General features: G+C 61.9%; 50 protein-coding genes and 1 riboswitch (1 of these 51 cut by a window edge). Of the genes, 33 read left to right on the top strand and 17 right to left on the bottom strand.

The genetic code is table 11. From position 1 onward, the window contains the following. Positions 1-275: 275 nt before the first annotated feature. Complete coding sequence (locus BT116_RS18560; RefSeq protein ID WP_072346224.1) at positions 276-1,172, bottom strand: energy transducer TonB; 897 nt, start codon at positions 1,170-1,172, stop codon at positions 276-278. A 76-nt stretch (positions 1,173-1,248) separates the two neighbouring features. Continuing rightward, positions 1,249-2,202: a glutathione synthase gene (gshB, locus tag BT116_RS18565; RefSeq protein WP_072346226.1), complete on the bottom strand. Its 954-nt coding sequence runs from the start codon at positions 2,200-2,202 to the stop codon at positions 1,249-1,251. 223 nt (positions 2,203-2,425) lie between these two features. Here gshB and BT116_RS18570 point away from each other — a divergent pair, with 223 nt between their 5' ends. From BT116_RS18570 to madM, 17 genes are all read left to right on the top strand, one after another. After that, complete coding sequence (locus BT116_RS18570) at positions 2,426-2,854, top strand: response regulator (RefSeq protein ID WP_003206467.1); 429 nt, start codon at positions 2,426-2,428, stop codon at positions 2,852-2,854. A gap of 48 nt (positions 2,855-2,902) precedes the next feature. After that, on the top strand, positions 2,903-3,268 hold the full coding sequence (pilH, locus tag BT116_RS18575; protein ID WP_063325209.1) for a twitching motility response regulator PilH: 366 nt from the start codon (positions 2,903-2,905) through the stop codon (positions 3,266-3,268). Positions 3,269-3,278: 10 nt separating this feature from the next. Further along, positions 3,279-3,818 (top strand): chemotaxis protein CheW, encoded by a 540-nt coding sequence (locus tag BT116_RS18580; RefSeq protein WP_072346228.1) that lies wholly within the window; start codon positions 3,279-3,281, stop codon positions 3,816-3,818. 93 nt (positions 3,819-3,911) lie between these two features. Continuing rightward, positions 3,912-5,975: a methyl-accepting chemotaxis protein gene (locus tag BT116_RS18585; protein ID WP_072346230.1), complete on the top strand. Its 2,064-nt coding sequence runs from the start codon at positions 3,912-3,914 to the stop codon at positions 5,973-5,975. A gap of 177 nt (positions 5,976-6,152) precedes the next feature. Next, positions 6,153-12,086 (top strand): Hpt domain-containing protein, encoded by a 5,934-nt coding sequence (locus tag BT116_RS18590; protein ID WP_072346232.1) that lies wholly within the window; start codon positions 6,153-6,155, stop codon positions 12,084-12,086. Beyond that, positions 12,079-12,558: a chemotaxis protein CheW gene (locus tag BT116_RS18595; RefSeq protein ID WP_072346234.1), complete on the top strand. Its 480-nt coding sequence runs from the start codon at positions 12,079-12,081 to the stop codon at positions 12,556-12,558. Before BT116_RS18590 ends, BT116_RS18595 begins: the two co-directional genes overlap by 8 nt. 883 nt (positions 12,559-13,441) lie before the next feature. Next, positions 13,442-13,798 carry a DUF6124 family protein gene (locus tag BT116_RS18600; RefSeq protein ID WP_072346236.1) on the top strand — a complete coding sequence of 119 codons (357 nt, stop codon included), beginning with the start codon at positions 13,442-13,444 and terminating at the stop codon, positions 13,796-13,798. 266 nt (positions 13,799-14,064) lie between these two features. Then, positions 14,065-14,658 (top strand): nucleotidyltransferase domain-containing protein, encoded by a 594-nt coding sequence (locus BT116_RS18605; RefSeq protein WP_072346238.1) that lies wholly within the window; start codon positions 14,065-14,067, stop codon positions 14,656-14,658. A 348-nt stretch (positions 14,659-15,006) separates the two neighbouring features. Continuing rightward, the gene (gene mdcA / locus BT116_RS18610; RefSeq protein ID WP_072346240.1) at positions 15,007-16,677 is read left to right on the top strand and encodes a malonate decarboxylase subunit alpha; all 1,671 of its coding nucleotides are present in this window, start codon (positions 15,007-15,009) and stop codon (positions 16,675-16,677) included. Then, on the top strand, positions 16,677-17,552 hold the full coding sequence (locus tag BT116_RS18615) for a triphosphoribosyl-dephospho-CoA synthase (RefSeq protein WP_072346242.1): 876 nt from the start codon (positions 16,677-16,679) through the stop codon (positions 17,550-17,552). The genes mdcA and BT116_RS18615 overlap by 1 nt, the downstream gene beginning before the upstream one ends. Further along, the gene (locus tag BT116_RS18620; RefSeq protein ID WP_003206454.1) at positions 17,552-17,851 is read left to right on the top strand and encodes a malonate decarboxylase subunit delta; all 300 of its coding nucleotides are present in this window, start codon (positions 17,552-17,554) and stop codon (positions 17,849-17,851) included. The genes BT116_RS18615 and BT116_RS18620 overlap by 1 nt, the downstream gene beginning before the upstream one ends. Next, a complete protein-coding gene (locus BT116_RS18625) occupies positions 17,844-18,695 on the top strand; it encodes a biotin-independent malonate decarboxylase subunit beta (protein ID WP_072346244.1) in 852 nt (283 codons plus the stop codon). Before BT116_RS18620 ends, BT116_RS18625 begins: the two co-directional genes overlap by 8 nt. Then, the gene (gene mdcE / locus BT116_RS18630; RefSeq protein ID WP_072346246.1) at positions 18,692-19,495 is read left to right on the top strand and encodes a biotin-independent malonate decarboxylase subunit gamma; all 804 of its coding nucleotides are present in this window, start codon (positions 18,692-18,694) and stop codon (positions 19,493-19,495) included. Before BT116_RS18625 ends, mdcE begins: the two co-directional genes overlap by 4 nt. After that, a complete protein-coding gene (locus BT116_RS18635; RefSeq protein WP_072346248.1) occupies positions 19,489-20,112 on the top strand; it encodes a malonate decarboxylase holo-ACP synthase in 624 nt (207 codons plus the stop codon). Before mdcE ends, BT116_RS18635 begins: the two co-directional genes overlap by 7 nt. Continuing rightward, entirely contained in the window at positions 20,109-21,029 is a 921-nt protein-coding gene (gene mdcH, locus BT116_RS18640; protein ID WP_072346250.1) for a malonate decarboxylase subunit epsilon, read from the top strand. Before BT116_RS18635 ends, mdcH begins: the two co-directional genes overlap by 4 nt. Positions 21,030-21,096: 67 nt before the next feature. Then, entirely contained in the window at positions 21,097-21,489 is a 393-nt protein-coding gene (gene madL / locus BT116_RS18645) for a malonate transporter subunit MadL (RefSeq protein WP_072346252.1), read from the top strand. Positions 21,490-21,494: 5 nt separating this feature from the next. Further along, a complete protein-coding gene (madM, locus tag BT116_RS18650; RefSeq protein ID WP_072346254.1) occupies positions 21,495-22,259 on the top strand; it encodes a malonate transporter subunit MadM in 765 nt (254 codons plus the stop codon). Between the two features lie 110 nt (positions 22,260-22,369). Here madM and BT116_RS18655 read toward each other — a convergent pair whose 3' ends face one another. Then, entirely contained in the window at positions 22,370-23,284 is a 915-nt protein-coding gene (locus tag BT116_RS18655; protein WP_072346256.1) for a LysR family transcriptional regulator, read from the bottom strand. A gap of 293 nt (positions 23,285-23,577) precedes the next feature. Here BT116_RS18655 and BT116_RS18660 point away from each other — a divergent pair, with 293 nt between their 5' ends. Next, positions 23,578-24,195, top strand: a complete 618-nt coding sequence (locus BT116_RS18660; RefSeq protein ID WP_018609564.1) for a PAQR family membrane homeostasis protein TrhA — start codon at positions 23,578-23,580, stop codon at positions 24,193-24,195. 142 nt (positions 24,196-24,337) lie between these two features. On the opposite strand, the gene BT116_RS18665 is transcribed toward BT116_RS18660, so the two are convergent. Further along, on the bottom strand, positions 24,338-25,057 hold the full coding sequence (locus BT116_RS18665) for a 16S rRNA (uracil(1498)-N(3))-methyltransferase (RefSeq protein ID WP_072346258.1): 720 nt from the start codon (positions 25,055-25,057) through the stop codon (positions 24,338-24,340). A gap of 206 nt (positions 25,058-25,263) precedes the next feature. Beyond that, positions 25,264-26,670: an adenosylmethionine--8-amino-7-oxononanoate transaminase gene (locus tag BT116_RS18670; protein ID WP_072346260.1), complete on the bottom strand. Its 1,407-nt coding sequence runs from the start codon at positions 26,668-26,670 to the stop codon at positions 25,264-25,266. Between the two features lie 224 nt (positions 26,671-26,894). On the opposite strand from BT116_RS18670, the gene BT116_RS18675 reads away from it, so the two are divergent. The 3 genes from BT116_RS18675 to BT116_RS18690 all read left to right on the top strand — a co-directional run bounded on the left by BT116_RS18675 (position 26,895) and on the right by BT116_RS18690 (position 31,427). After that, entirely contained in the window at positions 26,895-28,658 is a 1,764-nt protein-coding gene (locus BT116_RS18675; RefSeq protein ID WP_072346262.1) for a flavin monoamine oxidase family protein, read from the top strand. 1,588 nt (positions 28,659-30,246) lie between these two features. Next, on the top strand, positions 30,247-30,798 hold the full coding sequence (locus tag BT116_RS18685) for a cytochrome b (protein ID WP_063323986.1): 552 nt from the start codon (positions 30,247-30,249) through the stop codon (positions 30,796-30,798). A 32-nt stretch (positions 30,799-30,830) separates the two neighbouring features. After that, positions 30,831-31,427 carry a YceI family protein gene (locus BT116_RS18690; RefSeq protein ID WP_063323987.1) on the top strand — a complete coding sequence of 199 codons (597 nt, stop codon included), beginning with the start codon at positions 30,831-30,833 and terminating at the stop codon, positions 31,425-31,427. Between the two features lie 68 nt (positions 31,428-31,495). Here BT116_RS18690 and BT116_RS18695 read toward each other — a convergent pair whose 3' ends face one another. The 4 genes from BT116_RS18695 to ahcY all read right to left on the bottom strand — a co-directional run bounded on the left by BT116_RS18695 (position 31,496) and on the right by ahcY (position 37,054). Beyond that, entirely contained in the window at positions 31,496-33,361 is a 1,866-nt protein-coding gene (locus tag BT116_RS18695; RefSeq protein ID WP_072346264.1) for an RNA helicase RhlE2, read from the bottom strand. 266 nt (positions 33,362-33,627) lie between these two features. After that, complete coding sequence (locus tag BT116_RS18700; protein ID WP_139209485.1) at positions 33,628-34,404, bottom strand: substrate-binding periplasmic protein; 777 nt, start codon at positions 34,402-34,404, stop codon at positions 33,628-33,630. Between the two features lie 210 nt (positions 34,405-34,614). Continuing rightward, on the bottom strand, positions 34,615-35,460 hold the full coding sequence (gene metF, locus BT116_RS18705; RefSeq protein WP_072346266.1) for a methylenetetrahydrofolate reductase [NAD(P)H]: 846 nt from the start codon (positions 35,458-35,460) through the stop codon (positions 34,615-34,617). Between the two features lie 184 nt (positions 35,461-35,644). Then, on the bottom strand, positions 35,645-37,054 hold the full coding sequence (gene ahcY / locus BT116_RS18710; protein ID WP_063323991.1) for an adenosylhomocysteinase: 1,410 nt from the start codon (positions 37,052-37,054) through the stop codon (positions 35,645-35,647). A 23-nt stretch (positions 37,055-37,077) separates the two neighbouring features. Next, positions 37,078-37,186, bottom strand: a riboswitch (S-adenosyl-L-homocysteine riboswitch). Between the two features lie 191 nt (positions 37,187-37,377). Between ahcY and BT116_RS18715 the strand changes: the two genes are divergently transcribed. After that, positions 37,378-37,779 carry an acyl-CoA thioesterase gene (locus BT116_RS18715; RefSeq protein ID WP_072346269.1) on the top strand — a complete coding sequence of 134 codons (402 nt, stop codon included), beginning with the start codon at positions 37,378-37,380 and terminating at the stop codon, positions 37,777-37,779. A 118-nt stretch (positions 37,780-37,897) separates the two neighbouring features. Further along, entirely contained in the window at positions 37,898-38,779 is an 882-nt protein-coding gene (locus tag BT116_RS18720) for a formate/nitrite transporter family protein (RefSeq protein ID WP_072346271.1), read from the top strand. 37 nt (positions 38,780-38,816) lie between these two features. Here BT116_RS18720 and BT116_RS18725 read toward each other — a convergent pair whose 3' ends face one another. Continuing rightward, positions 38,817-40,760, bottom strand: coding sequence for a patatin-like phospholipase family protein (locus BT116_RS18725; protein ID WP_072346273.1), 1,944 nt, complete (start codon positions 40,758-40,760; stop codon positions 38,817-38,819). Positions 40,761-41,003: 243 nt separating this feature from the next. Then, positions 41,004-42,164, bottom strand: a complete 1,161-nt coding sequence (locus BT116_RS18730; protein ID WP_072346275.1) for an MFS transporter — start codon at positions 42,162-42,164, stop codon at positions 41,004-41,006. A gap of 194 nt (positions 42,165-42,358) precedes the next feature. On the opposite strand from BT116_RS18730, the gene BT116_RS18735 reads away from it, so the two are divergent. Further along, complete coding sequence (locus BT116_RS18735; protein ID WP_072346305.1) at positions 42,359-43,192, top strand: EamA family transporter; 834 nt, start codon at positions 42,359-42,361, stop codon at positions 43,190-43,192. Between the two features lie 52 nt (positions 43,193-43,244). Then, a complete protein-coding gene (locus BT116_RS18740) occupies positions 43,245-43,628 on the top strand; it encodes an MAPEG family protein (protein ID WP_072346277.1) in 384 nt (127 codons plus the stop codon). A gap of 81 nt (positions 43,629-43,709) precedes the next feature. On the opposite strand, the gene BT116_RS18745 is transcribed toward BT116_RS18740, so the two are convergent. Beyond that, complete coding sequence (locus BT116_RS18745) at positions 43,710-44,897, bottom strand: murein transglycosylase A (protein WP_072346279.1); 1,188 nt, start codon at positions 44,895-44,897, stop codon at positions 43,710-43,712. A gap of 127 nt (positions 44,898-45,024) precedes the next feature. On the opposite strand from BT116_RS18745, the gene BT116_RS18750 reads away from it, so the two are divergent. After that, positions 45,025-45,474 (top strand): c-type cytochrome, encoded by a 450-nt coding sequence (locus tag BT116_RS18750; RefSeq protein WP_063323997.1) that lies wholly within the window; start codon positions 45,025-45,027, stop codon positions 45,472-45,474. Between the two features lie 62 nt (positions 45,475-45,536). On the opposite strand, the gene BT116_RS18755 is transcribed toward BT116_RS18750, so the two are convergent. Together BT116_RS18755 and ligB are read right to left on the bottom strand one after the other, a co-directional pair. After that, positions 45,537-45,932 carry a DUF1090 domain-containing protein gene (locus BT116_RS18755; protein WP_063323998.1) on the bottom strand — a complete coding sequence of 132 codons (396 nt, stop codon included), beginning with the start codon at positions 45,930-45,932 and terminating at the stop codon, positions 45,537-45,539. Between the two features lie 90 nt (positions 45,933-46,022). Next, the gene (gene ligB / locus BT116_RS18760; protein ID WP_072346281.1) at positions 46,023-47,696 is read right to left on the bottom strand and encodes an NAD-dependent DNA ligase LigB; all 1,674 of its coding nucleotides are present in this window, start codon (positions 47,694-47,696) and stop codon (positions 46,023-46,025) included. Positions 47,697-47,902: 206 nt separating this feature from the next. Between ligB and BT116_RS18765 the strand changes: the two genes are divergently transcribed. After that, complete coding sequence (locus BT116_RS18765; protein WP_063324000.1) at positions 47,903-48,523, top strand: LysE family translocator; 621 nt, start codon at positions 47,903-47,905, stop codon at positions 48,521-48,523. A gap of 257 nt (positions 48,524-48,780) precedes the next feature. On the opposite strand, the gene metK is transcribed toward BT116_RS18765, so the two are convergent. From metK to BT116_RS30705, 3 genes are read right to left on the bottom strand one after another with little or no spacing between them, the layout of a single operon-like run. Next, complete coding sequence (metK, locus tag BT116_RS18770; RefSeq protein WP_072346283.1) at positions 48,781-49,971, bottom strand: methionine adenosyltransferase; 1,191 nt, start codon at positions 49,969-49,971, stop codon at positions 48,781-48,783. 19 nt (positions 49,972-49,990) lie between these two features. Continuing rightward, on the bottom strand, positions 49,991-50,986 hold the full coding sequence (locus tag BT116_RS18775) for an ArsR/SmtB family transcription factor (protein WP_072346286.1): 996 nt from the start codon (positions 50,984-50,986) through the stop codon (positions 49,991-49,993). 11 nt (positions 50,987-50,997) lie between these two features. Beyond that, positions 50,998-51,219, bottom strand: a complete 222-nt coding sequence (locus tag BT116_RS30705) for a hypothetical protein (RefSeq protein ID WP_139209484.1) — start codon at positions 51,217-51,219, stop codon at positions 50,998-51,000. Between the two features lie 40 nt (positions 51,220-51,259). Between BT116_RS30705 and tkt the strand changes: the two genes are divergently transcribed. The 6 genes from tkt to fba all read left to right on the top strand — a co-directional run. Next, the gene (tkt, locus tag BT116_RS18780) at positions 51,260-53,257 is read left to right on the top strand and encodes a transketolase (protein ID WP_072346288.1); all 1,998 of its coding nucleotides are present in this window, start codon (positions 51,260-51,262) and stop codon (positions 53,255-53,257) included. Between the two features lie 151 nt (positions 53,258-53,408). Beyond that, the gene (gene epd, locus BT116_RS18785; protein WP_072346290.1) at positions 53,409-54,464 is read left to right on the top strand and encodes an erythrose-4-phosphate dehydrogenase; all 1,056 of its coding nucleotides are present in this window, start codon (positions 53,409-53,411) and stop codon (positions 54,462-54,464) included. Between the two features lie 24 nt (positions 54,465-54,488). After that, positions 54,489-55,652 carry a phosphoglycerate kinase gene (locus tag BT116_RS18790; RefSeq protein ID WP_063324004.1) on the top strand — a complete coding sequence of 388 codons (1,164 nt, stop codon included), beginning with the start codon at positions 54,489-54,491 and terminating at the stop codon, positions 55,650-55,652. A 31-nt stretch (positions 55,653-55,683) separates the two neighbouring features. Next, positions 55,684-55,908 (top strand): flagellar basal body L-ring protein FlgH, encoded by a 225-nt coding sequence (locus BT116_RS18795; protein WP_063324005.1) that lies wholly within the window; start codon positions 55,684-55,686, stop codon positions 55,906-55,908. A 55-nt stretch (positions 55,909-55,963) separates the two neighbouring features. After that, entirely contained in the window at positions 55,964-56,296 is a 333-nt protein-coding gene (locus BT116_RS18800) for an MliC family protein (protein WP_072346292.1), read from the top strand. A gap of 162 nt (positions 56,297-56,458) precedes the next feature. Then, positions 56,459-57,171, top strand: partial view of a class II fructose-bisphosphate aldolase gene (gene fba / locus BT116_RS18805; protein WP_072346296.1) — the 5' portion only. The gene runs 352 nt beyond the window's last position; only the first 713 of its 1,065 coding nucleotides appear in the window; it begins with the start codon at positions 56,459-56,461; its stop codon lies beyond the right edge, outside the window.

The following is a 57,171-nucleotide window of genomic DNA, read 5'->3' on the forward strand; positions in this document are numbered from 1 at the left end:
GGCACCTGCTGGCCGACCAGTTTGTCCAAGGGGTCGTAGTGATAGCGACAAAGCAATTGCTTTTCAACAGTCGACATGACGTACACCTGGGTTGGTATTGTCAGGCATTGTGCGGGCGGCCATCGTCGGATGCTACTGACAGAACAGTTAGGTTTTCCTCCTCGTCCGGACTTGGCAAGGCCCTGCTGCCAATGGCCGATGTCGGGTTTGTGCTGGCCAGCCTGGCGGCCCGACCCGCTCACTGCATGCAGTTGGGCGAGGCACGCCGCTCTCGTTCAATTGCTCGAAAGCCGATCGCCACGGGCAAACTTCCAGGTGCGGATGATTTCCAGCCGGTCGATGTCCGACAGGTCCCCGGTAAACGGCGCGAACGGTGCGGCCAGGCGCACGATCCGTTGGGCGGCCTGGTCCAGCAGCGGCTGGCCGGAGGACTCTAGTACCAGCACTTCATACAGCGAGCCATCGCGGTTGATCGAGACCATCAGCCGCAGGTTGCCGTAGATCTGTTTGCGCCGTGCTTCGTCGGGGTAGTTGAGGTTGCCGATGCGCTCGACCTTCTTGCGCCATTCGTCCTTGTACCAGGCGCCCTTGTCGCGCATGGTCGAGGCGGCGCTCAGGCGGTGGATGCGCGGGCGCTTGGCGTAGAGCTGTTGCTCCTGGGCCAGTTCGGCTTCCAGGCTGGCGATGTCGCTGGACAACTGTGAGCTGTCGAAGGTGGGTTCGGGGGCCTTGGGCTTGGGATCAGGCTTGACCTCTTCCTTGACCGGGGCCTTTTTCGGTTTTGGCGCCACGGTGGTCACGGCGGCCTTGGGCGCCGTCTCCTGCACCTCGGGCTTGGCGGCTGGCGGCGGGGTGACTTTTTGTACCTTGGTATCCTGGAATGGCGCGATCTCGGTGGTCTTGGGAGTCGCCTTTTTTTCCAGGGTGCCACTGCCTTGCTGGTTTTCCTGGGCGAGGAAGTCGGCCTTCTTGGGCTTGGTCTCGCTCTTGAAGGTGGCCAGGGTGATTTCCAGGGTCTGGCTGATCTGCTTGGGCTCGACCGTGGCAAACCCGACGCCCAGCAGCAGCGCCAGGTGGATCAGCGCCGCCAGGAACAGGGTAAAACCGAGGCGATCAGCCGGGCGCACGCCACGATGGGCGAGCTCTTGAGGCAGATCGGACGGGAGTGTCATGACAAGGAAACCAACATCGCGTTTTTTTCAGGCCGGGCATGATAACGCAATGTGGGTTTCCTTCAGCAGATCTGGATCAACGAGCCTTGAGCTTCTGATCGATGGCATCCATCAGCATGCCGCCGATGTCGGTGCCAAAGGCGTTGTCGATCTCGCGGATGCAGGTCGGGCTGGTGACGTTGATTTCCGTCAGGTGCTCGCCGATCACGTCCAGGCCCACGAACAGCAGGCCTTTCTCCCGCAGGGTCGGGCCGACCTGGGCAGCGATCCAGCGGTCCTTCTCGGTCAACGGACGGGCTTCGCCACGACCACCGGCCGCCAGGTTGCCCCGGGTTTCACCGGCGGCCGGGATACGCGCCAGGCAATAATCCACCGGTTCGCCGTCGATCATCAGGATGCGCTTGTCGCCGTCGACGATGGCCGGCAGGTAGCCTTGGATCATGATCTGCTGTTGGCCGTGCAAGGTCAGGGTTTCCAGGATCACCGACAGGTTCGGGTGGCCGGCGGTGTGCCGGAAGATCGAGGAACCGCCCATGCCGTCCAGGGGCTTGAGGATCACGTCGCCGTGATGGCCGGCAAATTCGCGCAGCACGTCCGGGCGACGGCTGACGATGGTCGGCGGCGTGCACTGTGGGAACAGCGTGGCGAACAGCTTTTCGTTGCAGTCGCGCAGGCTCTGGGGCTTGTTGACCACCAGCACGCCGGCGTTCTCCGCTTGTTCCAGCAGGTAGGTGGAGTACACGAACTCCATGTCGAACGGCGGATCCTTGCGCATCAGGATCACGTCCAGGTCGCTGAGCAGCGCATCACGTTCGTCGCCCAGCTCGAACCACTTCTCAGGGTTGGCGAAGACGTTCAGCGGCTTCATCCGCGCCCGAGCCTGGCCTTCGGCCTGGTAGAGGTCGCGCTGTTCCATGTAGAACAGCTCCCAGCCGCGCTTCTGAGCGGCCAGCAGCATGGCCAGCGAGCTATCCTTTTTATAGGAAATACTGGCGATAGGGTCCATGACAATGCCGACGCGTACGCTCATGGCTTGGTTCCTCGAATGTGATGGGCACATATTGGTGCGAAAAAGTGGCGTCAGAGTGGCGCCCGGAAGATTGGCGGTCAAGGAAAAACCACCGCGCCGAGCGGCCGATAGATCGGCGATGGAGACTGTGCTAAAAAGGCTGCCATGTGACGTGCGGGCCTTGAACATCAAGGGTTTGCGCTGTCGATCACACTTACGCGTTAAAAACCGGTTTGCAGTGGCAATGGCAGAGCATCTCACGCAGCAGCAACCCAGCGCCTTGAAGGTCATGGTCATCGACGATTCGAAGACCATCCGCCGCACCGCCGAAACCTTGCTGCGCAACGTGGGCTGCGAGGTGATCACGGCCGTCGATGGTTTCGATGCCCTGGCCAAGATCGCCGACCATCATCCGGGCATCATTTTTGTCGACATCATGATGCCGCGCCTGGATGGCTACCAGACCTGTGCCCTGATCAAGAACAACAGCGCGTTCAAGGCCACGCCGGTGATCATGCTGTCGTCCCGCGACGGGTTGTTCGACAAGGCCAAGGGGCGCATCGTCGGTTCCGATCAGTTTTTGACCAAGCCGTTCAGCAAGGAAGAACTGCTGGGCGCGATACAGGCCCATGTCCCGGGCTTTGCCGCTGTCCAGCCGCACCAGGCACATTAATGACACTTGGCCAACGGGCCAGGGGTCAACAAGAAAATGGGGAACACCATGGCACGAGTTCTGATCGTCGATGATTCGCCGACTGAAATGTACAAACTGACCGGCATGCTGGAAAAGCACGGCCATCAGGTCCTGAAGGCCGAGAATGGCGCCGATGGCGTGGCCCTGGCCCGCCAGGAAAAACCCGATGCGGTGCTGATGGACATCGTCATGCCCGGCCTCAACGGTTTCCAGGCCACGCGCCAGTTGACCAAGGACCCGGACACCGGCCACATCCCCGTGATCATCATCACCACCAAGGACCAGGACACCGACAAGGTCTGGGGCACGCGCCAAGGTGCGAGGGACTACCTGACCAAACCGGTGGACGAAGAAACCCTGATCGCGACCCTGAACAAAGTGCTGGCGGGTTGACGGCACGGCCATGAGCCAATCCCTGACTGCATTCGAACTGCTGCTGCAGATCGACCGGCGCTGCCGGTTGCTGGGGGCGGACCTGCCCTCCCAGCCGGCCCATCGCGCCGGTTGGAGCGGCATCGGCTTTCGCTTGGGCGAGCACTGGTACGTGGCGCCGATGGGCGAAGTCAGCGAAGTGCTGCACGAACCACGTCACACGCATTTGCCCGGGGTCAAGCCGTGGGTGCGTGGAGTGGCTAACCTGCGCGGGCGCTTGTTGCCGTTGATGGACTTGTGCGGGTTCTTTGGCCACGAGCTGTCGACCGTGCGCAAGCAGCGGCGCGTGTTGGTGGTGGATCACGACGAGGTGTTCGCCGGGTTGTTGGTGGACGAGGTCCTTGGGCTGCAGCATTTTGCCCAGGAAAGCCTGGAACCGACGCTGGTGGACGACCTTGACGGCCCCGAAGCGGCCTTCGTCAAGGGGCGGTTTGGCGGCGAGCGCGAGTGGCAAGTGTTCAGCCCGTTTGCCCTGGCGCGGTCGCCGGGGTTCATGGATGTGGCGATTTAACGAGGTGCAGCGCAGGCCCCTTGTGGGAGCGAGCTCGCTCCCACATTGGTTCGGCGGTGACTGGGTTGGATTGGGCAGTACAGGCGAGAACCGATGATCAAAGCAAAAACAGGCAAGCCACTGGAAGCGTCGCGCAGTCGTTCGCAGATCATCGTGCTGTTCGTCGCGCTGATCGTCTTCATCATGCTGCTGTTCGCCAACTTCGCTTACCTCAACACCCAGTCCTCCTACGACAAGCAGTACATCGGCCATGCCGGTGAGCTGCGGGTACTGTCCCAGCGCATCGCCAAGAACGCCACCGAGGCTGCCGCCGGAAAGCCTGCGGCATTCAAGCTGCTGAGCGATGCGCGCAATGACTTCGCCCAGCGCTGGGGCTACCTGAAACAGGGCGACCCGGTGACCGGCCTGCCCCCTGCGCCCGCCACCCTGCGCCCGCAGATGCGCGCCGTGCAGTTGGATTGGGAGCGCCTGCTCAAGAACACCGATGCCATTCTCTCCAGTGAACAGACCGTGCTGTCGCTGCACCAGGTGGCGGCGACCCTGGCCGAAACTGTGCCGCAGTTGCAGGTCGAGTACGAAAAAGTCGTCGAGATCCTGCTGCAACGCGGCGCGCCGGCCGCCCAGGTGGCCATGGCCCAGCGCCAGTCGTTGCTGGCCGAACGGATTCTCGGCGCGGTGAATACCGTGCTGGCGGGGGACGAAAACGCCAGCCAGGCCGCCGACACCTTCGGTCGCGACGCGGCGCGTTTTGGCCAGGTGCTCAATGGCATGCTGCAAGGTGACGCCGCCCTGAAAATCTCCCAGGTCCAGGACCGTGATGCCCGGGCGCGGCTGAGCGAAATCAGCGAGCTGTTCGAGTTCGTCTCCGGCTCGGTGGACGAAATCCTCGAGACCTCGCCGGAGCTGTTCAAGGTCCGCGAATCGGCCGGCAATATCTTCAACTTGTCGCAGACCTTGCTCGACGAGGCTTCGCATCTGGCCACGGCCTTCGAAAACCTGGCCGGCGGGCGTTCCGTCAACACCATCGGCGGCTATGTGCTGGGCCTGCTGGCGCTGATGTCGATCATCCTGATCGGACTGGTGATGGTCCGCGAGACCAACCGTCAGTTGCACGAAACCGCACAAAAGAACGAGCGCAACCAGAACGCGATCATGCGGCTGCTAGATGAAATCGAGGACCTGGCTGACGGCGACCTGACCGTCACGGCCTCGGTCACCGAGGATTTCACCGGCACCATCGCCGATTCCATCAACTACTCGGTGGACCAACTGCGCGATCTGGTGGCGACCATCAACCTCACCGCCGGCCAAGTCGCCGCCGCCGTGCAGGAAACCCAGGCCACGGCGATGCACCTGGCCCAGGCCTCCGAGCACCAGGCCCAGCAGATTTCCGAAGCTTCGACTTCAATTAATGAAATGGCCCAGTCCATCGACCAGGTGTCGGCCAATGCCGCCGAGTCGTCGGCGGTGGCCGAGCGGTCGGTGGAAATTGCCAACAAGGGCAACGAGGTGGTGCACAACACCATTCACGGCATGGACAACATTCGCGAACAGATCCAGGACACCGCCAAGCGCATCAAGCGCCTGGGTGAGTCATCCCAGGAAATTGGCGACATTGTCAGCCTGATCGACGACATCGCCGACCAGACCAACATCCTGGCACTCAACGCCGCCATCCAGGCGTCCATGGCCGGTGATGCCGGGCGCGGGTTCGCGGTGGTGGCCGATGAAGTGCAGCGCTTGGCCGAGCGCTCTTCGGCGGCGACCCGGCAAATCGAGACCCTGGTGCGGGCGATCCAGGCCGACACCAACGAAGCGGTGATTTCCATGGAGCAGACCACCACTGAAGTGGTGCGTGGTGCGCGACTGGCCCAGGACGCTGGCGTCGCCCTGGAAGAAATCGAAGGCGTGTCCAAGACCCTGGCGGCGCTGATCCAGAGCATTTCCAACGCTGCGCAGCAACAGACCACCTCGGCGGGGCAGATTTCCTTGACCATGAACGTGATCCAGCAGATCACCTCGCAGACCTCCTCCGGTTCCACCGCCACTGCCGAGAGCATTGGCAACCTGGCGAAAATGGCCAGCCAGCTGCGCCGTTCGGTGTCGGGGTTTACCTTGCCGGCGGCGGCAGCGGCTGGCGATGAGGAAAAAGGGTGACTGGTTTGACCTGTCTGGTGATGAAGATCATTTGTGGCGAGGGGATTTATCCCCGCTGGACTGCGAAGCAGTCCCGAAATAGCCAGTCTGGAACATAGATGTTGGATTCAGCATTTTTGGGGGCCGCTTCGCGCCCCAGCGGGGATAAATCCCCTCGCCACAGGATTTGGAGTGGTTATGGGTGATCGGCACGACTATGTGGCCCTGGAATGGGTCAAGGGCGAGATTGCCGAAACGCTGAAGCAGGCTCATCTGGCCCTCAACCGCCTGGTGGACGATCCGCAGGCGTCGGACGCCCTCGGGCAATGCCTGGCCTGCATTCACCAGGTCCACGGCGGCCTGCAGATGGTCGAGTTCTACGGTGCGGCGCTGCTGGCCGAGGAGATGGAGCAGCTGTGCGCCGCCCTGCAGGACAACCGCGTCACCCATCGCGACGAAGCCATCAGCCTGTTGAGCCAGGCCCTGGGGCAGTTGCCGATCTACCTGGACCGCGTACAAGGTGCCCGTCGCGACCTGCCGCTGGTGGTGCTGCCCTTGATCAATGACCTGCGCAGTGCCCGGGGCGAGAGCCTGTTGTCGGAAACCAGCCTGTTCAGCCCCGAGTTGCCCGATATCGCGCCGCTCAGCGACGAGGCGTTGCAGCGCCTCGAACCCGCGGACCTGCCAAACACCTTGCGCAAACTGCGCCAGACCCTGCAAATGGCCCTGGTGGGTCTGTTGCGCGAACAGGATGACGCGACCCACCTGGGTTACCTGGCCAAGGTCTTCCATCGCCTGGAAACCTTGTGCGCTGGGGCGCCGCTCAATGCGTTATGGCAGGTGGCCTCGGCGCTGGTCGAAGGCATGCGTGACGGGCGTATCGCCAACAGCCCGGCGCTGCGCAGCCTGTTCAAGGAAGCCGACAAGGAACTCAAGCGCCTGCTGGACCAAGGCATGCCTGGCATCAATCAGCCGGCACCGCCCCACCTGCTCAAGAGCTTGTTGTTCTATATTGCCAAGGCCGAACATCCCAGCGGGCAGATGCAGATCATGAAAGAACGCTACTCACTGGACGACGCGCTGCCCGACAGCGCCATGGTCGACGAAGAACGCGCGCGCCTGGCCGGGCCCGACCGCGATGCCATGCGCTCGGTGCTTGCCGCGCTGTGCGAGGAGTTGGTACGGGTCAAGGAGCGCCTGGACCTGTTCGTGCGCAGTGACCGCCAGCATGCCTCGGAGCTGGACAGCCTGTTGGCGCCGCTGCGGCAGATCGCCGACACCCTGGCGGTGCTCGGTTTCGGCCAGCCGCGCAAGGTCATCATCGATCAACTGGCGGTGGTGCTGAGCCTTGCCCAGGGCCAGCGCGAGCCGGATGACGCGACCCTCATGGACGTCGCCGGGGCCTTGCTCTACGTCGAGGCGACCCTGGCCGGCATGGTCGGCACCGTCGAGCCCGAGAGCCGCGAAGACACCCACCTGCCCACCACCGACCTGACCCAGATCCACCAGATCGTCATCAAGGAAGCCCACACCTGCCTGCAACAGGCCAAGGACATGATCGTCGACTACATCGACGCGGACTGGAACAGCGAGCAACTGCAACCCTTGCCGGCGCTGCTGACCCAGGTGCGCGGCGCGCTGGCGATGATTCCCCTGAGCCGTGCCGCCAGCCTGGTGGAGGCCTGCAACGCGTTCATCCGCGACCACCTGTTGCTGGACCAGGCCCAGCCGGGGTGGGAAGAACTCGACCACCTGGCCGACGTGATCACCGGCCTCGAATACTACCTGGAGCGCTTGAGCGAGGACCCGGAAACCTCCGGCGAGCCGTTGCTCAATGGGGTCGAGCGGAGCTTGGCTGCGCTCGGTTATTTCCCTGACGAAGCGCGGGTGCCGGTGCTCGACGATGTGTTGAGCCCCAACGAAGCCCAGGTCATGCAGGACTTGCAGGAACTGGATGACCCGCAGACGGTGCAATCCTTGGCCGAGGTGCTGGCCAGCCCGATCTCGGCGGTCAATCCGCCGGCCAGGAGCACCCCGGGCAGCCTGTTGCCGCCACCGTTGGATGAACGTCCGGTGGACGACGAGTTGCGCGAGGTCTTCCTCGAGGAAACCGGCGAGGTGTTGGACGTCCTGCGTGAATACCTGCCGCGCTGGAGTGCGCATCCCGACGATCATGGCGCGCTGAGCGAACTGCGCCGGGCCTTCCATACCCTCAAGGGCAGCGGCCGGATGGTCCGGGCGCTGGTGCTGGGTGAACTGGCCTGGGCCGTGGAAAACCTGCTCAACCGGGTCCTGGAGCGCAGCGTCGAGCCGCAGGCCCCGGTACGCCAGTTGGTTGAAGACACGGTGCAGTTGTTGCCGGCCCTGGTGGCCGAATTCGCGGCCAATCACCAGCGCCAGCGCGACGACGTCGACCGCTTGGCCGCCCGCGCCCATGTCCTGGCCAAGGGCGGCGACGAGGAGGATGAAGACGAGCAGGACGTGGCCGCTCTCGATCCGCTGCTGTTGAAGATCTTCGACAACGAAGCCCAGGGCCACCTCGCTAGCCTCAATCGCTTTCTCGATCAGTCGGCCGACCACCTGCCCTTGCAGGCCAGTGATGAATTGCAGCGGGCCTTGCATACGCTCAAGGGCAGCGCTTCGATGGCCGGCGTGCTGCCGATCGTCGAACTGGCGGGGGCGATGGATGAGTTGGCCCGGGAATACCGGGCGCATCTGATTGCCCTCGACCTGGATGAGGTCGAATTGCTGCTGGAAGCCGAAGGGCTGCTACGCCGGGGCTTGCGCCAGTTGCACAGCGAGCCGCTGGCGGCGATTCCCGGGGCCGAGGATCTGATCCTGCGTGCCCAGGCCCTGCTGGCCGAGCGTCTGCACACCGCCAACAACGCGCCAGACAAAGTGCTGCGAACCAAGCGCGACCCACAACTGATCAACAACTTCCTCGCCCAGGGCATGGACATCCTGCTGGACGCCGAAAGCCTTTTGCAGCGCTGGCAGCAGCACCCCGGCGAAGGCCAGGAACTGAGTGCGCTGCTCGATGAGCTGACCACCCTCGGCGAAGGTGCGCACTTGGCCGACTTGCACCCGGTGGACGAACTCTGCGAAGCCTTGCTCGACCTCTACGGTGCGGTAGAGGAAAGCAGCCTGGCGGTCAGCGATGAATTTTTCCAGGAGGCCCAGCGCGCCCATGAAGCGCTGATCGACATGCTCGATGAGCTGGCGGCCGGGCAGCATGTGCATCCGCAGCCCGAGCGGGTACAAGCCTTGCGCCGCCTGCTCCAGGAGAGCCTCGATCCGTCGGCCACCGGTCTGATCCGCAGCGACGGCAGCCGCACCCTGAGCATCCGCGAACTGAGCCACGCGACAGCGGAAATGGAGCGTGACGCGCCCGTCGATACTTCGATGGAAGATGATCTCGCGGCGATTTTCCTCGAAGAAGCCCAAGACATCCTCGAAAGCGCCGCACAAGCCTTGCAGCGCTGGTTGGCCGACCCAGATAACGGCGCGCCGCTGTCCTCGCTGCAACGTGACTTGCACACCCTCAAGGGCGGTGCGCGAATGGCCGACATCCGGCCGGTGAGCGACCTGGCCCAGGAGTTGGAAAACCTTTACGAAGGACTGGTGGACCGGCGCTACAGCTACAGCGAGGAGCTGGCGCAACTGCTCGCCAGCAGCCATGAACGCCTCGACCTGTTGCTCGGGCAGTTGCAGCAGGGCCAGCCGTTGGGCGATCCCGTTGCGCTGATCGACGCCATTCGACGGTTCCGCCAGGACAAGCCGAACGCCATCGAGACGAGCGCAGCGGCCCAGGCCGACGGCGCCGGCCATGATCCCGAGTTGCTGGAAATCTTCCTTGAGGAAGGCTTCGACATCCTCGACAGCTCGGGCGCGGCACTGCTGCGCTGGCAGGAAGAACCGTCGAATCGCCAGGCCGTGGAAACCTTGCTACGGGATTTGCATACCCTCAAGGGCGGTGCGCGCATGGTGGAAATCGTCCCCATCGGCGACCTGGCCCACGAGTTGGAAAACCTCTATGAAGGCCTGTCGGCGGGTCTGCTTCAGCCGACCCCGGCGCTGTTCACCTTGTTGCAAAGCAGCCATGACCGACTGGCGCAGATGCTCGACGCCGTGCGCGCCGGTCACCCGTGCCCGCTGGCGGATCGGCTGATTGCACAGATCCAGGCGGTGAATCATCCCCAGGAGAATGCCGCGCCGCAGGCTGTCTCGGCGCCGGAGCCGGTGCCCACTCCCATCGTCAGCCCGCCCGCGGCGCCTGCAAGACCGGACCCCGGCGCGGCGGGCGACGGTGCGGACATGGTCAAGGTCTCCGCCGAACTGCTCGACGACCTGGTGAACCTGGCGGGCGAAACGTCGATCTTCCGTGGCCGTATCGAACAGCAGGTCAACGACGCGCGCGTGGCCCTGGGCGAAATGGAAACCACCATCGAGCGCATGCGCGATCAGCTGCGACGCCTGGATACCGAAACCCAGGGGCGGATTCTCAGCCGGCAACAGGTCGAGGCCGAGCGCCTGGGCTATGAAGAGTTCGACCCGCTGGAGATGGACCGCCATTCCCAGTTGCAGCAGTTGTCCCGGGCACTGTTCGAGTCCGCCTCGGACTTGCTTGAGCTCAAGGAAACCCTTGATCGCAGCAATCACGATGCCGAGGTCCTGCTGCAACAGCAGGGGCGTATCAACACCGAGCTCCAGGAAGGCCTGATGCGTACGCGCATGGTGCCCTTCGAGCGCATGCTGCCCCGGCTCAAGCGCATCGTCCGGCAAGTGGCGCAGGAGCTGGGCAAGGACGTGGAATTCCTGGTCGGCAACGCCGACGGCGAGATGGACCGTAACGTGCTGGAGCGCATGGCTGCCCCTCTTGAACATATGCTGCGCAACGCTGTCGACCACGGCCTGGAGCCGGCCGACGTGCGCATTGCCGCCGGCAAGCCGGCACGAGGACGTATCAGCCTCGACCTGTCCCGGGAAGGCGGCGACATCATTTTCGACATCCGCGACGACGGCGCCGGCGTGCCGCTGGAGGCGGTGCGCAGCAAGGCGATCAAGCGTGGTTTGCTGGCGCCGGACAGCGACATCAGCGACCGCGACGTGCTGCAGTTCATCCTGCAACCAGGGTTTTCCACTGCCGAGAAAATCACCCAGATCTCCGGGCGTGGCGTCGGCATGGACGTGGTCCACGAAGAGGTGCGGCAATTGGGCGGCAGCATGGTCATCGATTCCACGCCGGGGCAGGGCGTGCATTTCCGCATTCGCCTGCCGTTTACCGTGGCGGTTAACCGGGCGTTGATGGTGCACTGTCACGAAGACCAGTACGCGATCCCGCTGAACACCATCGAGAGCATTGTCCGGGTATTGCCCGCCGAACTGGACGGCCATTACCAGCTCGATCCGCCAACCTACACCTACGCCGGGCAGCGTTACGAGTTGTGCTACCTCGGTGAGCTGCTGAAAACCGGCGCCCGGCCGAAACTGCTGGGCCAGAGCCAGCCCTTGCCGGTGCTGCTGGTGCAGTGCAACGAGCGGCATGTCGCGGTGCAGGTGGACGCTACCGCCGGGACCCGGGAGATTGTGGTCAAGAGCCTCGGTCCGCAGTTCTCGGCGGTACAGGGCCTGTCCGGGGCGACGATCCTGGGGGATGGCCGGGTGGTGTTGATTCTCGACCTGCTGGCGCCGATCCGAGCCTTGCCCCACCAGGTGCCGCGCCGCCAAGTGCCGGTAGAAGGCGAGGGCGAACCGCAACGGCCGCTGCTGGTGCTGGTGGTGGACGACTCGGTGACCGTGCGCAAGGTCACCAGTCGCCTGCTGGAGCGCCACGGCATGCACGTCCTCACCGCCAAGGACGGCGTGGATGCCATGGCGCTGCTGGCCGAGCACGCCCCGGACCTGATGCTGCTGGACATCGAGATGCCGCGCATGGACGGCTTCGAAGTGGCCACGCAAGTGCGCAACGACCCGCGCCTGGCGCACCTGCCAATCATCATGATCACCTCCCGCACCGGCCAGAAACACCGCGACCGCGCCATGGCCATCGGCGTCAACGACTACCTGGGCAAGCCGTACCAGGAGTCGGTGCTGCTCGACAGCATCGCCCACTGGAGCAAGACCCATGCATGACCTGCACCACTCGCGTACCGACCACCTCACCGGCCTGCTGCTGCCACTGGCCGACCGCCACCTGATCCTGCCCAACGTGGCCGTGGCCGAGTTGATCGACTACCAGAGCAGCGCCTTCGACATGGACACCCCGCCGTGGTTTCTGGGTTGGGTGAGCTGGCGCGAACGGCAAATCCCGCTGCTGAGCTTCGAATCGGCCTGTGGCCAGAAAACCGTGATCGGCGAAAGAGTGCGCATCGTCGTGCTCAATGCCCTGGGCGGGCGTCCGGAGCTGAGGTTCATTGCGCTGTTGGTGCAGGGCATCCCGCGGTCCTACAAGCTCGACACTCAACTGAGCTACGTCGACGTGCCGCTGTGCGGGTTGGAGCAGGCGGCGGTGCAGGTGGGGGAGCATGTAGCGAAGGTGCCGGATTTGTTGGCGTTGGAGGAGTTGGTGGTGGCTGCGGGATTGGTTCGGCAGCACAAATCCTGAGACATACGAAGTTCCAATGTAGGGCGAACTTGCCCGTGAGGTGGCCTGATAGCCGTTGACCGGGTGCATATCCATTTCTGTGGTAACGGCCACTTAGGGTTCCGCCCTGACGGCGGGTCACTTTCGAAAAGCGCGAAAGTAACCAAAGCGCTTTTGCCCCACCACTCGGTGCCTCGCTAGGGCTCGGCATGCCCGAACGCAGGCATTGCTCCGTGGGCCCGCCGCGAAGGGCCATCCATGGCCCAGCGCGGCTATCCCGGCATCCATGCTGGGATGCCCACTACGCAATACCTGCGTTCGGCCATCGTGGTTAACGGGGCGCCGAGATCAACGTCCGGCGCGAGGCGGCCTTATAGCCGACCTGTTTCGCCCGGGTGTACTCAATTCCAATGTGGGCTTGCCCGCGAAGGCGACGGCACATTCTGCATTGATGCAAGCAGAGCCACCGCCATCGCGAGCAAGATTGGCGGTGGACACTGATCTTATAAACGACCAAAAACCTGTGTGTGAGCGAGCTTGCTCGCGATGGCGGCCTGACAGCCGACCAAGGTTGTGGGAATGGTCGGACAAACTTCCTGACTCAAGCAGATTTTTCCGACGAGTTCTGGCGGTTGCCGGGTGGGAAGGGCTGTCGCTAACCTTTTCCTGTCGCTGCAAATTCAGCGATCGGGCTTGGAAACCCGAAGTAGACGGCGCAAAAGCGCCCTTCATAACGTATGCTGACGGTCGTTTTTTGACCTTGCTTTCGTTATGGCGGCTGTGCGCGGGAGACCTTCGGGTCTGCCGGGCTCGTTTACCCCGGTTTTCCAACCTGCGTACGGCTGCCACCCATTCGCTTGGAAACGAACGTGGCAGCTCCAACCAGTAAACGGAGTGTCACCCTATGTTCAAGGTCACCCCCAATCCCCCCGAAACCGACCCCTCATCAGGCCACGCCGGCCTTGATCCGCAAAAGCTTGATGAAGCCGCCGAACGTGCCCTGAGCTTCTATCTCGACCCCAAACCTCAAACCAAAAAGAAACAACCTCCTGGTCAACTGTTCACTGTCGTGGATGACCTCGACAGCGAATGCCTCCTGGCCAACCTCAGCGAAACCCTCGCCTCCGCCAATGTCATGCTCAACGAGCTGGCTTTCGACCTTGAGGGTTCGCCCCGGCATTTTGCCCTGGGCATCCAGCAGATGATCGAACTCAGTCAGTTGCTGGCCAATCGGGCGCTGGATATTGTCGACCCGCGCTAAAGCTGAACGCGTTCTTGTGGCGAGGGGATTTATCCCCGTTGGGCCGCGCAGCGGCCCCCAAGCCTGAGTTCTCGGAATGTCAGACTGCTCAGGTTACGGCTGCTGCGCAGCCCAGCGGGGACAAACCCCCTCGCTACAGAACTCGAACCCAACCACATACCCCTGTCTCTCCCAAAAGGCCGGGCGCTACGTTTAATGTCAATCCCAACTTGATAAGTCCCAAAAAGGGACCTATCGTTCCCTTTTTGGGACTTATAGCCTTTGCCATGAATCACCTCTCTCTAAGCGATGCGTTGTTCACGGCCACTCAGCAACGGGTCCTGGGCCTGTTGTTCGGTAAACCGGATCAAAGCTTCTATGCCAATGAAATTGCTCGCTGGGCTCAAGTCGGCAAGGGCAGTCTCATGCGGGAGCTGGAGCGTTTGCAAAGCTCAGGGATTTTGCTGATGACTCGTCAGGGCAATCAAACCCATTACCAAGCCAATGTGCATTGCCCGATCTACGCGGAACTGTTGGGCATCGTTCAAAAAACCATGGGGATAGCCGAGCCGTTGCGCCAAGCTTTGCAGCCGTTTTCCAGGCAGTTGAGTTGGGCGTTCGTCTACGGCTCCATCGCCAAAGGTCAGGCGAACGCATCTAGTGACATAGATCTCATGCTGATCGGCGAAGGCCTGCACTACAGTGAAGTGATGGAGCGGCTTATGCCTCTGGAGGAGCAACTGGGCCGTCGTCTTAACCCTACGCTCTACACGCCCCAGGACTGGGCTGCAAAATTTGCGGCGGGTAACAGCTTCGTGGTGCGGGTAGCGCGGCAGGACAAGATCAACTTGCTGGGTGAAGACGCTTTCGATCGTGTTTGATGAGTACCAGTTGAAGCCTCGTGATAGCCGCAAAATCTAATTCCTGTGGGAGCTTGCTCCCACACGGGGCATCGTTGCGCCGTGATTAACCGGCCTACCAATAACCCTGTGGCGAGGGAGCTTGCTCCCGCTCGGCTGCGTAGCAGCCGCGAACCCGGCAATGCGGTCTGCCTGAAAATACGCAGGGGCCTGCTTCGCAGGCCAGCGGGAGCAAGCTCCCTCGCCACAGGGCGGTGTGATCCATCCCACCGTTACTCCAACCGTAACGATCCACCGCTGAGCTTGATTGATGCACCTGCCACGACCCTCCTAAGGTAACCCCCACGACAGCGAACCCGTGGAGTGGTCATGACAACAACAATATCCCCCGACTCGCGCTGGACGCGGCGGCGCAGCGAAAAGCAGCGGCGTCTCGAGCTGGTGAAGGGGCTTGCCGACGGTGTGGTGTTGCCCACCGACAAGATCGTTGCTGCGCTGGAGGCGTTGATCCTGCCCGGTGACCGCGTGGTGCTGGAGGGCAATAACCAGAAGCAGGCGGACTTCCTTTCCCGCTCCCTGGCGAAAGTCGATCCTTCGAAGCTGCACGACCTGCACATGATCATGCCCAGCGTCGGCCGTTCCGAGCACCTCGATCTGTTCGAACGCGGCATTGCCCGCAAGCTGGATTTTTCCTTCGCCGGCACCCAGAGCCTGCGCATCAGCCAATTGCTCGAAGACGGTCTGCTGGAAATCGGCGCGATTCACACCTACATCGAGCTCTACGCCCGGTTGGTGGTGGACCTGATCCCCAATGTGGTGCTCTCGGCCGGTTTCATGGCCGACCGCGCCGGCAATATCTATACCGGCCCCAGCACCGAAGACACACCGGCGCTGATTGAGCCGGCGGCGTTCAGCGACGGGATTGTCATTGTCCAGGTCAACCAGTTGGTGGACGACGTCAGTGACCTGCCGCGCGTCGACATTCCGGCGTCCTGGGTCGATTTCGTGGTGGTGGCCGACAAGCCGTTCTACATCGAGCCGCTGTTCACCCGTGACCCGCGCCACATCAAGCCTGTGCATGTGCTGATGGCGATGATGGCGATCCGCGGGATCTACGAAAAACACAACGTTCAATCCCTCAACCACGGCATCGGTTTCAACACCGCCGCCATCGAACTGATCCTGCCGACCTACGGTGAATCCCTCGGTTTGAAGGGCAAGATCTGCCGTAACTGGACCCTCAATCCTCACCCAACCTTGATCCCGGCCATTGAAAGCGGCTGGGTTGAAAGCGTGCATTGTTTTGGCACTGAGTTGGGCATGGAAAACTATATCGCCGCGCGACCGGATGTGTTTTTCACCGGACGCGATGGCTCGCTGCGTTCCAACCGCATGGTTTGCCAATTGGCCGGACAGTACGCGGTGGACCTGTTCATCGGCGCGACGCTGCAAGTGGACGGCGACGGCCATTCCTCAACGGTGACGCGCGGTCGATTGGCCGGTTTTGGCGGTGCGCCGAACATGGGCCACGACCCGCGCGGTCGCCGCCACGGCACGCCAGCCTGGCTCGACATGCGCCATGGCGATGGCGAAGCGCCGTTGCTCGAACGCGGCAAGAAGCTGGTGGTGCAGATGGTCGAGACGTTCCAGGAGGGCGGTAAACCGACCTTCGTCGACACCCTCGACGCGGTGGACGTGGCGAAGAAAGCTGGCATGCCCCTGGCGCCGATCATGATCTACGGCGACGACGTCACCCATTTGCTCACCGAAGAAGGCATCGCCTACCTGTACAAGGCCCGTTCCCTGGAAGAGCGCCAGGCGATGATCGCGGCTGTGGCCGGGGTCACTGCCATCGGCTTGCGCCACAACCCGAAAGACACCGCGTGCATGCGTCGCGAAGGGTTGATCGCCTTGCCCGAGGACCTCGGCATCCGCCGGACCGACGCCACCCGCGAGCTGCTTGCGGCCAAGAGCGTGGCCGACCTGGTGGAGTGGTCCGGTGGCCTCTACAACCCGCCCGCCAAGTTCAGGAGCTGGTAATGCACGCCTTTAACCTGCAACCGAAAAAACTGTCCTTGGCCGAACGTCTGGCGGACATGGCGGTGGATGCGCTGATCGACGAGGCCGACCTGTCGCCCAAACCCGCCCTGGTGGACCGGCGCGGCAACGGCGCCCACACCGATCTGCACCTGGGCCTGATGCACGCCTCGGCGCTGTCGCTGTGGCCCGCGTTCAAGGAAATGGCCGAAGCCGCCCTCGATTGTGGCGAAATCGGCCTGCCATTGCGCGAAGCCCTCGGCCGGATCGGCCGTGAAGGTGAAGCCGCGATGCTTGTCACCACGGGCGGCGTGAACACCCACCGTGGCGCGATCTGGGCCTTGGGCTTGCTCGTGGCGGCGACGGCGCTGGAGCCTGAATCCAATGCGCCAGGCGCAGTCACCCTGAGGGCTGCGCGCCTGGCCTTGCTCAACGACCGTTATGCACCTCAACCCTTGAGCCATGGTGCCCAGGTAGCCCAGCGCTACGGCGTACGCGGTGCCCGGGAGGAAGCGCAGCTGGCGTTCCCGGCAGTGACCGGCCTCGGCCTGCCGCAACTCAAGCGCAGTCGCGCGGCGGGCGCGGGCGAGCAGAACGCCCGGCTCGATGCCTTGCTGGCGATCATGACCACCCTGGCTGACACCTGCGTGCTCTACCGTGCTGGCGAACCCGGTTTGCAGGCTATGCAGCTGGGCGCCAAGGCGGTGCTCGATGCCGGTGGCAGTGCGAGCCTGGGCGGACGCCGCCAGTTGCACGCCCTGGACCAACAACTGATCGCCTTGAACGCCTCGCCCGGCGGCGCTGCCGACCTGCTCGCCGCCTGCCTGTTCCTCGATCGTATCGAACGCGGCGATGGCCTCTTCACTGGAGTGTATTGATGGAAACCTTATCCTTTGAATTCCCCGCCGGGCAGCCGCCACGGGGGCGGGCGCTGGTGGGCTGCGTCGGCTCGGGCGACCTGGAAGTGCTGATCGAACCCGGCCTGGCGGGCAAGTTGACCATTCAGGTGCAGACCTCGGTCAACGGCAGTGAACAACGCTGGCAGCACCTGTTCGCCCGCATGTTCGACGGCCAGACACCGCCGGCCTTGTCTATCGACATCCACGATTTCGGCGCCACCCCCGGCGTGGTGCGTTTGCGCCTGGAGCAAGGCTTCGAGGAGATCGGCCATGACTGACAGTGCAGCGTTGCTCAACAAGCACAGCTTCGTCGAACTCGGCGCCCGGCAGCGGGCCAAGGCTTTGCTCGATGACGGTACGTTCCGCGAACTGCTCGACCCGTTCCAGCGAATCATGTCGCCCTGGCTCCTGCGCCAGGGCGTGGTGCCACAAAGCGACGACGGCGTGGTGATCGCCAAAGGCAGCCTCGATGGCCTGCCCGTGGTGATCGCCGCCATCGAAGGCGCGTTCCAGGGCGGCAGCCTCGGCGAAGTCGGCGGGGCGAAGATTGCCGGTGCGCTGGAACTGGCCGCCGAGGACAACCGCAAGGGCACCCCGACCCGCGCGGTGTTGCTGTTGGAAACCGGCGGCGTGCGTTTGCAGGAAGCCAACCTCGGATTGGCGGCGATTGCCGAGATTCATTCGGCGATTGTCGACCTGCGCCAATACCAACCGGTGGTCGGTGTGGTGGCCGGCAGCGTCGGCTGTTTCGGTGGCATGTCCATCGCCGCCGGGCTGTGCAGTTATCTGCTGGTGACCCAGGAAGCCCGGCTGGGCCTCAACGGCCCACAAGTGATCGAACAGGAGGCCGGGATCGACGAATACGACTCCCGCGACCGGCCGTTCATTTGGAGCCTGACCGGCGGCGAGCAACGTTTCGCCAGTGGACTGGTGGACCGTTATGTCGCCGATGATGTGGCGCGGATCCGCCAGCAGGTCAGCCAACTGCTGCATCTGGGTGTTCCCACCGAGCACCGCAGCGGGCAGGCCGAACTGTTCCTGCAACGCCTGGCCCGGTTGGACACCGACGTGCAAATCGAACCAGCCGCGGTTCGCCAGTTGTATCAAGGAGAACGCCCATGAACTCGTATTCATTGAGAGGTTTGCGCTGGTTCGAGGCCTTGAGCGGCGGCGCCAAACCGTTGGAAAGCTTGCCTGCTTCGTTGAAGGTCGCGGACGTCACGCTGGGCGGGCAACACGTGCGCCTGCTGGCGGTGGTGGCGGATCCCGACAGTCGTTTTCCCCGTGCCCGCAATGGCGAGGTGGGTTTGCTCGAGGGGTGGGGCCTGGCCAAGGCCGTGGACGATGCCATCGACGCCGACCGCGATGCCCCTCACAAGCGTGCATTGGTCGCTATTGTCGATGTGCCGAGCCAGGCCTACGGCCGGCGCGAAGAAGCCCTGGGCATCCATCAGGCCTTGGCCGGAGCGGCGGACAGCTATGCCCGTGCGCGGCTGGCCGGGCACCCGGTGATTGGCCTGCTGGTGGGCAAGGCCATGTCGGGGGCGTTCCTGTCCCACGGCTACCAGGCCAATCGGCTGATTGCACTGCGCGATCCGGGGGTGATGGTCCACGCCATGGGCAAGGCTTCGGCGGCGCGGGTGACCCTGCGCAGCGTCGAGGAGCTTGAAGCCCTGGCCGCCAGCGTGCCGCCGATGGCCTATGACATCGACAGCTTTGCCAGCCTGGGGTTGTTATGGGAAATTTTGTCGGTGGAGCAAATCGAACAGCCCTTGGCCCAGGATCTGACGCGGGTGACGGATTGTCTGCTCCAGGCGATTGAAGATGTCGAGGCGGGGCCGCGTGATCTGAGCGGCCGTCTGGGGGCGTACAACCGCATCGCGTCGAGCAGGGTTCGCCAACTGCTGAGAGAGCAGTGGTGAGTACGTATCTGGCCCATGACCTGCTCTGGGGGCTGACCCCGGAGCAGTTGGCTGCGGATGCGTCAAAATGGGTAGTCGAGTCGATCACCGCCGGCCAACCGGTGGTGGTTCGGCGCGCACTGACGGCACCAGGTCAAATCGCGGTCGGCGTGCGCGGGCGCTTGCGCGAGCAGCGTTATGCAACCTCGATGGCGATCGCGGCGATCGCCCGTCGCGTCAGGCCAGAAGATCTTTGTCACGTTGCCTCGACTCGCGACTTGCCAGCCCTGCAAGCACTGTCCCACCTGCGTCCGCTGCTTGATGCCAGTGGCTGGACCTGGGGCGTCAGCGGCAGCGCCGGGTTCGAGCTCGCCACGGGTATCGAGGCGCTGCATGAACGCAGCGACCTGGATTTGATTCTGCGGGTGCCGCATTTTCTCGATCGTCTCCAGGCCAGGGAATTGCTGGCGCAACTGGATGCCTCGGTTTGCGCCGTGGATATGCAGTTGCAAACACCCTGCGGTGCCGTCGCCCTGCGCGAGTGGGCGGGTTCGTCGCGGCGGGTCTTGCTCAAGGATGATCTTCAAGCTCGGCTGGTGAGCGATCCTTGGCAGCCATCGCTGGAGCAAGTCGCGTGAGCAGCCTCTTGGTGTTCCCCGGCCAGGGTGCGCAGCGAGCAGGCATGCTTCATGGCCTGGCGCCGCAAATTCTGGGCGAGGCGAACGACGTGCTCGGTGAGGATGTCCTGCAGTTGGACAGTGCCGAGGCGCTGCAATCGACCCGTGCGGTGCAACTATGTTTGTTGATCGCCGGCGTGGCGGCGTCCCGTCGCTTGCTGGAGCAGGCACCTGCCCCGGACTACGTGGCGGGACTGTCCATCGGTGCCTATCCGGCGGCGGTGGTGGCCGGGGCGCTGGGGTTCGAGGATGCTTTGCGGCTGGTCAGCCTGCGGGGCGAATTGATGCAGCAGGCGTATCCGCAAGGTTATGGCATGACCGCGATCATCGGCCTCGACCTCGCGGCAGTGGAGGCATTGCTGGCGCAGGTGCACAGCGACCACACTCCGGTCTACCTGGCCAACATCAACGCGGATAACCAGGTGGTCATCGCCGGCAGCGACGAGGCCATGAACAACGTTGCCAGGCAGGCGCGAAGCCTGGGCGCCGGGAAGGCCTGTCGGCTGGCAGTGAGCGTGCCGTCCCATTGCCCGTTGCTGGAAGCACCAGCCCGGGTATTGGCCCAGGCATTTGCCGACGTGTCGTTGAAAGCACCGGCCTTGGGTTATCTCAGCGGCAGCCGCGCGCGACCGCTGGTCAACACCGAGGCTTTGCGCGACGACCTGGCGTTCAACATGTGCCGCGTGGTGGATTGGCGCGGCACCGTGCAAAGCGCCTACGAGCGAGGCGTGCGACTACAGATCGAACTGCCGCCCGGTGCGGTGCTGACCGCCCTGGCGCGCCGGGTATTCGAGCAGGGCACTGTCATGGCTTTCGACGGTGCCCGGCTCGACACCTTGCAGGCGCTGTTGCGTGAGGAGGGAAACCGCCAACCCTAAACCACCGACTCAAGCTGGCGAAGCACAAAAACAACAACTTCGACGATGCACTTTGAGGACTACAACAATGATTATCTACGGTGTGGCATTTTTGGCCTTTTGTACCCTGGCGGGTATTTTTATCGGTGAACTGCTGGGCAAATTGATCGGCGTGCCGGCCAACGTCGGCGGCGTCGGCATTGCGATGCTGTTGTTGATCGGCCTGGGCAGTTACCTGAGCAAGCGTGGCCTGTTCAAGGGTAAATCCGAGGCCGGCGTGGAATTCTGGAGCGCGGTCTACATTCCCATTGTGGTGGCGATGGCGGCGCAGCAAAACGTCTACGGCGCGCTCAAGGGCGGACCGATGGCGATCCTGGCCGGAACCCTGGCGGTGGTGATTGCCTTTGCGTTGGTGCCGGTGCTGGTGCGCATTGGTAACAAAGGGCCCCAGGGCAACGTCTCCGTTAAGACGGTCGGGTGATTGCCATGTACGAATCCATGATGAAAGTCATCACCGGCTACGGCCTGATCAGTGGTTTTGCGATTGTCGGCATCACCATGTGGGTGTCCTACTGGATCAGCAACACGTTCACCAAAGGTCGGCTGCATGGTTCGGCCATCGCCATTCTCCTGGGGCTGGTGCTCTCCTACATTGGCGGGGCTATGACGGGTGGGCAGAAGGGGGTGGTGGACATTCCGCTGCTGTCCGGGATTGGTTTGCTGGGCGGTGCGATGCTGCGGGACTTTGCCATCGTCGCCACGGCGTTTGGCGTGAGTATCGAAGAACTCAAGCGCGCCGGTTTCGTCGGGGTGCTGGCGCTGTTCGTCGGGGTCGCTACGTCGTTCATCGCTGGCGTGGGCGTGGCGATGGCGTTCGGTTACACCGACGCGGTGAGCCTGACCACCATTGGCGCCGGGGCGGTGACCTACATCGTCGGGCCGGTGACCGGGGCGGCGATTGGTGCCAGTTCCGAGGTGATGGCGTTGTCCATTGCCGCCGGGTTGATCAAGGCAATCCTGGTGATGGTAGCGACGCCGTTCGTGGCACCGTTGATTGGCCTCAACAATCCGCGCAGCGCGGTGATTTTCGGTGGCCTGATGGGCACCTCCAGCGGCGTGGCCGGTGGCCTGGCGGCCACCGATCCGAAACTGGTGCCATATGGCTGCCTGACGGCGGCGTTCTATACGGCGCTTGGGTGCTTGTTGGGGCCTTCGTTGTTGTTTTTGATCATGCGGGGGTTGATGGGGTAGGGCCTGGTCTCTTTGTCGACAGGACTGTCCCCATCGCGAGCAGGCTCGCTACACAGTTGACCGCGTGTCCCTGTGGGAGCGAGCTTGCTCGCGATGAAGGCAACACGGTCTCAAGCCTGGCGGTTGGCATACATCCGGCACTCAGCCAACAGCGCCAGCAGATTCGGATCACGCTCCTTGGCCTTCAGGAACACCACGCCAATGCGCTGTTGTAGCCGATACCTTTCCTGCAACGGGATCAATTTCACCCGGTTTTCATACACCGCCGCAATTCGTCCCGGCAACAACGCATAGCCCACCCCGGAGCTAACCATGCTCAGCAGGGTGAAGATGTCGTTGACCTGCATCGCCACCTTCGGCTCGAACCCCGCCTGCTTGAACACCCGAACCCCGTCCTGGTGCGTGGCGAAGCCCTGGGTCAAGGTGATGAACGTCTCGTCGCGCACCTCGGCCAGATCGACCTCGCTGCGCTGGGCAAAGGGTGAATCAGCTGGCGTGGCGAGGAAGATGTCGTCGGAAAACAGCTCGATATGCTCACAGTCCGGGTCGTTAACGCTGTCGTCCAGGGAGATCAGGATCGCGTCCACTTCCATGTTCTTGAGCTTGTACAGCAGGTCGATGTTCGAGCCGAGGATCAGGTCGATATTGAGTTCGCTGCGGCGGATCTTCAGGCCCATGATCAGTTGCGGCACGGTCTTGACCGTCAACGAATACAGCGAGCCGAGCTTGAAGCGTTCGGCGGAGAAACCAGCGGCTTCGCGGGTCAGGCGTACGCTTTCGACCACGTCCTGGATCAGCTTCTGCGCCCGCTCTTCCAGCACGTAAGCACTTTCCAGCGGCGTGAGGTTGCGGCCTTCGTGCTTGAACAACGGGCAGCGCAGGGCGCTCTCCAGCGAGTGAATGGCCCGGTGCACACTGACATTGCTGGTCTGCAACTCGGCCGCCGCCCGCGCCAGGTTGCCGGTGCGCATGAAGGCCAGGAACACCTCGAGTTTCTTCAGGGTCAATTCTTCGTCGATCAGCATGGGGTGGGGCTCTTATTCGTATCGCCCGATTGTGCCCCAATCGACTCTTTTTGGAGGGGTTAATCTGTGGCGAGGGGATTTATCCCCGCCGGGCTGCGCAGCAGCCCCAATTCTGCCGCATCACCGTGTCAGGCAAATTGCATTCAACTGTATTGGGGCCGCTTCGCAGCCCAGCGGGGATAAATCCCCTCGCCACAGGGTGTCGTGTGCCCTGAGGACTACAGCAAACCATTGCACTTTGCAGCGCCAGGCCTGAGCCTTGGCGTCTGCTCTGGAATGTGAGGTGGGACTGGATGTATCACGGAGAACGACTCAACGCCTGGACGCACTTGGTCGGGGCGGTGGCGGCTTTTATCGGGGCGGTGTGGTTGCTGGTGATTGCCGGGATGGCGGGCGATCCGTGGAAGATCGTCAGCGTGGCGATCTACGGGTTCACTCTGCTGGTGCTGTACAGCGCTTCGACGGTTTACCACAGCGTGCGCGGGCGCAAAAAAGCGATCATGCAGAAGGTCGATCACTTTTCGATCTACCTGTTGATCGCCGGCAGCTACACCCCGTTCTGCCTGGTGACCCTGCGCGGGCCGTGGGGCTGGACCTTGTTCGGGATCGTCTGGGGGCTGGCGCTGATCGGGATACTGCAGGAGATCAAGCCACGCTCCGAAGCGCGGATCCTGTCGATCGTCATCTACGCGGTGATGGGCTGGATCGTGCTGGTGGCGGTCAAGCCGCTGCTGGCGGCCCTGGGCAGCGCCGGGTTTGCCTGGCTGGCCTCGGGCGGCGTGTTGTACACCGTGGGCATTATCTTCTTCGCCCTCGACCATCGGCTGCGCCACGCCCATGGCATCTGGCACCTGTTTGTGATCGCCGGCAGCTTGCTGCACTTCGTGGCGATTCTGTTTTATGTGCTCTAACCCCTGAGCAACCTGGATTCAATGTGGGAGCGAGCTTGCTCGCGATAGCGGCGGACCAATCAACATCGATGCTGACTGACCCAACGCCATCGCGAGCAAGCTCGCTCCCACAGCGGGCATCTCCCACAGCGGGCATCTGGCTTCAGAAGTCCCCCCACAACTGCTGCGCCACCGCCAGCGCCACCACCGGCGCGGTTTCGGTGCGCAGCACGCGAGGGCCGAGGCGGGCGGCATGGTAGCCGGCGGTCTTGGCCTGTTCGACTTCGGCGTCCGACAAACCGCCTTCAGGACCGATCAGGAACGCCAGTGTCGACGGTTTGTCATGGCTGGCCAGCGGCTCGGCCACCGGATGCAGCACCAGCTTGAGCTCGGCCTCGGTCTGCTTCAGCCAGTCGGCCAGCAGCAGGGGCGGGTGGATGACCGGCACGCTCGAGCGCCCGCATTGCTCGCAGGCGCTGATTGCCACCTGGCGCCAGTGCAGCAGGCGCTTGTCGGCGCGCTCGTCCTTGAGGCGCACTTCGCAGCGTTCGCTGAAAATCGGCGTGATCTCGCTGACCCCCAGCTCCGTGGCTTTCTGGATCGCCCAATCCATGCGCTCGCCCCGGGACAAGCCCTGGCCGAGGTGGATGCGTAGCGGCGATTCAGGTTGTCCGGCGAACTGCTCGTCCAATTGCACCCGCACGCGTTTCTTGCCGACTTCGGCCAGGGTGCCGCGAAACTCCTGGCCCGAGCCGTCGAACACCTGCACCGCATAGCCTTCGGCCATGCGCAGCACACGGCCGATGTAGTGGGCCTGGGCCTCGGGCAGTTCGTGGTCGCCGAGGCTCAGGGGCGCGTCGATGAAGAAGCGGGACAGTCTCATGTCGGATCTCTGAAAAAGTTAACGGTGCTATGAGGCCCCCCACACCTGTGGCGAGGGGATTTATCCCCGTTGGGCTGCGAAGCAGCCCCAAATACATCCAACGCGATTTGCCTGAAGCATCGGGGTATCCGGTTTTAGGGCTGCTGCGCAGCCCAACGGGGATAAATCCCCTCGCCACAATGGTGTTCCAACAGTGCATCGCGATGTCAGCCCGGATCGCGATAACCCGGATGAAAGTCCTTCGGCACCGCCACGCTGACCTTGTCCCGGGTGGCGATGTCGATGCCCTCGCTGGCCACTTCGGCCAGGAAATCGATCTGCTCCGGGGTGATGACATACGGCGGCAGGAAATACACCACGCTGCCCAGTGGGCGCAGCAAGGCACCACGCTCCAAGGCATGCTGGAACACACTCAGGCCGCGCCGTTCCTGCCACGGATAAGCGGTTTTGCTGGCCTTGTCCTTGACCATCTCGATGGCCAGCACCATGCCAGTCTGGCGCACTTCGGCGACGTTCGGGTGATCGGCCAGGTGCGCGGTGGCGCTTGCCATGCGCTGGGCCAGGGCCTGGTTGTTTTCGATGACGTTGTCTTCTTCGAAGATATCCAGCGTCGCCAGGGCCGCCGCGCAGGCCAGCGGGTTGCCGGTGTAGCTGTGGGAGTGCAGGAAGGCGCGCAGGGCCGGGTAGTCGTCGTAGAACGCGCTGTAGACCTCGTCGGTGGTCACGCATGCGGCCAGCGGCAGGTAGCCGCCGGTCAGGGCCTTGGACAGGCAGAGGAAGTCCGGCGTGATACCGGCCTGCTCACAGGCGAACATCGTCCCGGTACGGCCAAAGCCGACGGCGATTTCGTCGTGGATCAGGTGCACGCCATAGCGATCGCAAGCCTCGCGCAGCAACTTCAGGTACACCGGGTGGTACATGCGCATGCCGCCGGCGCCCTGAATCAGCGGTTCGACGATCACTGCCGCCACCGTGTCGTGGTGCTCGGCCAGGGTCTGTTCCATGGCCGCGAACAGGTTGCGCGAATGTTCTTCCCAACCCATGCCTTCAGGGCGGTGGTAGCAGTCGGGGCTCGGCACCTTGATCGTGTCCAGCAGCAACGCCTTGTAGGTTTCAGTGAACAACGGCACATCGCCCACCGACATCGCCGCGATGGTTTCGCCGTGGTAACTGTTGCTCAGGGTGACGAAGCGCTTCTTGTCCGGCCGACCGCGATTGATCCAGTAGTGGAAGCTCATCTTCATCGCCACTTCGATGCAGGACGAGCCGTTATCGGCGTAGAAGCACCGGGTCAGGCCTTCAGGCGTCATCTTCACCAGGCGCTCGGACAGCTCGATCACCGGCTGGTGGCTGAAGCCGGCGAGAATCACATGCTCCAACTGATCGACCTGGTCCTTGATGCGCTGGTTGATGCGTGGGTTGGCGTGGCCGAACACGTTGACCCACCAGGAGCTGACGGCATCGAGATAGCGCTTGCCTTCGAAATCTTCCAGCCACACGCCTTCACCGCGCTTGATGGGGATCAGCGGCAGCTGTTCGTGATCTTTCATCTGGGTGCAGGGATGCCACAGTACCGCGAGGTCGCGTTGCATCCACTGGTTATTCAGGCCCATTAACAGTCTCCTCGAGGCGGCTCGCGGCGGGCGCGGGCAAAACAATCGCGCAAGCCTATGCAATGGCGGCCCCGGGGACAACCCATTGTGTCATTGCGGCGACTTTGAGCGAGGCGATAGACGCCGCTGGCGGCGCTTTGATGGCTGACGTATTCTTCGCGGCTCTTCTGAGCTGTCTGGCTCGAAAAACTGAAATTACCTACGTTTACTCCGGAGTCCGTTGAATGTCTGCTGGTTGGCTGCGCGCCTGTGCGCTGGTGATGATAGGGCTGTTCAGCGCTTCGGCGCTGGCCAAGGACAAACAACCGACGGCCATCGTGATTGGCGGCGGCCTGGCGGGGCTCACCGCAGCCTACGAGCTGCAGAACAAAGGCTGGGCCGTGACGCTGCTGGAAGCCAAGCCGGACCTGGGCGGTCGTTCGGGCATGGCCACCAGTGAGTGGATCGGCAACGAGAAGACCCAGCCGGTGCTGAACAAATACGTCTCCACATTCAAGCTGAGCACCACGCCGGCACCGGAGTTCGTGCGCACCCCCAGCTACCTGATCGACGGCACTTACTTCACCGCTGCGGACCTGGCGACCAAACAGCCGGCCACCGCCGAAGCCCTCAAGCGCTACGAAACCACCCTGGACGACCTGGCGCGCTCCATCGAAGACCCGCAGAACCCGGCGGCGACCAGCACGCTGCATGCGCTGGACCAGATCACTGTGTCCAACTGGCTCGACCGTCTGCAACTGCCGGCCACGGCGCGGCAGTTGGTGAACCAGGAGATTCGCACCCGTTACGACGAGCCTTCGCGCCTGTCGCTGCTGTATTTCGCCCAGCAGAACCGCGTCTATCGTGGCGTGTCCGACCGCGACCTGCGGGCCTCGCGCCTGTTGGGTGGCAGCCCGACTCTGGCCCAGGCGTTCGTCAAGCAACTGAAAACCATCAAGACCAATTCGCCCGTGTCGGCCATCTCCCAGGACAAGGACGGGGTGACCGTCAAGGTTGGCGCCGTTGGCTATCAGGCTGACTACGTGGTGCTGGCGGTGCCGCTGCGGGCGCTGAACAAGATCCAGTTGACCCCGGCCCTGGACGCCCAGCATCAAGGCGCGATCAAGGGCACCAACTACGGTTGGCGCGACCAGATCATGCTCAAGTTCAAGAACCCCGTCTGGGACAGCAAGGCGCGCATGTCGGGTGAGATCTACAGCAACGCCGGCCTGGGCATGATGTGGATCGAGCCGGCCATGAAGGGCGGCGCCAACGTGGTCATCAACCTGTCCGGCGACAACGCCCGGGTGATGCAGGCCTTCGGCGACAAGCAGATGGTCGACCAAGTGCTGATCCGCCTGCACGCGTTTTATCCCCAGGCCCGTGGCGCGTTCACCGGTTATGAGATTCGTCGCTACAGCACCGACCCGTCCATGGGCGGCGCGTACCTGGCCTTTGGTCCGGGCCAGATCAGCAAGTACTGGCGCCTGTGGGAAAAGCCGTTGCAGCGCGTAGCCTTTGCCGGTGAACACACCGACACCCTGTATCCGGGCACCCTGGAAGGTGCGCTGCGCAGCGGTCAACGGGCCGCCAGCCAGGTTGAAGACCTGGCGGCGGGCAAGTCGTTCGAGCCGCCCAAGGTCGCGCCGGCTGCAACGGCCGCAGCTGCCGGTGCCGTGGCGGCGAAGAAGGGCAACTTCTTCAGCAACCTGTTCGGTGGCTCGGATGACGAGAAGAAGCCGGAGCCGGTCAAGGCACCGGAGCCGGTAGCGCCGCCTCCAGCGCCTGCACCGACACCCGCCCCAGCGCCTGCCCCGGTAGCGCCACCCGCGCCTGCCCCGGTGAAAGTCGAACCCGCCAAGAAAGCCACGGCCAAGCCTGCGGCGAAAAAACCGGCGGCCAAGACCCCAGCCAAAAAAGCCCCGGCCAAGGCTCCGGTAAAAAAGGCCGAGCCGGTGAAGAAGCCAGCAGTCAAACCGACGACGGCTACTGAGACGAAGGCTCAGTAACGATCAGGCGGAAAGAACGCGGCTCAAGGACCTAATGCTGTTCACTTAAGGCAATCGACAAACCCGTGGCGAGGGAGCTTGCTCCCGCTGGGCCGCGAAGCGGCCCCAAAACCTGCCAAATGCGGAGCACCAGGCACACCGCACCCGCCGGTTTACGACTGCTTGGCAGCCGAGCGGGAGCAAGCTCCCTCGCCACAGGTCCTTCATTTTTCTCAAATGAACCACATGGGCCCAGGGGCCGCGTTTTTTTATCCCGCATCAAGCGTACCGGCGCCGCTTGATAAGCGCGACGTCCTACACGCCTCGGCGATATATCGGAAACTTCCCACCCTTTAACCGGAAGCAGGCGATAGCGCTTACCAAGCCATAAGTCTAGGCTCCTCGAAAAACAGGAGCGTGTATGAAAAAACTGATGGCAATGGTCGTATTGGTTTCGATGTACGGGTGCGTGCATGGCGAATGCCGGGATCCTTTGAAAATTCCAATGATTCCAAAAAGAGATCCGCAGTTAGCACACAAATGCTCCATCGATCCATATAGGCCTGAGTGCTCGGTGAACTAATAATTCACAATTTTCACCTCGTAAAAGCTGGAGTTAATATGAAGTTGATAGCGGCTTTAATGCTATTGGCAGTATTCGGTATCAGTGGTTGCACTGCTGATGGTCGTATGGTGCTGAAAAAGCACGATCCTCAATTAGTTTATAGATGTGACATGGATCCTTACAGGCCTGAGTGCGTCAATAAGTGACTCTAGAGAGGCGGCAGCGAAAACGACCAGGTTTTAATTTCAAAGTCCTCAAATAAAATTTTGACCCGCTTTGGCTTGGACATACGTCCCGGGACGAAGCCAAAGCGAGCCCAGCATAGCTTTCCCGTTCGCCTGTCATGGATGACCAGGTTGCCGTCATCCTGAATGACCATACAAGCGTTGTACCAAAGCGACTTGTCTCTGCTATGCGTACTTTCAGCAATCCATAAGCGTCTTCTGGATGGGTCATAGAGAAAGCCGCTGTTGCTAATTACGAACTGTAGAGGCTCACGCATTCTTTTTGGGTGCAGAGTTACGCTATAACGCTGGTTGCCATCTGCGGTCCAAACTACCGCCTCGCCATCCTTGAGGACTAAATTGCCATCGGCCTGTAATACCAGTCGAAATCGTCCGTTAGGTGATTGAAGGTATTGCCCCAGCCGACATCGTTTGATTGGGCGGTAGAATTGGAGAACCGCTCGCTCGAAATGGAGTGTAAGGAACAGCCATGTGTTTCACCTTGTTAAATGAATGTTGAGCACTCATTTGATCAAGGATAAAGGGTGATACATATATATTGCATGGCAAATATTTTGGGTGGCAGTGACGGCTCAACGCGGGTCCTTACGGGGGAAGCTTGCTCGCGATACGCTCCGCTTTGCCGCCTAATGGTTGCCGGCCTCTCTCGCTATCGTGCACCGTATTGGCGTTAATCTTTCCTTAACCCACCCCCTCCAGACTGATCATCGTATTTCTCGATATTTCAAAGCGAAAATTTCCGCTTTAAATCGATAGATAACTCGCTAGTCTTGGACACAGTTTTTACAGGATATGAGCAATGCAGCTACGCAACTCTTCTTCTCGTTATGGCTGGGTCAGTATCACCCTGCACTGGGGCATTGCGCTGGTGGTCTATGGGTTGTTCGCCCTGGGCCTGTGGATGGTCGGCCTGGATTACTACAGCACCTGGCGCAAAGACGCGCCGGACCTGCACAAGAGCATTGGCCTGGTGCTGCTGGCGGTCATGTTGCTGCGGGTGATCTGGCGTTTCGTCAGCCCGCCGCCACCGACCCTGCAAAGCTATGGGCGCCTCACCCGTATCGGCGCCAAGCTTGGCCATAGCGCCCTGTATCTCGGGTTGTTCGCCGTGATGATCGCCGGTTACCTGATTTCCACCGCAGACGGTGTCGGGATCCCGGTGTTTGGTTTGTTCGAAGTCCCCGCGCTGGTGTCCGGACTGCCCGATCAGGCAGACGTCGCTGGCGAGATTCACCTGTACCTAGCATGGGCGTTGGTCATTTTCTCCGGCCTCCATGCGTTGGCAGCATTGAAACACCACTTTATCGACCGTGACGCGACCCTCAAGCGAATGCTGGGGCGCCAAGCCTGATGTTCAACCTCGACTCCAAAGGAATAGAAAGCATGTTGAAAAAGACGCTCGCCGCCCTGGCAATCGGTTCTGCCCTGCTGTCAGCCGGCCAGGCCATGGCTGCCGACTACGTGGTCGACAAGGAAGGCCAGCACGCCTTCGTCGACTTCAAGATCAGCCACCTGGGCTATAGCTACATCACCGGTACCTTCAAGGACATCGACGGCAAGTTCAGCTTCGACGCCGCCAAGCCAGAAGACAGCAAGATCGAGTTCAACGTACGTACCGCCAGCGTGTTCACCAACCACGCCGAGCGCGACAAGCACATCGCCAGCAAGGACTTCCTGGAAGTATCCAAGTACGCCGATGCCAAGTTCGTGTCCACCAGTGTCAAATCCACCGGTAAGAATGCCGCTGGCAAAGAGACTGCCGACGTGACCGGCGACCTGACACTGCACGGCGTGACCAAGCCAATCGTGGTCAAGGCCACCTTCCTGGGTGAAGGCAAGGACCCATGGGGCGGCTACCGTGCCGGCTTCGAGGGCACCACCAGCATCAAGCGTTCGGACTTCGGCAAGATGATGGACCTGGGTCCACAATCCGACGCCGTTGAGCTGTACATCTCGTTTGAAGGTGTCAAAGCGAAGTAACCTTCGCACTGACAAAAAAATGCCCCAGGTCGCGAGACCTGGGGCATTTTTTCAACGCTTGGAAAAACTCAGCGATTGCGCGTCAGCAATGCCGGTTTTTCGCCCCGTGGACGGCTTGGCAGTTGATCCAGCTGTTCAGGCGTCGGGAAGCGATCGGCTTTCGATTCCTTGTGCATGATCTTCGGCTGGTTGCTGCGCGGGTTCTGCACGGCGGGTTCCTGACGAGGCTGGTCCTCACGGGCCGGCCGGCGCGGGCGGTTGTCATCGCGGCGAGCCTGACCGTCACGCGGGGCACCGTTGCGTGGGCCGCTGCGCTTGGCCGGTGGCGTGCCGGTGGACGAGCCGTTGCTGTTGCGCGGGCCATTCTGGCGACCTTGTGGCTGGCCGCTGCGCGGCGCGCCTGTAGCTGCACCCTGTGCCGGGGCACCCGGGCGACGACCACGGCCCTGGGCCGGTTTCTGCTGCGGTACGTAGTCGACACGGTTACCGAAGTTATCGATATCGTCGTCCAGGAACTCGTCCGGGGCGCGATCAGCCGCGGCGCGAGGTGCCGGACGCTGCTGTTCACGGGCTGGCGTGCCTTCGCGGGGCTTCTGTTCGCGGGCTGGGCGTTCGCCGCGGCCGTTGCTGTTGCTGGCTGATTTTTCCTTGCCCTTGTCCTTGCCTTTGTCTTTGCGACCGCCGCCACCACCGCCATTCGGACCATCGCCGCGCGGGCCACGGGCATTGCGCGGATTGCGCACGTCCGGACGTTCGCGCACTTCAGGCTTCTCGGCCTCGATGGTGCTGGCATCGAAGCCCATCAGGTCGCCGTCGGCAATTTTCTGCTTGGTCATGCGCTCGATGCTTTTGAGCAGCTTTTCTTCGTCCGGTGCGACCAGCGAGATCGCTTCGCCCGAGCGCCCGGCCCGGCCGGTACGGCCGATACGGTGCACGTAGTCTTCATCGACGTTCGGCAGTTCGAAGTTGACCACGTGAGGCAGTTGGTCGATGTCCAGGCCGCGGGCCGCGATGTCGGTGGCCACCAGGATGCGCACTTCGCCGGCCTTGAAGTCGGCGAGGGCTTTGGTGCGGGCGTTCTGGCTCTTGTTACCGTGGATTGCCACAGCCGGCAGGCCATGCTTGTCCAGGTACTCGGCCAGGCGGTTGGCGCCGTGCTTGGTGCGGGTGAACACCAGGACCTGTTCCCAGGCACCGGCGGTAATCAGGTGCGCCAGCAGGGCACGCTTGTGGCTGGCCGCCAGGCGGAACACACGTTGCTCGATACGCTCGACCGTGGTGTTCGGTGGCGTGACTTCGATGCGCTCCGGGTTGTGCAGCAGCTTGCCAGCCAAGTCGGTGATGTCCTTGGAGAACGTCGCCGAAAACAGCAGGTTCTGACGCTTGGCGGGCAGGCGAGCGAGGACTTTCTTCACGTCGTGGACAAAGCCCATGTCGAGCATTCGGTCGGCTTCGTCCAGCACGAGGATTTCCACGTGGGACAAATCGACGCTGCCCTGGCCGGCCAGGTCCAGCAGGCGACCAGGGCAGGCCACCAGTACATCGACGCCACGGGACATGGCCTGGACTTGGGGATTCATGCCCACGCCGCCAAAAATGCAGGCGCTGACGAACTTCAGGTCGCGAGCGTAGACCTTGAAGCTCTCGTGTACCTGGGCCGCCAGTTCGCGGGTTGGGGTCAGGACCAGTACGCGCGGTTGGCGCGGGCCATGACGCTGGGACTTGTCTGGGTGACCGTTGGGGAACAACCGCTCCAGGATCGGAAGGGCGAAACCGCCGGTTTTACCAGTACCTGTCTGCGCCGCGACCATCAGGTCGCGACCTTGCAACACGGCGGGAATGGCCCGCTGTTGCACGGGGGTAGGCTGGGTATAGCCGGCGGCTTCGATGGCGCCGACTAAAGCCTCGGAGAGACCGAGGGAAGCAAAGGACATGAGTAATCCTGTTTTAGTGAGGGCCTGGCCCAATGGGATAGTCTTGCCTGGCGCGAATGACGTTCAACATGGAAACGTCATCCCGTCCGGTCCTGCCGGGTCTGAAAGACGGGTCCGGACAGGGCTCGCGCGGGCTGGAAGCTGCGCTGTAGCGGTGTCGGGATGCCTTTTGCAAGGCCGGGCGTCCGGGCGTGAGCCTGGCGGGAAGGCCGGAGTATAACAGAGCAAACGCCGTGCGCCGCTTTCCTGCTGCTCAACGGTTTATTTCAACGTTGACCCAGGCCGGGCGAGACGACCTTGGCCACTGGGCCGGCACCGTAGCGGGCGCTCAGTTCGGCATAGGCGGGTTCGCGCTTGAAACGCTTGAGTTCGGCACTGAAGCGTTGCACCAGCAAATCCATCCCGGCGCTGCGCCGCACCGCCAGGTATTGGCTTTGGCGGCTCACGACCATCGGATTTTCGGTGATCTGGTCGCTCAACTGCATGTGTTCGAGCACATGTCGGCCCACCCTGCGGTCGGTGATGAGCAGGTCGATGCGTCCCAACTGCAACTTGCCGAAATTGGCTTCGTGGGTTGGTGCCGTTTCCCGGGTGAACAGGGTCGACTCACTGAAGGCCTGGCTGTAGAGATAACCGGGTGAGGTGCCGACGGTCAGGCCGCGCAGGTCATCGAGCGTGCGAAACGGATGGGGCCGGGCCTTGGCATAGAACATCACGAACTCTACGTCCGACAGCGGTTCGCTGGGGTAAAGCAGCATGGCATCGCGTTCATCGCTGTGGAAGATGTCCAGCGCACCGTCCGCCAACCCCTGCTCCAGCATCACCAGGCAACGCTTCCACGGCAGGAACTGCCATTCCACGTCGATACCCAGGCGCTTGAAGACAATGGCCGTGGTTTCGTAGTCCAGGCCCAGCATCTTGCCGTTCTCTTCGTAGACATACGGGGCCCAGGGTTCGGTGACAATGCGCAACTTCTCGGCCCGGGCAGCCATGCTCAGGCATAAGAGAAGAAGGGCAGTCAGCAGCTGGACAATGACGGGCATGGCCTGAGGTTACGACGAGAGCTCATCAAATAGCTAGAGCGCTCTGGCTCGCGCCTTAGTTGCCTTTTACTTGCAGTCGGTGCAGATCGAAGGCTTCGCGGTATTTGTCCCGAGGTAAACACATCCATTCGGGGCCGAAGACCCTCATGACAACTGGATGAAAAAAGGCCCTGGTTTTCGCCAGGGCCTTTTGTACCACTGTATGGGCTGTTAACGCGGCAGCTTGAGGTTGTTCCATACCGCCAGGCTGGCTTCGGCCTGGTTCAGGGTATAGAAGTGCAGCCCCGGGGCTCCACCTTGCAACAATCGCTCGCACATTTGCGTGATGACTTCCTCGCCGAAGCTTTGGATGCTCGACGTGTCGTCACCATAAGCTTCCAGTTGCTTGCGGATCCAGCGTGGGATTTCCGCACCGCAGGCATCGGAGAAGCGCGCCAGCTTGCTGTAGTTGGTGATCGGCATGATCCCCGGTACCACAGGAATGTCGACGCCCAACTTGCGTATGCGCTCGACGAAGTAGAAATAACTGTCGGCGTTGAAGAAATACTGGGTGATCGCGCTGTTGGCGCCAGCATTGGCCTTGCGGACGAAGTTGCGCAGATCGTCTTCGAAATTGCGCGCCTGGGGGTGCATTTCCGGGTATGCCGCGACTTCGATATGGAAGTGCTCGCCAGTTTCTTCGCGAATGAACTCAACCAGCTCATTGGCGTGGCGCAGCTCGCCGCTGGCCATGCCCATGCCTGACGGCAGGTCGCCGCGCAGGGCAACGATGCGCTTGATGCCAGCGGCCTTGTACTGGGTCAGCAGGCTTCGCAGGTCGTCCTTGCTGTCACCCACGCAAGACAGGTGAGGGGCGGCCGGGACTTTGACTTCGCTTTCAAGCTGCAACACGGTGTTCAGGGTGCGGTCACGGGTCGAGCCGCCGGCGCCATAGGTGCAGGAGAAGAAGTCGGGGTTGTAGCTGGCCAACTGACGGGCAGTGGCGATCAGTTTTTCATGCCCAGCATCGGTCTTCGTCGGGAAGAACTCGAAGCTGTAGCGACGGTCTTGGGACATGGTCGGGCTCCCAGCTACAAGCTGCAAGCTACAAGCTGCAAGAGGGCGGTGCGCCGGATTCTTGTGCTTTAGACTTGCAGCTCATGGCTGCGTAATAGCGATGAAGAAGTAAGCTCCAAGCCCAAATCGCAAGTAAACACACTGCTCTTACTTGCCGCTTGGGACTTGAAGCTTGCAGCTGCTGTCAGTACCTGTACGCGTGCGGCTTGAACGGGCCTTCGACGGTGACGCCGATGTAGTCAGCCTGTTGCTTGGTCAGCTTGGTGACCACGCCGCCGAAACCGCGGACCATTTCCAGGGCCACTTCTTCGTCGAGTTTCTTGGGCAGTACTTCCACGGTCAGGCGCTCGGCTTTCTGGGCCGGCGACAGGTCGGCGTATTTCTGGCCGAACAGGAAGATCTGGGCCAGGACCTGGTTGGCGAACGAGCCGTCCATGATGCGGCTTGGGTGGCCGGTGGCGTTGCCCAGGTTAACCAGGCGGCCTTCAGCCAGCAGGATCAGGTAGTCGTCGTTCTGTGGGTCGAAGCTGCCGGTACCGGTGCGGTGAACCTTGTGCACCTGTGGCTTCACTTCTTCCCATGCCCAGTTCTTGCGCATGAAAGCGGTGTCGATTTCATTGTCGAAGTGACCGATGTTGCAGACCACGGCGCGCTTCTTCAGGGCCTTGAGCATGTTGGCATCGCAGACGTTGACGTTGCCGGTGGTGGTCACGATCAGGTCGATCTTGCCCAGCAGGGCCTTGTCGATGCTGGCTTCGGTGCCGTCGTTGATCCCGTCGATGAACGGCGAAACCAGCTCGAAGCCGTCCATGCAGGCTTGCATGGCGCAGATCGGGTCGACTTCGGACACCTTGACGATCATGCCTTCCTGACGCAGGGACTGGGCCGAACCCTTGCCCACGTCACCGTAGCCGATCACCAGCGCCTGCTTGCCCGACAACAGGTGGTCGGTGCCGCGCTTGATGGCGTCGTTGAGGCTGTGACGGCAGCCGTACTTGTTGTCGTTCTTGCTCTTGGTCACCGAGTCGTTGACGTTGATGGCCGGAATCTTCAGCTCGCCCTTGGCCAGCATGTCCAGCAGACGGTGCACGCCAGTAGTGGTCTCTTCGGTCACGCCGTGGACATTTTCCAGCACGGCCGGGTACTTCTTGTGCAGCAGCTCGGTCAGGTCGCCGCCGTCGTCGAGGATCATGTTGGTGTCCCATGGCTGGCCATCCTTGAGGATGGTTTGCTCCAGGCACCACTCGTACTCTTGCTCGGTCTCGCCTTTCCAGGCGAATACCGGGATACCGGCGGCAGCGATGGCGGCAGCGGCCTGGTCCTGGGTCGAGAAGATGTTGCAGGACGACCAGCGCACTTCGGCACCCAGGGCAACCAGGGTTTCGATCAGCACGGCGGTCTGGATGGTCATGTGGATGCAGCCGAGGATTTTTGCGCCCTTCAATGGCTGTTCGCCAGAGTACTTGCGGCGCAGGCCCATCAGGGCTGGCATTTCGGATTCGGCGATGATGATTTCGCGACGGCCCCAGGCAGCCAGGGACATGTCGGCGACTTTGTAGTCGGTAAAATCGGCAGGCGTGATAACAGCGCTCATGAAGAGTCTCCATTCGTAATGTATGCGAATGGGCGCCGTTGTGCGTTTAGTGTCCGTGCGGGGAGCCCCCCGTACAAACAACGCCCCATCCGAGCCTGACAGGTCGAGCCTGCTGCAGCGCCCCTCGGACAGGTGGCGGGAACGGTCCAACGGGTGGACCGGGTAAAGCGGTGGCGATTATAACGGGCTAATCGGATCTTCCAAAAGGGTTTCTGTCGGCAAATCGAAATTGCCGATGATCGTCATAGGGCCCGCGACGTAGAGCCGGGCAGCCTGGTCTGCCATGATGCAGGCATTCATCGGCCAGACACTCAGGAGTGATCATGAATTTCCACACCCGCAAATGGGTCAAGCCCGAAGACCTCAACCCCAACGGTACGCTGTTCGGCGGCAGTCTGTTGCGCTGGATCGACGAGGAGGCGGCGATCTACGCCATCGTCCAGCTGGGTAACCAGCGCGTGGTCACCAAGTACATCTCGGAAATCAATTTCGTCAGCGCTTCGCGCCAGGGCGACATCATCGAACTGGGTATCACCGCCACCGAGTTTGGCCGTACTTCCATTACCCTGACCTGCGAGGTGCGCAACAAAATCACCCGCAAGAGCATCCTGACCGTAGAGAAGATGGTCTTCGTCAACCTCGGCGAAGACGGCTTGCCCGCGCCTCACGGGCGGACCGAGATCAAGTACGTCAAGGACCAGTTCAAGGATGATGTCGTCGAGTGAGATCGGTGGCGTTGCTATCGCGAGCAAGCTCGCTCCCACATTTTGTATTTGGGGCGCCACTGAACAGCTCTGAACGCCGCGTGTCGTAGGTACATCACGCCACCGGTTCAGGAGCTGTATGGACACCCACAAAGACGGCAAGACCCCTGACCTTTCGGCCCAGGAGCAGCACGAAGTCGACCGCAACCAGCCGCCACGGGCCGCGGTGCTGCATGAAATCATCCGCACCCAGGGCAATCAGGAATTGGAGCGCAGTATCGCCGCGCTCTGGTGGTCGGCCCTGGCGGCAGGGTTGACCATGGGCCTGTCGCTGATGGCGATGGGCTTGCTCAACTCCCGGTTGCCGGACCACGAAGGCTTCAAGGTGATCGCCAGTTTTGGTTACTGCGCCGGCTTTCTCGCGGTGATCCTCGCCCGCCAGCAGTTGTTCACTGAAAACACCCTGACCGCCGTGCTGCCGATCATGAGCAAACCCACCCTGGGCAACTTCGGTCGGCTGTTGCGGCTCTGGGGCGTGGTGTTGGCAGGTAACCTGTGCGGCACCTTGCTGGTGGCCTACGTGATGCTGCACCTGCCGATTTTCGACCCACGCACCGACCAGGCCTTCCTGGAGATCGGCCGCAAGGTCATGGAGAACGACACTGGCCAGATGTTCGCCAAGGGCATCATTTCCGGCTGGATGATCGCCACCATGGTCTGGATGATCCCGTCCATGGAAAGCGCCAAGATGTGGATCATCACTCTGATTACTTACCTGATGGCGCTGGGGGATTTCACCCACATCGTCGTCGGCTCGGCCGAGGTGTCGTATCTGGTCTTCGCCGGGCAGTTGTCCTGGGAGGACTTCTGGATGGTGTTCGCCGGGCCGACGTTGGCGGGGAATATCATCGGTGGCAGCTTTATTTTTGCGCTGATCAGCCATGCGCAGATTCGTAGTGAAGTGGGCTTGCCCAAAGATAAAGGCGCTACTGAACCAGCGCGTCGCATCGACCCGCATTAGGCGGGAGCCGGTTCATAGGCTCCCGGTGGCGTGGCGGCTATTTGAATTGCATGTCGCGCAGTGTCTTGCGGGTTGTCGACTTCGGATTGAGTAGCCCCGTGGAGCGCGACCTGTACTTCGCGATGACCCGTTCAAGTGAATTGTTGAACGCGATCTTCTGCTCTAGTGAGTTCTTGGAGGCCTTTGGATCTTGCACTTCCTGCAATTCCCGGATGGCCCCGTTGATCAGCTTGATGTTCGTATTGGGCTGGCCGCCGAGAAAGCGCGCAGGATTCAGTACGTGTTGCACGACGTTACGGGCGCGGGTGGCAACGTCCTGCAGGTGCATTTGCTCGACGGCGTGCTGGGTCACCACGGAGATGCCGCTGGGCGCGCCTTTGTCCCACTCGGCGGCGGCCTGCAGGAACTGCATGAAGTCCGGGTCATTGCCGTGATTGAGGCGTTTTGCCAGCCATCCCAACTGGTCGGGTTGATCCGCAAGCTGGTCTAGGGCCCGGATGGCCATGTGCATCTCTGGCGTGGGTTCAAGCTTGGAGGACGTTTCGTTGGCTGTCTTGATCGCTTTCTTTAATTCTTTCAGCGCCACTTGTGCGTGCCGCCTGAAGGCGATCACCTCGGCGCAGGCTTCGTCGTGCTCCAGTTCTGCGCTTAGTTGCTCTAACGTTTCGTCGTCAAACGCCAGCAGGGCCTCCCTGATCGAGGCAAACGAATAGGTTTGCTGAGTGGCGTTGCGCTCGTCCAAATGGGTTTGGACAGCCTTGCGCAGTTCTTCCTGAAGAAAATTCTTTGTCTCCTTGGACATACTGAAATTGACCGTTCCACTCAACAGGCCGGAGTAATCGTCTTTTTTGAATTTCAGCGGTACGACGACGGTATGTTCGGCAAAACGCTTCAGTTGCTCGGCATTCCACACAGAGCTGGCCGTATGGGGGGCCTTGAGCAGTCTATCGATCAGAGCCGATATGCCCGTACCCCCCTGGGTTCCCTGGCCTGATTCTTCGGCCTCGAATACCAGGATCAAGTGTTCGCCGTCCGGGATCGGGCTCATGGCGGTAACCGGGTTATAGATAGCGGGTACCGGTGTGTTGTTCAGGATGCCGCCATCGGCAAATGCCGTGGTGGTGCCCATGGGTTGGAACGGCTGCCCTTGCAGGGTCGGCTTGCTGAACACCACTGGCAGCGACGCGGAGATATGCGCGGCTACGGCAATATCCATATCCGGGGTCAGGTCCGCGCTGAAGACCACCGATTGCGTGCCTTCCTCGAACATGGCGGTGCCGGTCATTTCTAACGTCTTGATCTGCGGGATCTCTTTGCTCAGGACCGCCAGGTCGGCAAAAGTGACGTATTTTTTTACTTGCACTTTGGCGACGACCTCTAAGGCCTTCTCGGAAAGTGGAGTCTCGGATTCGGCACAACACTGTAGAAGCGCCGCGCAGGATTCCTTTCTGATCAGTTCCTCCAGCGGTATCCCCTTGGAGCCCAGGCGTGGCAACAAATCACAGAGCAATTGCGCCAACGGAATGTTTTTCAATTGCTCGCCCAATTTCGACAACCTGTTCTGCCAGATGGAAATCTCGGGCTTGCTGCTGTTGAGCAACTTAACGAGGGAGATGTCATCGGAGATCCTGTCGAAGCCCGCATGACTCATGCCGCTGGCGAGTAAAGCGGCCGATATCGCCCCCGCCGAGGCACCTGAAATCTTTTTGATAAGTTTCATGACGCCGTTGGCTTCGAGCGTATCGACGAAGCCGGAATAAGCCACCCCCTTGGCGCCACCGCCGCTCAGGACCAGTTCTGTGATGGGAGGCCGATTCATACTGGCTTGGACGCTACCGTCCTCATTTCGAACGAGGGTGATCGACCGGTCTGTCGCGCCGCAGACCAACTGTTGGGGGCCTTCAGGGGAAGCTTGTTCGGCAAGCAGGTGTACGTTTTCATAAACGCGAAAGGAAGGGGTGTGTTGCGAGATCTCTAGCATTCTGGTTCGTTCCGTGTACCCAGGAGGTGGAGACGAACTGTAAGCAATATCTGAAGGCTAATTGCGTTGTGACTCAACTGGACAAATATCCGCCGACTGCAAACGGCAGTCGGCGAATCTCGATGAAAAGCGCTCTAGAACAAGGCTTCTAGGCGGTCGGTAAAACAGCTCGCACGCATGAGGGCAAAATCCTACTGAAAGCGTCGCCCATTCGCTCGCGGGCCGGGCAGGTTTCCCAGATGATCAAACAGCCACCGCCGCCAAGCGTCGTTGTCGATGAATAAAGAACAAGGCCGTCAATACCGTGAGGCCGCCGACAGCGGCCCCCGTCCACGGCAAGTCCGCCAGGTCAGCCCCACTGGCCACCACCAACCCACCGATCCAAGCCCCGGCCGCGTTGCCGAGGTTGAAGGCGCTCTGGTTCAGGGTCGAACCGAGGTTCGGCGCCTCAAAGGCCTGGTCGATGATCAGCAACTGCAGGATCGGGCACAGGGCGAAGGCGAAGATGCCCCACAACACCAGGGTGATCGCTGCCGGAATCACCGACTGGCTGGTCTGGCTGAACGCGGCGAGCAGCAGCACCACGGCCAGGGCCATGCCCACCAGCGAGGGCAGCAGGCGGCGGTCGGCCAGGCGTCCGCCGAGGAAGCTGCCGGCGGTCAGGCCGACCCCGAACAACAGCAGCATGACGGTGATGCCATGGGGGCTGACGCCGGTAATGTCTTGCAGGATCGGCGCAATGTAGGTGAATACGCTGAACAGGCTGGTGGAGGCCAGCACGCTCATGCCCAGGGCCAGCAACACGTTGACCTTGCCCAGGACCTTGAATTCGCTGGCCAGGTTGGCTTTGTCCATGGGGATGTCCTTGGGCAGCCAGACCCATTGGGCAATGGCGGCGATCACCCCGATCACCGATACCGCCCAGAAGGTCGAGCGCCAGCCGGCGTATTGGCCCAAGGCTGTGCCCAGCGGTACGCCCAGCACATTGGCCAGGGTCAGGCCGGTGAACATCATCGCAATCGCCTGGGCCCGTTTGTTCGGCGCCACCAACCCGGCCGCCACCACCGAACCGATGCCAAAGAATGCTCCATGGCACAGCGCGGTAATGACCCGGGCGGCCATCAGCGTGGCGTAGTTCGGCGCCAGGGCACAGAGCACGTTGCCGAGGATGAACATCAGGGTCATGCCCAGCAGCGTGGCCTTGCGTGGCATGTTGGCGGTGCCGATCGCCAGGATCGGCGCACCGAACACCACGCCCAGGGCGTAGCCAGTGATCAGCAGCCCGGCCTGGGGAATGCTTACGGCCAGGTCACGGGCGACATCGGGCAACAGGCCCATGATGACGAATTCAGTCGTGCCGATGCCGAAAGCGGCGACGGCCAAAGCAAGCAAGGCGAGTGGCATGCGCAGGGTCTCTGTCTGTAGTCTTGACGCTCTGATCAGGCATACGCATGCCGGCGTCCTGGTTCGAACGAACAGGACAGCAGCAGAATTATTGGAATAGGCTTATGCGCAACTGAGTGCGGCGTGGTCGCTAGCAGTATAAACGGCTGCCGATGGATGGCGAATCAATTCTCTGAATGGATAAGGAGCGTGCCGTGCTTGCAACGGCCTTGGTGTTGGTCGCTGCGCTGTTGCATGCGGCATGGAATACGCTGATCAAGTTCAGCGGCGAGCGTTTGCTGGTGGTGGCTTGCATGGACAGCGTTGCGTTGCTGTTCGTCGCCTTGGCCCTGGGCTTCGTGGCCCTGCCGCCGTTGGCGATCTGGCCGTGGATCCTGACTTCGGCGGCGTTCGAGCTGCTCTATCGCTATTTGCTGATCCAGGCGTATCGGGTCGGTGACCTGGGGTTGGTCTATCCGCTGATGCGCGGCCTGTCGCCGCTGGTGGTATTGGCCCTGACTATCATCTTTGCCGGTGAAGCGCTGACGACCCAGCAAATCTTCGGCATCCTGCTGATCCCGTTCGGCATGCTCTGCCTGTTGTGGCAGGGCGGTGGCGGGGCGCGGTTGCCCTGGTCGATGCTGCCGGTGGTGGCGCTGATCGGCCTGTGCATCGGTTGCTACACCTTCATTGACGGCCATGCCTTGCGACGCTGGTCCCGTCCGCTGGATTACCTGGTCTGGGTCACGCTGCTCAGCGCCTGGCCATTCCCGTTGCTGGCGTTGGTGGGCAAGCGGCCGGCGTTCATGCGGTTCTGGCGTGAGCAGTGGCGGCTGGGGTTGACGGTCGGATTCTGCGTATTGTTCAGCTACGCTCTGGTGCTGTGGGCCATGCAGCTGGGGTCGATTGCCGAGGCGGCGGCCCTGCGGGAGATCAGCGTGATCCTGGTGGTGCTGTTCGGCATGCGTTACTTGAAAGAACCTTTTGGTTTGCCGCGGCTCTTAGCCTGCGGGCTGGTGTTGGTTGGCATGCTGGTGATGAAGTTCTGACCGGCGCCCGAACTCGCGATTTTCTATAAAACTCAAAGAAGGAACTGCGTCAATGACGGTTGCCCTGTGGTGTATTTTGATTGCCTTTCTCCTGCCTTACCTGTGCGTCGCCATTGCCAAGATTGGTGGAAGATACAGGCTGGCAGATAACCACGACCCTCGGGACTTTCTGGACACACTCGAAGGCGCTCCCCGGCGGGCATACGCGGCACAACTGAACAGCTTTGAAATCGGCCCTTTTTTTGCCGCCGCCGTGATCGTCGCGCACCTGGCCGGCAATGCCGAGCTGGTGACCATCAATGTGCTGGCGGTGCTGTTCATCACCAGTCGCCTGCTCTACATCATTTGCTATCTGGCTGACTGGGCGATTCTGCGTTCGCTGGTGTGGTTCGTGGGGGTGGGGTTGGTGTTGAGTTTCTTCTTCGTTTCGGTCTGAACCTGGCGGCGGAGTCCCGGAGTCGGTGCTAGCCCCATCGCGAGCAAGCTCGCGATGGGGCCGACACAGTCAGCCCATTCCCTAGGGATTGGCGGTAACCGTATTCGCTACCTGTGGCACTTGCGGCAACGCCATGCCCTTGGGCCAGAACATCCAGATCTGCCCCTGTTGCTTCATGTCCCCGGCCAGTTGTCCGGCCGCCTCGCCTGTGCCCCAGAACAAGTCCGCCCGCACTTCGCCGGCAATTGCACCGCCAGTGTCCTGGGCGGCGACGGGCCGGTTCAATGCGCTGCCGTCGGGTCGGGTGGTGGATAGCCAGAGCAGGCTGCCCAGCGGAATTACCTTGCGGTCCACCGCCACGCTGTAGCCGGCTGTCAGCGGTACATTCAGCGAGCCTCGCGGTCCTTCGTTGCTGTCGGGGTTACGGTTGAAGAACACGTAGCTGGGGTTGCTGCCCAGCAATTCGGGAATACGGTTCGGGTGGGCCTTGGCCCAGGCACTGATGGCGCCCATGGTCACGTCTTCTTTCTTCAGCTCGCCCTGTTCAACCAGCCAGCGCCCGATGGGACGGTAAGGGTGGCCGTTCTGGTCGGCATAACCGATGCGCAGCTGGCGGCCATCGGCGAGTCGAATGCGTCCCGAACCTTGGATTTGCAGGAATTGCAGGTTCATGGGGTCGGTCAGCCAGGCGATGATCGGTGCCTTGACGCCGTTGGTTTCGATGGTGGCCGCGTCGTCGTATGGCTTGAGCACGCGGCCTTCGAGGCGGCCACGCAGGCGTTTGCCCTTGAGTTCAGGGTAAATGCTGTCCAGCGACACAATGATCATGTCCTCCGGCACACCGTAGACAGGGATATTCGCCGTGGCGGTCTGGGTGAGGCTGCCGGGGTAGACCGGCTCGTAGTAGCCGGTAATCAGGCCATTGGGGCTGTTGTCCCCCGAGCGCAGGCCATAGACGTCCAGGTTCTGTTTCAGGAAATTGCGTACATCCAGTGCGGTTTGCGGCACATTGGCCGCTGCCGCGCAGGTCGGCCCCCAGTTCGCGTCGGCCTTGAGCCGGGTGCAAGCACTGCGCCAGGAGCCGAACCCGGCCAGCAGGTCTTCATCGGACACCGCCGGCAAGGCCTCCCACGGTACGCTGACATAGGTGGCGAGGGCGTGGGTCTGAGGTTCTTCGACCTTTTCGCCGCGATTACAACCGGCCAACAGTGCGATCAGCGGTAGGGTCAACGCCAGGCCTTTGTGCCAGGTCTTGAAGCGGCTGTTCATGAAGATTTCCCTTGCAGTCATTCGAACGCTGTCTAGGGCGCCCGAATAACCCGTATTGTTGATAAGGCCATTGGTCTTTGCCGATGACCCGAGGATACTAACCGCCGTTTCCTGCCCCGAGGCCAAGATGTTTGTAAAACGATTTTCCATGGCAGTGCTGGCTTGCCTGATGTTGTCCGCCTGTGGCGGCGTCGATCCCAATTCTCCCCTTGGCCAGCGCAAGGCGATCTTCAAGCAGATGCTCAAGACCAACGAAGAATTGGGCGGCATGTTGCGTGGCCGGGTCCCGTTCGATGGCCCACGATTTGCCGAAGGCGCGGCGCAACTGGATCAACTCTCCCATGAGCCGTGGAAACATTTCCCGCAAGTGCGCGAGCAAGACCACACCAGCGCCCGGGATGAAGTCTGGCAAAAGCAGGCGCGTTTCCAGGAAATGGCCCGCCACCTTGAAGCCGCCACCGGTGAGTTGGTGACCGCCAGCAACGTTCAACCCTACAAGGCCAGTTACTTGGGACCGGCGGTGCAAAAGGTCGAGGATGCGTGCAGCGCCTGCCATAAAGAGTTTCGCGATCATTGAATGGAAGCAGCTGCGAGCTTCAAGCGGCAAGCTCAAAGCTCCACACTTGCAGCTTGCAGCTGCTACTGATCCAACTCATCCACCGCTTCCTGCAGTTCCTTGCGGGAGGCTGCCAGCTTGTCCTTGCGTTTGTTGATCCGCTCGGCGTCGCCTTTCTTCATGGCCTTTTCCAGGTCGGCCTGACGCCGACTGACTTCGTGCTTGGCATCGAGCACCTTGTTTTCACGCTCCTTGCGCAAGGACGCATCGGTGCAATGGCTGGTGACTTCGTCCAGCGCGGTTTCCAGGCCTGCCTGCTGGTCCTGGTTGCCACGGGACTTGGCCAGTTCTATCTGGTTGATGATGCCCTGGCGCTTGGCCGCGCAACCGGTGAGCTCCGGGGTTTGCTCGTCCGCCATCAAGGGGGCGGCCATGGCACTGCATAAGACCAGCAGGGCAACGGGGGACAGGAAATTCATAGCAACTCCGTAAAAAATCTCGAGCGGTCGGTACAGATGCGCTGTTGGAACGCATGCTTGCCCCTTGGGTTCAACCGCACAGGGCCCGGATTAAAAACCGTCGACCCCGGCAGTGCGTAATACGTCACTCAAGGCCTGCACCTGCGGGTCGCGAAAAAATGCGCTCAGTTGCGCGGCGCGTCCCGGTCCGATACCGGCCTCGGCTTGCCATTGTTCGGTGCTGCGCTCGGCCAGCACCTGCCACGGTCCTTCCAGCCTGGCCTCACCAGCGGGCGGCAGGCCCAGGGCCTTGAGCCATTGCGCGAAAGGGCGTTGCCGGGCGCTGTGCAGGCTGGCGAGCAGGCGGGTGCTGCTGTGTTCGCCGAAGCCGGCAATATTAGCAAGCTCGGCGGCATCGAGGGTCATCCAATCCAGCAATCCGTCGAGTCGTCCGGCGGCCAGCAGCTTTTCCCAGGTGCCCGGGCCGACGTGGGGCAGGGCAAGCCCTTGCTTGCCACTGAGCCAGCCCAGTCGTGCGAGGAACTGGCTTTCACAGCCGGCTGTCGGTTGCCAGCAACTCAAGAAGTGATAATCGGTTTGCGCAGGGACGTTGAGGTCCTGTCGCTCGGCGCTGCGCAGCACGACGCTGTCGAGTCGTGGGATGGTCAGCCCGGCCAGGCTGATAGCGACCCGGTCGCCGGGACGAATGTCCATTTCCTTCCAGCGCTTGAGGGAACTGACGCTTACCCGGCGAACCCACCGGTCGTCGAGCCGGATACGTTCAAGCTCCAGTACGGGCGTGATGCGTCCGGTACGACCGACCTTGAAGTGCACCTTGCGCACTTCGGCCAGCGCCTGGGCATACGGGTATTTCCAGGCCACGCTCCAGAACGGCGCCCTGGCCTGCCAGCGGTCGGCGGGTGGGCGGCGGCTCTGGTGCAGGACGATCCCGTCGCTGGCGAATGGCAGCGGTGTGCGGTACCAATGGTCGCGCCAGTGCTCGGCATCGGCCAGAACCTGGACAGGCTGGTTGTAATGGAGCGTGTCAGCGAAGCCCAGTTCATTCAGCGCGGCCATCCGTTCTGGCAGGGTGGCCGGCCCTTCAGGCCAGTCCCAGACAAACAGGCCAATGTCCGCCGCCTCCTGCGCCGTCATGTTCGTGCGCGCCATCAGGCCCGCCACGGTCCCCCGGGCGTTGAGGCTGCCTCTGCTGGCCTGGACATGGGTGAGCAAGCGCCAATACAACTCGCCTTGGACGACCAGGTCCAGAGGCTGGCGCAGCCGTTGTGGGATGGCGCCGATCTTGCGCGCATTCGGGATCCAGTCGTGCCCTTGCACGCCATCGCCGCGGCTGATTGCCTGATGCAGGCGACCCTTGCGATAGACCAGGGTTACCGCCACGCCATCGACTTTCGGTTGCGCCCAGACGTCCTTGCGCCCCCGCAACCAAGCCCCCACGGCGTCGGCGTCCTTGAGTTTTTCCAGGCCGGTGTGGACCACGGGGTGCGGTATCTTCCCGCCCGTTGAGCGCAGCGGATCGTCGGGCGCTGCGAGGTTGAAGCAGCGGCGCCATTGGCCTAACTCTGTGCGGGATTGATCATACAGTTCATCGGCCACCAGCGATTGGCCGAGGCGGTGATAGCTGTCGTCCCAGGTGTCGATTTTCTGCTGCAGCGCCGCGATCTCGGCCTCGGCGCGTTCAGTGGGCCAATCGGGGCAGGGCGCGGCGAGCGCAGGAATGGCAATGAAGACAAGACAGGCGAGTGCATACAAAAACGGTGGCATCGAAGCATCCTTGCTTGGTTGAGTACTGAAGGCTAGCCACCGTCCCGGAAGTTGCGAGGCCCGGAGCGTTACCGGATTTTGCAGGGCTTGGTGGCAAAATCGCGGCGGTACAGTGCGAGGCGATTTAGCCGCGCAACTGTGCCTTGTCCTCGTCAACGGCCGGCGCAGAATGGACTTTCGATTCGCCGCTGCCTGGAATGCTCCCGATGGAACTGTCGACGCTCGCTGTTTTCATCCCGGCCTGCTTTGCGCTGAACATGGCGCCGGGGCCGAACAACCTGCTGTCCATCAGCAACGCCTCGCGTTATGGCTTCGTCCGGGCGTGCAGTGGCGGCATTGGTCGATTGCTGGCATTTGCGATAATGATCGCCCTGGCAGCGGTGGGGCTTACCGCCGTGCTGCACACCTCGGAGTTGCTGTTCCTGGGGATCAAGCTCGTCGGTGCCGGTTACCTGTTCTATTTGGCGGTGCAATTGTGGCGGGCCCAGCCCGAGGCCGGCAGCGAAGCCATGGTTGCGTCGATGAGCCGGGCCGGCCTGGCGCGCCAGGAGTTCCTGGTGGCGATCGGCAATCCGAAGGCGATCCTGTTGTTTACCGCGTTCCTGCCGCAATTCGTAGACCGTACAGGCGCCGTCACCCAACAATTCGCTGTGCTGGGTGGTTTGTTCCTGGCACTGGAGTGCATCGCCATCGGTTTGTATTGCTACATGGGCATTTACGCGCGACGGCTATTCGCCCGACCCAGTGGCAAGCGCCTGTTCAATCGGATGTGTGCGGGGTTGCTGGCCAGTGCGGCGTCGTTTTTGCTGGTGGCACGCAGGACGTAGATTTTCTGAAGGGCCCTATTTGGATCGGGGACTTGTCTCCCTGTGGCGAGGGGATTTATCCCCGCTGGGCTGCGAAGCGGCCCCAAAAAGGTCAAGTATGGTTAACCTGACACACCGAGGCAGCTGATTTGGGGGGCTGCTGCGCAGCCCAACGGGGATGAATCCCCTCGCCACAGGAGCGGTGCCTGACTTTGATTTTTTGATAAAAAAAGCCCCCGGCGACCCAGTCGCCAGGGGCTTTTTCGTGCCAGCAGGTCTTACAGGCCGGCAGCGGCGCGCAGGGCGTCGGCGCGGTCGGTTTTTTCCCAGGTGAACGTGGTGAAGGTATCGTCACCCACGGTCTTGGCCTGCGGCGTACGACCGAAGTGGCCATAGGCGGCAGTGTCCTGGTACATCGGGTGCAGCAGGTCGAGCATGGTGGTGATGGCGTATGGACGCAGGTCGAACACTTCGCGGACCAGGTTGATGATCTTGTCATCACCGATCTTGCCTGTGCCGAAGGTATTCAGCGAGATCGACGTAGGCTGGGCCACGCCAATGGCGTAGGACACCTGGATTTCGCAGCGCTCGGCCAGGCCGGCGGCGACGATGTTCTTGGCCACATAACGGCCGGCGTAGGCCGCCGAGCGGTCAACCTTCGATGGGTCCTTGCCGGAGAACGCGCCGCCGCCGTGACGGGCCATGCCGCCGTAGCTGTCGACGATGATCTTGCGACCGGTCAGGCCGCAGTCGCCCACCGGGCCGCCGATGATGAACTGGCCAGTCGGGTTGATGTGGAACTGGGTGTCCTTGGACAGCAACTCGGCAGGCAGCACGTGCTTGACGATCAGCTCCATCACGCCTTCGCGCAGGTCTTTGTAGGACACGTCAGGGTTGTGCTGGGTCGACAGGACCACGGCGTCGATACCGACCACCTTGCCGCCTTCGTAACGGCAGGTCACCTGGGACTTGGCGTCCGGGCGCAGCCAAGGCAGCAGGCCGGATTTGCGGGCCTCGGCCTGACGCTGGACCAACTGGTGCGAGAAAGTGATCGGGGCCGGCATCAGCACGTCGGTCTCGTTGCTGGCGTAGCCGAACATCAGGCCCTGGTCGCCGGCGCCCTGGTCTTCAGGCTTGGCCCGATCAACGCCTTGGTTGATGTCGGGGGACTGCTTGCCAATGATGTTCATCACGCCACAGGTCGCGCCGTCGAAGCCGACGTCGGAGCTGTTGTAGCCAATGCCGAGGATCACGTCGCGGACGATCTGTTCCAGGTCGACCCAGGCCGACGTGGTGACTTCGCCGGCGATGATCGCCACGCCCGTTTTCACCAGAGTCTCGCACGCCACGCGGGCGAACTTGTCTTCAGCAATGATGGCGTCCAGCACCGCATCAGAAATCTGGTCGGCGATTTTGTCCGGATGCCCTTCAGACACGGACTCGGAGGTGAAAAGGGAGTATTCGCTCATCTCGATGTTTTCCTACAAGTTACCGTTGGTGAGTGTCGCCAGTCGGCCGCTGAAAGTGGCGAACCTGGATCTGGAAACCATTGCGTAAGCCTACATAGAGGCTTTCCCCGGGCACGAGGCCCGCAGCGGTGGCCCAGCGGGCCAGGTCGTCCTGTTCGAATCCGAGCCAGAGATCGCCACAGGCCTCCCTGGCCCAGCTCTGGTTGTGACTGCATAACTCCGTCACCAGCAGGCTGCCGCCCGGTTGCAGCAGGCCGGCCATGTGCCTGAGTGCATCGGCCGGCGCGGCGAAATGATGCAGCACCATGTTCAATACCACGCAATCGGCCTGCAAGCCCATGCCATCCAATGCATCGGCCAGTTGCAGGCTGACATTAGCCAGGGCCTCGCGTTCACACACCTGGCGCGCCAGTTCAAGCATGGCCGGGCTGTTGTCCAGCGCCGTCACCTGGCTGAAACGCTGCGCCAGTTCCGGCAGGAAAGCACCATCACCGGGGCCGACTTCGATCGCCGTGGCCGTGGCTTCGAAGCTTAGTTTGTCGAGCAGTGCCACGACGCTTTCGCGGTATTGCGGCAGACCGGCGATCAGGTCTTGCTGGGCGCGAAATTTCTCGGCGACCCGGGCGAAAAAGTCCTGGCTGGCGGCGGCCCGTTGCCCGTGTACCTGGGCGATGCGAGCCTGCACGTCCGTCGGCAGGTTCAGTGTGTCCACTTCGTCCAGCAGCGCGGCGTGCAGTTTGCCGCCCAGCAGGTCGGTGTGGGGCAGGGCGCGGCGATAGAAAATGGCGTTGCCTTCCCGGCGGGTCGCCACCAGGTCCGCCTGGGCCAAGACCTTGAGGTGGTGGCTCATGCCGGACTGGCCGATGCCGAAGATCTGCGCCAGCTCCAGCACGCCGAACGAGTCGTTGGCCAGGGCGCGCAGTACATTGAGCCGTAACGGATCGCCGCCGGCCTTGCAAAGGGCCGCCAGCTCATCGCAGTCGTCATGGCGAATGGAAGGCGCAGGTAAGTTCATAGTGGGGCAGTCTAGTGAGGGGTTTGGATCACCGCAAGTTCAATATCAAAAAGTTTTGATATTGGTGGATAAATGGCACTTCCCAACCTGTGCTTGACTCTACAAGCCATCAGCGGAAAGGTTTCACCTGGCGAATGCGACTTTATCCACCGGAAAAACGCCCAAGGATGACTATCTGTCATTGCCCCAGGGTGGGTGGGTGAGGGAAAATGCTCGCCTTTTTTCAGTTCCATTTTTATTCATTCTCGATTCAATACCCGCAGGAGAACAGCGATGCCCAGCCGTCGTGAGCGTGCCAATGCCATTCGTGCCCTCAGCATGGATGCCGTGCAGAAAGCCAACAGCGGCCATCCCGGTGCCCCCATGGGTATGGCGGATATCGCCGAGGTGCTTTGGCGCGACTACCTCAAGCACAGCCCGAGCAACCCAGCCTTCGCCGACCGTGACCGTTTCGTACTGTCCAACGGTCACGGCTCGATGTTGATCTACTCGCTGCTGCACTTGACCGGCTACGACCTGTCGATCGATGACCTGAAAAACTTCCGTCAACTGCACAGCCGCACCCCGGGCCACCCGGAATACGGCTACACCCCAGGCGTGGAAACCACCACCGGTCCATTGGGCCAGGGCTTGGCCAACGCCGTGGGTTTTGCATTGGCAGAAAAAGTCCTGGCGGCGCAATTCAACCGCCCCGGCCATAACGTCGTCGATCACCACACCTACGTATTCCTGGGTGATGGCTGCATGATGGAAGGCATTTCCCACGAAGTCGCCTCCCTGGCCGGCACCCTGGGCCTGGACAAGCTGATCGCCTTCTACGACGACAACGGCATCTCCATCGATGGCGAAGTCGAAGGCTGGTTCACCGACGACACCCCCAAGCGTTTCGAAGCCTACAACTGGCTGGTGATCCGCAACGTCGACGGCCACGATCCGGAAGAGATCAAGACCGCCATCGAGACCGCCCGCAAAAGCGCCCAGCCGACCCTGATCTGCTGCAAGACCACCATCGGTTTTGGCTCGCCGAACAAGCAAGGCAAGGAAGACTGCCACGGCGCGCCATTGGGTGCCGAGGAAATCGCCCTGACCCGTGCCGCGTTGAAGTGGAACCATGGCCCGTTCGAAATCCCGGCCGACATTTACGCCGAATGGGATGCCAAGGAAAAAGGTCGCGCGGTCGAAGCCGAATGGGACCAGCGTTTCGCCGCGTATTCCGCCGAATTCCCTGAACTGGCCAATGAACTGGTGCGTCGCCTCAGCGGCGAACTGCCGGCCGACTTCGCCGAAAAAGCCTCGGCGTACATCGCTGAAGTCGCCGCCAAGGGCGAAACCATCGCCAGCCGCAAGGCCAGCCAGAACACCCTGAACGCCTTCGGCCCGTTGCTGCCGGAACTGCTGGGCGGTTCGGCCGACCTGGCCGGTTCCAACCTGACCTTGTGGAAAGGCTGCAAAGGCGTCAGCGCTGAAGATGCCAGCGGCAACTACATGTACTACGGCGTTCGCGAGTTCGGCATGAGCGCGATCATGAACGGCGTGTCGCTGCACGGCGGCCTGGTGCCTTACGGCGCGACCTTCCTGATGTTCATGGAATACGCCCGCAACGCCGTGCGCATGTCGGCGCTGATGAAAAAACGCGTCCTGTATGTGTTCACTCACGACTCCATCGGCCTGGGTGAAGACGGCCCGACCCACCAGCCGATCGAGCAACTGGCGAGCCTGCGTTGCACGCCGAACCTGGACACCTGGCGCCCATGCGATGCCGTGGAATCGGCAGTGGCCTGGAAATACGCGATCGAGCGTAACGACGGCCCGTCGGCGCTGATCTTTTCCCGTCAGAACCTGCAGCACCAGAACCGTGATGTCGACCAGATCGGCGACATCGCTCGTGGCGGCTATGTGCTCAAGGACTGCATCGGCGAGCCTGAGCTGATCCTGATCGCCACCGGTTCCGAAGTCGGCCTGGCCGTCCAGGCCTACGACAAGCTGACCGGGCAGGGCCGCAACGTGCGCGTAGTGTCCATGCCTTGCACCAGCGTGTTCGATGCCCAGGACGCCGGCTACAAGCAAGCGGTGTTGCCGCTGCAAGTCAGCGCGCGGATCGCCATCGAGGCTGCCCATGCCGATTACTGGTACAAGTACGTGGGCCTGGAAGGTCGCGTGATTGGCATGACCACCTACGGCGAATCGGCGCCTGCGCCAGCGCTGTTCGAGGAATTCGGTTTCACCCTGGAAAACATCCTGGGTCAGGCTGAAGAGTTGCTGGAAGACTGATCCGAAAGTTGCATCGTCCGGGCTGACGCCATCGCGAGCAAGCTCGCTCCCACAAGGTTCTCCACCGATCCTGTGGGAGCGAGCTTGCTCGCGATAGCGCAGGATCAGGCAATACTGGACTGCAGGATTCACCACGGTAATCGAGAACCCCATGCCCCAACCGCGTCCCTACAAAGTTGCACTCAACGGCTACGGCCGGATTGGTCGTTGCGTCTTGCGTGCGTTGTTCGAGCGAGGGGCCAGGGCCGGTTTCGAGATTGTCGCGATCAATGATCTGGCCGACATGGCCAGCATCGAATACCTGACACGCTTTGACTCCACCCACGGCCGGTTTCCCGGCGAAGTGCGGGTCGAGGGCGATTGCCTGCATATTAATGGTGACTGCGTGAAGGTCCTGCGCAGTGCCACCCCCGAGGGCATCGACTGGGCGTCCCTGGACGTCGATCTGGTGCTCGAATGCTCCGGTGCCTACCACACCCGCGAAGACGGCCAGCGTTTTCTCGCTGCCGGCGCGCCGCGGGTGTTGTTCTCCCAGCCGATGGCCAGCGAAGCGGACGTGGACGCGACCATTGTCTACGGTGTGAACCAGGATTGCCTGACCGGCGAAGAGCTGCTGGTGTCCAACGCGTCCTGCACCACCAACTGCGGCGTGCCGCTGTTGCGCCTGCTGGACCAGGCCATTGGCCTGGAATACGTGTCGATCACCACTATTCACTCGGCGATGAACGACCAGCCGGTGATCGACGCCTACCACCATGAGGACTTGCGCCGTACCCGTTCGGCGTTCCAATCGGTGATCCCGGTGTCCACTGGTCTGGCGCGAGGCATTGAACGGCTGCTGCCGGAACTTGCGGGGCGAATTCAGGCCAAAGCCGTGCGAGTGCCGACGGTCAACGTGTCTTGCCTCGACATTACGATGCAGACCGTGAGCGATACCGACGCCACCGAGGTCAACCGGATCCTGCGCGAAGCCGCCACCAGCGGTCCGCTCAAAGGCCTTCTGGCCTACACCGAGTTGCCTCATGCCAGTTGTGATTTTAACCATGACCCGCATTCGGCCATCGTCGATGCCAGCCAGACCCGTGTTTCCGGGCCTCGGCTTGTGAACATCCTGGCCTGGTTCGACAACGAATGGGGGTTTGCCAACCGAATGCTGGATGTTGCCGAGCATTACCTGCAAACCGCTTCAAAAAAACCTGCTCTCTAAACAGTTACCCAGGAATTGCGACCCATGACCGTGTTGAAGATGTCCGACCTCGATCTGCAAGGTAAGCGCGTACTGATCCGCGAAGACCTCAACGTCCCCGTCAAGGACGGTGTTGTCACCAGCGACGCGCGTATCCTGGCTTCGCTGCCGACCATCAAGCTGGCCCTGGAAAAAGGCGCGGCCGTGATGGTCTGCTCCCACCTGGGCCGTCCGACCGAAGGTGAGTTCTCGGCGGAAAACAGCCTCAAGCCTGTGGCCGATTACCTGAGCCGTGCCCTGGGCCGCGATGTGCCATTGGTGGCTGACTACCTGGGCGGTGTGGACGTGAAGGCCGGCGATGTCGTGCTGTTCGAAAACGTGCGCTTCAACAAGGGCGAGAAAAAGAACGCCGACGAACTGGCCCAGCAATACGCCGCCCTGTGCGACGTGTTCGTGATGGACGCCTTTGGCACGGCCCACCGCGCCGAGGGTTCGACCCATGGCGTGGCGAAGTTCGCCAAAGTCGCCGCAGCAGGCCCGTTGCTGGCTGCTGAACTGGATGCACTGGGCAAGGCCCTGGGCTCCCCTGCCCAGCCGATGGCCGCCATCGTTGCCGGCTCCAAGGTCTCCACCAAGCTGGACGTGCTCAACAGCCTGAGCCAGGTCTGCAACCAGTTGATCGTCGGTGGCGGCATCGCCAACACCTTCCTCGCCGCTGCGGGTCACCCGGTCGGCAAATCCCTGTACGAACCGGACCTGCTGGACACAGCCCGGGAAATCGCCGCCAAGGTCAGCGTACCGTTGCCAGTGGACGTGGTCGTGGCCAAGGAATTCGCGGAAAGCGCCACCGCCACCGTCAAGCTGATCGATGACGTAGCCGAGGACGACATGATCCTCGACATCGGCCCGCAAACCGCAGCCAACTTCGCTGAACTGTTGAAGTCTTCCAAAACCATCCTGTGGAACGGCCCGGTCGGCGTGTTCGAGTTCGACCAGTTCGGCAACGGCACCAAGGTGCTGGCCCAGGCTATCGCCGACAGCGCTGCGTTCTCCATCGCAGGTGGCGGCGACACCCTGGCGGCCATCGACAAATATGGCGTGGCCGAGCAGATCTCCTACATTTCTACGGGCGGCGGCGCATTCCTCGAGTTCGTCGAAGGCAAAGTGTTGCCAGCCGTGGAAGTCCTGGAAAGCCGGGCCAAGGCCTGAAGCTGCGTTGACCAGGCAAAGGAGTGTTCTGATGGTCAAGACGATCCCGTTGCTGTTGGCGGCGACGATGCTGGTGGCCTGCTCAAGCGGCCCGCAGGCTCCGGCCCCGCAACCCGGCACGCCGACGCCTGAAGATGGCTGTTACCAGGCCGACTGGCAGGCCGAGACCAACCCGGTGCTGAACAAGCGTTCGGGGCCGGACGGCCTGGACAAATACGAGACGCAAACCCCGACCAAGGAACATGGCTGTCCTTGACGGGTCTGACTCTTAACTCATGGCGGCGGCGTGTGCCGTCAGTCGAGGAACACGGATGAAAGGCTTGATCGCCGTCGTGGCGTTGGCATTGCTGGGCGGTTGTGCGCAGTTGGACTTTTTACACTCGTCCGAACCTGTTGAAGGTTGGACGACCTGGACCTGTGACAGCGAGGCCAAAGTGCTCTGGCGCTACGCCGACACCGCCCACAAGGAAGTCGATGTACGCCTGGGCGGCGCCGATAAGGTTTATCGCCTCAAGCTTGAACCGGGTGCTGAAGGTTCACTGTACAGCGATGACATGCTGGCGTTTCACGTCAAGGGTGAGGAAGGCCTGGTGTATTGGGTCGCCACCAATGACTTGATTGGGCGTGGTTGCAAGGCCAATTGATCCACGGAGGTCCAATGTGGGAGCGGGCCTCTATAGTTTTGAGATTTTGCTTCACCGAACACGCAGGCCGGGGCCGACCCCCGATCCGCAATGACTTGAATAGCCGCCGCCGCTCCGGCAGGCTGGCACGATTAACGACCCTCGACCGGGAGAGACACACTAATGGCACTTATCAGCATGCGTCAGATGCTGGACCACGCAGCCGAATTCGGCTACGGCGTTCCAGCCTTTAACGTCAACAACCTTGAGCAGATGCGCGCCATCATGGAAGCCGCTGACAAGACTGACTCTCCGGTGATCGTCCAGGCTTCGGCCGGTGCCCGCAAATACGCCGGTGCGCCGTTCCTGCGTCACCTGATCCTGGCGGCGATCGAAGAGTTCCCGCACATCCCGGTGTGCATGCACCAGGACCACGGCACCAGCCCTGACGTCTGCCAGCGCTCCATCCAGCTGGGCTTCAGCTCGGTCATGATGGACGGTTCCCTGGGCGAAGACGGCAAGACCCCGACCGACTACGAGTACAACGTACGCGTCACCCAGCAGACCGTGGCCATGGCCCACGCTTGCGGCGTTTCCGTGGAAGGCGAACTGGGTTGCCTGGGCTCGCTGGAAACCGGCATGGCCGGTGAAGAAGACGGCATCGGCGCCGAAGGCATGCTGGATCACAGCCAGATGCTGACCGACCCGGAAGAAGCCGCCGACTTCGTCAAGAAAACCCAGGTCGACGCCCTGGCCATCGCCATCGGCACCAGCCACGGCGCCTACAAGTTCACCAAGCCGCCTACCGGCGACGTGCTGGCCATCGACCGCATCAAGGAAATCCACAAGCGCATCCCCAACACCCACCTGGTGATGCACGGTTCTTCCTCGGTACC

Origin of the sequence: Pseudomonas sp. NFACC16-2 (assembly GCF_900119205.1) — a bacterium.
GTDB lineage: Bacteria > Pseudomonadota > Gammaproteobacteria > Pseudomonadales > Pseudomonadaceae > Aquipseudomonas > Aquipseudomonas fluorescens_Q.

Coding starts and splice junctions, on each gene's coding strand:
- BT116_RS18560 (WP_072346224.1), bottom strand. CDS start 1,172: ATGACACTCCCGTCCGATCTGCCTCAAGAGCTCGCCCATCGTGGCGTG.
- gshB (WP_072346226.1), bottom strand. CDS start 2,202: ATGAGCGTACGCGTCGGCATTGTCATGGACCCTATCGCCAGTATTTCC.
- BT116_RS18570 (WP_003206467.1), top strand. CDS start 2,426: ATGGCAGAGCATCTCACGCAGCAGCAACCCAGCGCCTTGAAGGTCATG.
- pilH (WP_063325209.1), top strand. CDS start 2,903: ATGGCACGAGTTCTGATCGTCGATGATTCGCCGACTGAAATGTACAAA.
- BT116_RS18580 (WP_072346228.1), top strand. CDS start 3,279: ATGAGCCAATCCCTGACTGCATTCGAACTGCTGCTGCAGATCGACCGG.
- BT116_RS18585 (WP_072346230.1), top strand. CDS start 3,912: ATGATCAAAGCAAAAACAGGCAAGCCACTGGAAGCGTCGCGCAGTCGT.
- BT116_RS18590 (WP_072346232.1), top strand. CDS start 6,153: ATGGGTGATCGGCACGACTATGTGGCCCTGGAATGGGTCAAGGGCGAG.
- BT116_RS18595 (WP_072346234.1), top strand. CDS start 12,079: ATGCATGACCTGCACCACTCGCGTACCGACCACCTCACCGGCCTGCTG.
- BT116_RS18600 (WP_072346236.1), top strand. CDS start 13,442: ATGTTCAAGGTCACCCCCAATCCCCCCGAAACCGACCCCTCATCAGGC.
- BT116_RS18605 (WP_072346238.1), top strand. CDS start 14,065: ATGAATCACCTCTCTCTAAGCGATGCGTTGTTCACGGCCACTCAGCAA.
- mdcA (WP_072346240.1), top strand. CDS start 15,007: ATGACAACAACAATATCCCCCGACTCGCGCTGGACGCGGCGGCGCAGC.
- BT116_RS18615 (WP_072346242.1), top strand. CDS start 16,677: ATGCACGCCTTTAACCTGCAACCGAAAAAACTGTCCTTGGCCGAACGT.
- BT116_RS18620 (WP_003206454.1), top strand. CDS start 17,552: ATGGAAACCTTATCCTTTGAATTCCCCGCCGGGCAGCCGCCACGGGGG.
- BT116_RS18625 (WP_072346244.1), top strand. CDS start 17,844: ATGACTGACAGTGCAGCGTTGCTCAACAAGCACAGCTTCGTCGAACTC.
- mdcE (WP_072346246.1), top strand. CDS start 18,692: ATGAACTCGTATTCATTGAGAGGTTTGCGCTGGTTCGAGGCCTTGAGC.
- madL (WP_072346252.1), top strand. CDS start 21,097: ATGATTATCTACGGTGTGGCATTTTTGGCCTTTTGTACCCTGGCGGGT.
- madM (WP_072346254.1), top strand. CDS start 21,495: ATGTACGAATCCATGATGAAAGTCATCACCGGCTACGGCCTGATCAGT.
- BT116_RS18655 (WP_072346256.1), bottom strand. CDS start 23,284: ATGCTGATCGACGAAGAATTGACCCTGAAGAAACTCGAGGTGTTCCTG.
- BT116_RS18660 (WP_018609564.1), top strand. CDS start 23,578: ATGTATCACGGAGAACGACTCAACGCCTGGACGCACTTGGTCGGGGCG.
- BT116_RS18665 (WP_072346258.1), bottom strand. CDS start 25,057: ATGAGACTGTCCCGCTTCTTCATCGACGCGCCCCTGAGCCTCGGCGAC.
- BT116_RS18670 (WP_072346260.1), bottom strand. CDS start 26,670: ATGGGCCTGAATAACCAGTGGATGCAACGCGACCTCGCGGTACTGTGG.
- BT116_RS18675 (WP_072346262.1), top strand. CDS start 26,895: ATGTCTGCTGGTTGGCTGCGCGCCTGTGCGCTGGTGATGATAGGGCTG.
- BT116_RS18685 (WP_063323986.1), top strand. CDS start 30,247: ATGCAGCTACGCAACTCTTCTTCTCGTTATGGCTGGGTCAGTATCACC.
- BT116_RS18690 (WP_063323987.1), top strand. CDS start 30,831: ATGTTGAAAAAGACGCTCGCCGCCCTGGCAATCGGTTCTGCCCTGCTG.
- BT116_RS18695 (WP_072346264.1), bottom strand. CDS start 33,361: ATGTCCTTTGCTTCCCTCGGTCTCTCCGAGGCTTTAGTCGGCGCCATC.
- BT116_RS18700 (WP_139209485.1), bottom strand. CDS start 34,404: ATGCCCGTCATTGTCCAGCTGCTGACTGCCCTTCTTCTCTTATGCCTG.
- metF (WP_072346266.1), bottom strand. CDS start 35,460: ATGTCCCAAGACCGTCGCTACAGCTTCGAGTTCTTCCCGACGAAGACC.
- ahcY (WP_063323991.1), bottom strand. CDS start 37,054: ATGAGCGCTGTTATCACGCCTGCCGATTTTACCGACTACAAAGTCGCC.
- BT116_RS18715 (WP_072346269.1), top strand. CDS start 37,378: ATGAATTTCCACACCCGCAAATGGGTCAAGCCCGAAGACCTCAACCCC.
- BT116_RS18720 (WP_072346271.1), top strand. CDS start 37,898: ATGGACACCCACAAAGACGGCAAGACCCCTGACCTTTCGGCCCAGGAG.
- BT116_RS18725 (WP_072346273.1), bottom strand. CDS start 40,760: ATGCTAGAGATCTCGCAACACACCCCTTCCTTTCGCGTTTATGAAAAC.
- BT116_RS18730 (WP_072346275.1), bottom strand. CDS start 42,164: ATGCCACTCGCCTTGCTTGCTTTGGCCGTCGCCGCTTTCGGCATCGGC.
- BT116_RS18740 (WP_072346277.1), top strand. CDS start 43,245: ATGACGGTTGCCCTGTGGTGTATTTTGATTGCCTTTCTCCTGCCTTAC.
- BT116_RS18745 (WP_072346279.1), bottom strand. CDS start 44,897: ATGAACAGCCGCTTCAAGACCTGGCACAAAGGCCTGGCGTTGACCCTA.
- BT116_RS18750 (WP_063323997.1), top strand. CDS start 45,025: ATGTTTGTAAAACGATTTTCCATGGCAGTGCTGGCTTGCCTGATGTTG.
- BT116_RS18755 (WP_063323998.1), bottom strand. CDS start 45,932: ATGAATTTCCTGTCCCCCGTTGCCCTGCTGGTCTTATGCAGTGCCATG.
- ligB (WP_072346281.1), bottom strand. CDS start 47,696: ATGCCACCGTTTTTGTATGCACTCGCCTGTCTTGTCTTCATTGCCATT.
- BT116_RS18765 (WP_063324000.1), top strand. CDS start 47,903: ATGGAACTGTCGACGCTCGCTGTTTTCATCCCGGCCTGCTTTGCGCTG.
- metK (WP_072346283.1), bottom strand. CDS start 49,971: ATGAGCGAATACTCCCTTTTCACCTCCGAGTCCGTGTCTGAAGGGCAT.
- BT116_RS18775 (WP_072346286.1), bottom strand. CDS start 50,986: ATGAACTTACCTGCGCCTTCCATTCGCCATGACGACTGCGATGAGCTG.
- BT116_RS30705 (WP_139209484.1), bottom strand. CDS start 51,219: ATGGAACTGAAAAAAGGCGAGCATTTTCCCTCACCCACCCACCCTGGG.
- tkt (WP_072346288.1), top strand. CDS start 51,260: ATGCCCAGCCGTCGTGAGCGTGCCAATGCCATTCGTGCCCTCAGCATG.
- epd (WP_072346290.1), top strand. CDS start 53,409: ATGCCCCAACCGCGTCCCTACAAAGTTGCACTCAACGGCTACGGCCGG.
- BT116_RS18790 (WP_063324004.1), top strand. CDS start 54,489: ATGACCGTGTTGAAGATGTCCGACCTCGATCTGCAAGGTAAGCGCGTA.
- BT116_RS18795 (WP_063324005.1), top strand. CDS start 55,684: ATGGTCAAGACGATCCCGTTGCTGTTGGCGGCGACGATGCTGGTGGCC.
- BT116_RS18800 (WP_072346292.1), top strand. CDS start 55,964: ATGAAAGGCTTGATCGCCGTCGTGGCGTTGGCATTGCTGGGCGGTTGT.